Genomic DNA, 57,671 nt, shown 5'->3' with positions numbered 1-57,671 from the left:
AATGATCAGGCGCTGATGCAGCTTCTTTGTGGTGTAGGGCTCGTCTTTATAATAAAGTCCTTTGTCATCTTCGGGTAGTTTTGTGATATCAACAGGGGTTCCGTCTGATACTTTTTTAAATCCCTGTAAATTTAATGCCCATTCCTTTTCTTCTTTCTTCAGCTTTTTGATGGACTGGGTTACGATATAAGCCCGTTCTCCCATGTGATTGTACTCTCGGATTGATTCAGAGCCGAGCCCGGCATCGCTACAATAAATAAATTTCTGACAACCAAAATCTCCAAGGACTTTCTTTTCTAACGGTTTGAGAGAGGTCTGCTCGTTTGCATTTCCCGGAAAAAGAGAAAAAGCCAGGGGGATCCCATCTCCATCCATAAACAATCCCATTTGGATGATTGGGTTTGGCCTGTGTTCTTTACTTTTGCCGTACTTTTTATTTTCATCTTCTTGTTCAATTTCAAAGTAATAATTCGAGCAGTCATAATAAAGGATCTTATCATTTCTTTTTCCAAGGAAGTGGGAGTTTTTATAAACCTCAGACTGAATAAGATCACATTCCGTACCAAGTACATCCAATGCCCGGTAAACATCATGAAGCTCGTAGGATGGTTTTTCTAAGAATTCAGATGCAACTTTGTAAGAAGAACGTTTGCTGCAAGGTTCTAAGATTCTTGCATAAATCAGATCCGAAAGGATCGCATTGATATCATACTTGAATTTATATTTATGTTTCAATTTCCGACAGATTTTATTCATTTGTAGTTGATAATAAATGGATTGGAGAAACAGATAGCCACCACGGAAGAAGGCCTGCTTGCCATAATCTAAGTGTCTATCCGCATGGAATGGTATCAATACTGTCTGTGCTTCTTTTTCCTTTTTATATTTTTCAGTTTCTATTTTCACTTCATTTTTCGCCCATGCAATGACATCATCTCTTGTAGGTCCATGTTCAGGCAAAAGTTGTTCTAAGGTTCCCAGCTTGCGGACAATAGCTGAAGTAGTGCTGCCATTTGCTTTTGTATAAGATTTGCAGATATAAAAGGACTCTGCATTTTTTGATTTTGTTATATGAAGATTCATCTGTCATCCCTCCTCCCTTATTATATCATACAATAACATAAAATAACAGATATAAAATCAAAAAAATTGACATAAAAAAAGCAGGTTTTATGCGACCTGTGAGTACTTTTTCCGATATTCAACTGTCAAACTCCCGTATAAAGAGGAAAAAGTTTTTGTGAAAAATGAAAAGAGTGGTATAATATATTTCAATGATGAAATATATATCCTCAAGATCAAACATATATCAAAAGAGAAGTATGGAGATAGATTGTATTGAGGAAAAAATACTTGCAGGAGGAAAAAATGGATAAGAAGTATGAAGCATTATTTACACCGTTCCATATTGGAACATGTGAAATTAAAAACAGAGTAATCATTCCGGCTATGGAAGGGACAAACATTGTCGATAATATGGCGGGACCTAGATTTAATGAAAAAAGTCATGATTATTATATCGAAAGAGCTAAGAATGATGTTGGCCTTTTTATTCCAGGCATGATTCCGGTTTATTCTATGTTAATGGGTAAATGGTTACATAAAAGTCCGAAAGTATTTGAGCAGGCTCGGCCGATTGTAGAAGAAATCCATGCAAATGGTTCAAAAATATTTTTTCAGCTTGGAGCGGGATTTGCAGGAAGAAATTATACACTGGCATCGCAAATGTTAAAGATTGCTGGAAATAAAGTTTTAAAAACATTAACGAATCCATTCTTGCGTTTGAATGATATGATGGTCGCACCGGATGATGGGGAACAATTGGTATGGGCTCCGCAATACAAAACAAGACAGCTGACAGTGAAAGAAATCCATAAATATATAGAAGGATATGCAAAATCAGCAAAACTTTGTAAGGAAATCGGTGTAGATGGTGTAGAAGTACATGCGGTTCACGAAGGATATTTGATGGATCAGTTTACAACCAAATATACAAATCACAGAACAGATGAGTATGGTGGTTCCTTTGAAAATAGATACCGTTTTGCAGTAGACGTTGTACGTGCAATTAAGAAAGAATGCGGAGAAGATTATCCTGTTATGTTACGGTATTCTGTTACGAGTAAAGTAATCGGATTTAAGACAGGAGCTGTTCCAGGGGAAGAATTTACGGAACTCGGACGGGATATGGAAGAAAGTGAAAAGGCAGTACGGTATTTGCAAGATGCCGGATATGATGCATTAAACACAGATAATGGAACATATGATTCTTGGTATTGGGCGCACCCACCGGTATATATGCCGCTTAACTGTAATCTTTCGGAAGCAGAACACATTAAACAGTTTGTGGACATTCCAGTTATCTGTGCAGGACGGATGCAGGCAGAAACAGCGGCAAAGTCTATTGCAGAGGGCAAGTTAGACGCAGTAGCAATTGGTCGGCAGTTCATTTGTGATGGAGAATATTTAACAAAATTAAAAGAAGGCAGAGAAGAAGATATACGTCCGTGTATTTCGTGCCATAATGCCTGCCTTCCGGTTGCATATTATAAAAATTCAGGAGCAGCAATGGATATGAATGATTCTAAGACGCAGGGACATTGTGCGTTAAATCCTGTTTCATTTGAAGAAAAAAAATATGCATTGAAAGAAGCTGCGGTTAAAAAGAAGATTGCAGTGATCGGCGGTGGAATTGGGGGCATGGAAGTTGCGAGACTCTGTTCCATGATGGGACATACGGTTGATTTATATGAAAAAGCGAGTCGGCTCGGCGGTGTGTTTGTAGCGGCTGCAGCCCCGGATTTTAAAGAGAAAGATAAAGATTTGATTGAATGGTATAGAACACAGATTAAAAAATTACCGGTTACATTACATATGAACACAGAAATTACATCTTTAAATGAAGTGAAAGCGGATGAAATTGTAATTGCAACTGGAGCAACGCCGCGTAAACTTCCAGTTCCTGGATTTGAAAAAGGAATCGAAGCAATTGATTATTTGCTTGGTAAAAAAGAAGTGGGAAATAAAATTGCAGTAATTGGTGGTGGATTGACTGGATGTGAAATTGCATATGATCTTGCAAAGAAGGGAAAAGAACCATTTATTGTAGAAATGGCAGATGACCTGATCAAAGCTCTTGGAATCTGTGCGGCAAATTCGAGTTGTCTGCGAGATTTACTTCGCTATTATAAAGTTCCGGTTTATTTGGAAAGTACCTTAAAGGAAATTTATGACAACAAAGTTGTAATTCAAACATCAGAAGGTGAAAAAACGATAGAATGTGATTCCGTTGTTTTATCAGTTGGATACGTACCAGGAACGTCACTTGCTAAGGAATCTTCGGAACATGTACATATTCTTGGAGATGCAGCTAAGGTTGGAAATTTGAAATCTGTAATCTGGGGAGCGTATGATTTAGCATTTTTATTATAAGTTTGGTGTAAAAATACAGCCTATGGGAAAACCGTAGACTGTATTTTTGTGATATAATAGCATTTTTTTAAAGAGTATGTTTTGGGCTTTTATCGTAAACGCAAAATAGCGAGTACCTTTTCAAAAGGCACCGCTTAAAAACAAGAGAAGAAGTTCCCTGATTTTAGCGGCGGCCAACAGGGGAGCGCGAGGGGAGTGCGGCCTTCGCAACTTTGAGCTCTTCCCTCGCAAATAATTTTGGGTAAAATGATGAAAGATATTTCCGCCTCCGGACGTCTAATAGATGTAACCGGCATACAGAGCATGCTCCTACACCACGAGGTAACCATATGAAAAATTTGATAAAAAAAGCGCAGCAGGGAGATAAGCAAGCGTTTTCTCAGCTCATGCAGCAGCACATGCAGGCCATGTACAAAACCGCCTGGTCCTACCTGGGTAATGACGAAGACGCAGCGGACGTGATACAGGAAACCATTCTCGTCTGCTACGAAAAACTTGGCACCCTTCGCCATCCCCACTATTTCAAAACCTGGCTCACAAGGATCCTTATCAATAAATGCAAGGATTTTCTGAAAAAGCGCAGCCGCCAGACACTGACGGAAACCATTTTGGAACCTTCCTATGAAGAAAACGGTTTTTGTGACTGCGAATGGAAGGAGGTTCTCTCCTGTCTGGATGAAAAATACCGTGCCGTCCTGATGCTGTATTACGGACAGGATATGAGTATCAAAGAAATCGCCGCCTTGCTTGATCTAAATGAAAATACCGTCACGACACGGCTCTCCCGCGCCAGACAAAAACTGCGCCAGGAATATGAAGGAGGAATTATTTATGGACGATAAGTTATATGAAATCTTTTCCGAAAATACAGATATCCCGGCAGTTGTCCGGGAACATGCGCAGGACGCGCTTTCCAAGCTCCAGAAAGCCCCCGGAAAAGCACTGCTTCCCAGGGTACGCACTCGCCGTCGCCGGGTTCTTCGGCCGCTTCTTGTCGCCGCTTTACTCACTGCTCTTCTTTGCACCGGAGTGATCGCAGCGGAGCACTATTTCGGAATTTCGGACTTTTTTAAGAAAAACGGACAGCCCCTCAACGAAGCTGCCGACCAGCAGATCGAGCCGGTCTCTTCCCAGACGGTTTCCCAAAATCCGCTGGTGGAATTTACAGTAAAAGAGGCTCTTTATGACAGTGAATTTTTGTATGTGCTGATTCACGCGCAGGCCAAAGCACCGGACTCCTACCTTCTGGTTCCGGATGATCTCACTCTCCCGGAAGATCCGATTTCCAGCCTTGGGATTGACAGCCCTCTCTCCATTGCCGAATATGCTTCTGCCAATCATAAGGAAATCCTGTATGTGGGCTGCGGACTGGATCATGAAAAACATCCGGATATGCCCACCTGCAATTTTCAGAGTACCATGAACGCGGACGGTTCCCTTACCACCCTTCTGTATGGCGGCGGCTGGAACAGTGAAGCAGAAACCCTGAGCCTTTACGGTCACGTAAGAACCCCGGACGCCAAATCTATGGAAGATATTCTGAGCAGCGAGCTGACCTTCTCCCTTCAAAATACCGGGAATACAGTAAAGCATAGCTATATTCCTGCCGACACCGCCAGCAGCTCTCAGATACAGCTTCATGAGATTACCCTCATGGAAACAGACCTTGGTCTTTATGCGGAAATTCATTATACACAAACCGACCTAGAACGTCCCCTCATCCTTGACCTTGCCGAGGGAGATTCTCCCATGATACCCATAACGGGCGGAAGCAAGGCTTTGGAGGACGGAAGTCTTCTCGCCCGGTTCTCCTACGAAAAAAGAGAGCTTCCGGACGCACTCACCTTGCTGGTGAGCGATTTGCAAACGGACGAAATCGTAGAGCGCATTCCTCTGGCGCCCGCTGAAAACTAAATTCTGAACCAGAGTCGCCCCCACCCGTAAAACGGGTGGCTCGACGGACGGCTATAAGCCTTTTATGCTAGGCCAGCGTCTTAAGGCGCTGGCTTTCGCTTTGCTCCAGCCACTCTGCTTTTGACTCGTCGCCGCCCTTAAAAGGGCATTTGTATTACGTAAGCGCTTAATTTTTAGGTATGATAGAAAAATCCCCGACTACTTTTCAGTAGCCGGAGCACCTTGACAATTCACATATGATTGATTTGATTCGTTTGCACGACGTTCGATCTCAGCTTTGACAGTTTCGTTCCATGGAGCCAGAAGTTCTAATTCATCATCACTCATCCTATCATCAGGCAGTTTTTCCAGCAGATAGGTAAGATAGTGATAGACGTTTACTCCATTGGCTTTTGCCATTTCTACCATAGTGTACACAACAGCACTGGCCTGGGCTCCATTTGGTGTGTCACAGAACAACCAGTTTTTACGGCCTACTGTAAATGGACGGATCGCATTTTCGCTAAGTTATTCATATATGAAGATAAGCATCTGAAAGAGCAATCCGTGGTTTTTGTATTGGAAAAAAGAATTGGGAGATGATCGATACGATCAATGGAGCCAAGTCTTCCGCAATCATTTACAGTATTGTGGAAACTGCAAAGGCTAATAATCTGAAGCCTTATGATTATGTGAAGTATCTCTTGGAAGAGATCCCGAAACACATGGCTGATAGGGATTGTTCTTTTTTGAAGGATCTTCTGCCCTGGTCAGAAAAACTTCCGACAGGGATCCGCAAAGCTTAAATATCGGTGGCTGCAAAGCAGCCGCCTAAAAATGTCAAGGTACTCGCTATTTTGCGCTTACCTTTTATCTATAGCCATTAACGGAAAATTAATGGAAAATATGATTAAAGTTTGTCTCAAATCTAACGAATAAATATGGAAGAAGAAAATAGAAATGAGCGCTTGATATATTCGGTATCTTTTCGTTTTATTGGATAAAAAATCAGATTTCAATTTCTTTCAGATAACGGTGAATTGCATCTGGCCAGTCTGGAAGAGGAGTAAAACCATTCTCTGTAAGTTTCCTTTTATCCAAGCGGCTGTTAAAAGGTCTTGCAGCCTTGGAGATACCATACTCTGCAGTAGTCACTGGAATAAGCTTTGTATTTTGGGGTGCATATTTTTCATATCCAAGAGCAGTTACCTGACGAAAGATTTCTTTTGTAAAATCAAACCAGCTGATATACCCAGTCTTGCAACCTTCTGGAGTATAAGCACCTTCTTTGTCGGAAAGCTCTGAATTAGTAGCATGATAGTAGCCATACTTTTCAGTCTCTGCCATATCCACTAGAAGCCTTGCCAGGTCAAAGGTATAGGTGGGAGTACCAATTTGGTCATTGACAATGCGTAGAGTGTCATGATTTTTGCCAAGATTCAACATGGTTTTGATATAATTTTTACCGTTTTTACCAAAAACCCAAGAAATGCGGATGATAAAGTACTTCTGCAACAAAGAGGATACGGCTAATTCCCCCTCCAGCTTTGTTTGACCATATACATTTAAGGGACTGTAATTTTTGCAGTCGGGATCCCAGGGAATCGTGCCCTGTCCATCAAATATATAGTCGGTGGAGATGTACAACATTTTACAGTTCAGTTTTTTGCACATCTTGGCAATGTATTTTGTACCGGTGGCATTGATATCCTGCACTTTTTTTAGCTTATCTTCAGCTAGATCCACGGCTGTCCAGGCAGAACAGTGAATCACTGCGTCTGGCAAAACTTTCTGAAAGGTTCGTTCCGCAGAAGCAGAATCTGTGATGTCCATAGCGATATAGGGCATTTGGGTTACAGCAGTACCATCAGCAATTCCACTATACAAAGGAGCAGTGGCGCTTCCAATTCCGAGATGGCCACGCTTGGCTAACTCATTCATTACGTCATGGCCCAATTGACCAGATACTCCGGTAACTAAAACTCTCATAAAACTAGTTCCTTTCTAAATGAAGATTTGTAGTTTAAAATACGATATTTATATTATAAGTTCTTTTTAATGGTATTTATATTTTGGAAAATAAGTATATTCTATATGTGATATTATGTAGGAGTTTGATGGAAAAGTAAAGGAGAAAATTGGTATTTTATAGTCGTTTTATGATAAATTGTCGTATTTCAGAAAAGATGTGTACAAGATAAGGTGACATTTGAAATAAGGGAGTCAAAAGTAGTGATTCACGTTATGTACCATGGGAACATGGAAATCAAAAAATAGACACAAGCATTTTGGGGAAAATGTTGAAGGATATGCTGATTTTTATTGTGGCGGATATATGAAATTGTTATAATATGGATATGAAGAAAGCGACAAATTAAAATGTGAGGGAAAAAGATTGAAAATGAGAAGTAGAGGGTATCCATTCCCTTAAGTACACGACAAATAAGCCATCTTTCGGTGGCTGCTTTAAAAATTGAATATTAGAAATGTTAAGGTTATGCAGTTGCTGACTTGATTTTATAACCTTGATTCCTTGCTATGATGATTGCCTGCTCTACTGTAATCTCACGGTCCGCAGGCGGTAGGTCGGATTTTTGGTAAAGTTCTGCATTATAGTTTTCCCCGTTCTTCAACATGTGGTATAATGCGGTAAGAAGCATTCTTGCTATTGCAAGGATTGCTTTCTTGTGACCGCGACGCTTTCTGATACGGAGATAACGGTTACGCATTTCAGGATGCTTAGTGCTTTTTACGACAGCGTTTGCGCACTGTACTAAAAGCGGTTTGATGTAGCATCCGGCCTTGGACACCCGGACAGATTTTTTCTTCCCTGCACTTTCATTGTTGGTTGGTGTAAGCCCAGCCCATGAGCACAAGTGTTTCGCCGAAGGAAAAGCCTCCATATTGGTACCGATTTCGGAAATGATTCCGATGGCAGTGAAAGTACTGCTGATACCAGGAGCGGTTTGAAGAATGGAAAGTTCCTGCTGATAGGGAGCGGCGAGCGCAAGAATGAGTTCTTCAAGCTCTGCTTTCCGGGATTCAAGGTTTTCATAATGAGCTTTGATTACTTTGAGTTTGCCAGCCTGTTCCGGAGTGATATAGCCATCAATGGCATTGCGAAGCTCGGGAAGTTTTTTCTTCAGGCTTCTGAAAACAAGAGGTTCAAGGTCAAAGGAAGTATTTGCGGGATTTTCCAAAAGTTTATCCAGTATCGCCTGAGCAGATTTGCCGAAGGTGTCCGAAACAACGTTTCCCAACTGGATATTGGAAACCGTGAGACAGTTCTGCAAACGATTCTTTTCGCTTGATTTGAAGCAGGTTAGTTTGAAACGGTAACGCATTAGGTCGCGAAGCTGGCGAATGTCAGCAGGTGGCATAAAGCTTCCGGCAACAAGGTCATGCTTAAACAGGTCAGCAATCCATTTGGCATCTTTTTTGTCAGTTTTCTTTCCACGGATAGCCTTAACATATTTAGGATGAGCAAGGACAATCGAACAATCCGATTCCAAGATGTTATAAACAGGGATCCAGTATTTACCGGTAGATTCCATACAGACATCCTTGCAATTGCGATCGAGTAACCACTGTAACAAAGTTTTCAGACCGCTCGTGTAGGTCGAAAACCGGCGGCTCTCGTAAGAAGTGACACCTTTATCGTTAGTAGAAGCGATACAGGCAACTACAAAAGTCTTGTGGACATCAATGCCACAGCAGATTTTGTACACGATTTTTAAAGCCATAGGGACTCCTTTCAGAACCAGAAGGTTCACTAAAGATTATAGGGAGAGACGGCATTGACTGAACGCCTAAGCCATAAACGAGAATGTTTATACAAAGATAAGATTACGTGCTTGAAATCACACTTATTTGTGCTTGAAAAGGCGGACTACACATATAAACATACGGTCATCCGGCAAGCCGGACAGCCCACTCACCTCCCCGTGATTTGTAGTATACCGAGTTCCCTATAAGAAGAATTATAAAGAAAAAATAAGCTCAGGAAAACATTTTCATAACGTTTTGTGCCTGAGCGAAGCGAAAGGAATGGATATAAATATGAGAAATAAAATAACTGTAACATTATACGGTATAGCCTCATTATTATTTTACATAACTGCTCTTATTAAGTTTTTCGATACGGGCTTTTCTTCCGGAGTAGTTTGGTTTTGCCTAGGTTCTACGTTCCTTTGGATTAGAGAGTGTGTTCGGCGTAAAAATGAAAAGTCTGATGATGAAGATACTTTCGATAAGAAATAATCTGTTAAACGGATAAATGAGAATTTGAGGTGTAAATGATGAGTAGAACAGGACGAATTATAGGGATTGTTTTATTGTTAGTATTAGGTGTAGTACTTCATTTCAGCCATCAAAATTTTTTTTGTTTTTGCATGGGTTTGGAGAACGCATAGGGTGTGGTATTATAGGTGCTTTTTTAATATTAGCTGGTGTTTTGAATTTATTTTCACATAAAAAATAAGTCGATGAATTAGTAATTTGGAGGAACTTATGATGAAAAAAATGATAATGGTGTTATGTATATGCATTTGTGCATTTACTTTAGTTTCGTGTTCTGGACAACAAACAAACGAATCATTTACTTTAGGTGTCAATGCAATAATAACGGAAATTGATAAAGAAAATAAAATTATAGCCACAAAAGATAGCGGAGAAGAAGGTGTTTTAGGGGATGGTTGCCTTATTGACTGTTCCCAAATTCCTATGATTTATTGTAATTATGATACACAAGATATTGTAGATATAACTTTTGATGATTTACAGGTTGGAGACGAAATCGTTTTGACTATTCGGAATTCGGAAATAAAAAATCTCCAAAAGAAAGATGACAATAAAGCAAAAATAGCAGTTGAACAATTACAATTAGGTACACAGAGAATTAAATAAATTTGAAGTTTCTTGCAGGGAGGAGAGGTGTGATGAAAAATAAATGGAAACGAGTACTTGTAGCAGCAATTCCACTTGCAATCATAGTTGGCGAAATCAGTTATAGTAATTACGTCAGACTTCATACTTTTAAACTTTTAGGGAACGAAAGAGTAAAAAGTGAGCAAATACGGCCTGCTTTGGGAAAAGTAAAAGTTAATAGCACCGTTGATACAAATGTTATATTTACAGACATTGAAACTGAAGAAACATATGAAATAGGTTACATTACATCAGGGGTATCAGAAGCGATTCAACTAGAATGTGGAAAATGGTATATGGTAGAAGGGGCTGGAGATCTTACAATCAGACCAGTAACTGTTCGTAGCATAGATTTATCTGGATGTGAAAATGAAAAAGGGCAAGCATATTTTAATGCAAAAGTTTTGGAAGTAAACAAAGAATATGTTGATGTTAGGTGTACAGAAACATTTAATAGTGGAATTTCTGTTGATGAGGAATTTTCTGTTGCAAAAGATGTGGTATTAGCAAACGGCGCACCTGAATTGAAGATTGATGATAATATCCGTGTTGTTTTTAATGGTGATGTAATGGAAAGTTATCCATTGCAGATAGGAACAATTTATGCAATCTATCTTTTAGATGAAAATGGAGAAGAGATTCCCAACAACTAAATTTCTAGAGGTGTCTGAATGAAAGAAAATATATTCTTTTGTGGCCTGCTGTGTATTTGGGGTATTATATATATTTGTATAGCTATATACATATGGTTTTCAAAAAAAGCAATCGCTTTCCGAGGAAGTAAGAAATTTATTGAGGTGACGGATATAAGAAAATACAATTATGCGATGTCCAAACTCTATGTTGTAACTGGCATTGTATGGATTCTGTTTGGACTTTTTTTACTTACAGGGCATTCCAAATGGATTTCGGTTGTGGGAGTTGTGATGGTAAATATTGTTTTTAGCGTAGTTGATTCGTTGGCAATCGAGAAAAAATATAAGAAATGATTTGACAATTCAGATTTGTTGATGAGTCGATCCAGAGCAAAAATCTCTTCAGAAACTAAAGGGCGCATTTCAATACTCTCCTGCACAATATGAAAAAGCAATTACAGTATGCAATGAAAACCAAAGGCTTTTTCAACAATATAGACATCATAAAATCTATGGTGGCAACATTGTCATACTTGATGTAATAGCAGCAATTATAAATGAGCAATATAAACAGGCAGAAGAATTGCTGAATACAGCAAAGAGAATGTATGATGATGTTCGATTGCAAAAATCATTTCCAAGAAATTTTTGATATATAAGAAATAAAGCAAAAAACAGGAAATCACTAACATCATAACTTAATACGGAAAATTGAACCATTGATGCAAGCTACACCACTCAAGGGATATCCGCCACAAACCTTTCTGGTAGTGTGTATTCCTAATAAAAAATTAGGTGATAGAAAAGAATTTGGTGCAATAATAACAGATGTTAATCTACGTTGCTTGTAGCAACGGCTGTTTTGATATCTAATAGTTGTATCAAAACAAAGGAGGCATAGGTTATGCTAAACGAAAATATTAGAAATTTACGAAAGGCAAAAGGACTTTCACAAGAAGAATTGGCGATAAAGCTAAATGTAGTAAGGCAAACAGTATCTAAGTGGGAAAAAGGTTTATCTGTACCCGACTCAAGTATGCTCGTTTCGTTAGCAGAAGAACTGGATACATCGGTAAGTGCCTTGCTAGGAGAAACCATACAAGAAGGATTGAATGCAGAAGATTTAAAGAATATTTCTGAAAAATTGGAAGTAATCAATCTTCAATTTGCTAAAAAAAGCGAGAGAAAAATCAAAACTATTCGTTACTCACTTATTTTAATGTGCGTAACTATTATAGTAATATTTATTGCTTTCGCAATTATGAATAGCGAATATTTGACTTGGGATTTTACTAACCCAGAATTAGCAATTGTAGGCACTCTTTTACACGGTTTTGAGTTTTTATTTGTGAGATTAGCACCATTTATTTTTATCGGTTCTGTAGTTGGTATTGTACTCACATATAAAAAACGATAAATTCATACAATTCACATAGAGCAGTTCGTCTTTTATGATTGACTGCTTTTTGAAAAAAGATACCACATAGATGTCAATGATGTCTTTTCAGATGAAGTGGAAAAAGTACAGGAATCTGACATAGCGAGAAAAGAGTCGCTCATCAGTTTCTATGTTGTAGAGCGCATGAAGTTCCCTGCCATGGGAGAGTATCATAACAATTTGACGCTTGTAGGAGAAACATATCCCGGTACGTTGTGAGAACCATGAACAGGCTTACCTAGGGCAAATGAAAAAGGGAGACACACCGGATACAATTCGGAAGCGGTTAGAAGAACATCCGTCGCAGTCTTCCGCTGGTGATTTTCTTAGTGTCAGTGATATTGCTGGTCTTAACAGCGGCGGTGAGATTGAAGCCTATTATGTGGAAAAAGAAGGCTTTATCGTGATTGTCGGATTTTTCCGCCTGGATTTCTCCAGTGCGTTAATCTCTTATAATATAATAGATTTTCATATCGAAAGGAAAGAGGGAAGCTGTTTTGCCTATGACAGTATAATGACAGACGGACGGGAGTTTTTCCTTATGGAACATATAGTTTATGGGCACAGGTGGCTAATATGGTACTGGACGCAGATGGAAAACTGGTTATGGACGATGTGATCTACGGTTTTGGCGAGGCAGTCAAACAGCAGATCCGAAAGTATCTGAAATCTACTCCTGCTGTGTCGGAACCGGAAAATGAAAAAAGCGGAGACGGAAAACTGGCAGAAAGTCTATGAAAACGGAGAATACTTGCGAAACAGCGAAATTACGGAAGAACAGAATTAAAATATGATTGACGGATGTATGAGTAAATTCCCCAGAAAGCAAAGGAAGATTGGAGGGCAACTTCCTTGATCGGCTTCATCTGAAGCAGGCAGAAATCGTCAAAAAGAGTGGAAAGTCTATGCCACAAATGGAAGTGGAAGAAGAAATAGGGCGGAGAAGAAAGTAAAAAAGAGGAAGATGTTTGCTTATGGGGCAGGCATCTTTCGCTTTTCTGACATGAAAATTCAATCCTGCAAATTCAGTTTTCTGTTATTATATGGGGTGTCTGGAATAGATATGTTTATATTTGGCTTCGATAAAAAGCAGTTTGCGCCTATTTTAACAGTTCACTATTATTTGTTTCCAGGCAGTCCCGGATTCCAAGAGTTGTGTCCCGGTGATATGATGGATACCTCTTTCGATTTTTTCTTAATACAGTGGATACTCATGCCAATGTCAATCCTAGTCTGTTTGATTTTTGTTCCATGTGATAAAACTCCTTGCTGGACTGAAATTAGTTCGATTTCTCTTTATTTATTGTCACGAAATAATACAACAGGACTAGAATAAGTCTATTTTTGAGATAATAGCGGAACTTGTAATAAAAATATTAGCAGAAATTTCCAATCGCTCTATTTGCAGACAGAGAGTTCTGGAAGTAGAATTTTTCTTGTTTTTTATATATTTTAAATAGGCTTTGCTGCCAGTCCAACATGATTAATTTGGTAAGGTTGTTTTTTGCTTTACAAAAATATTCATTTTTGGTAAATTTATTTGAAGAAAAGGACTTACATTTGAAAAACAATGAATTGTTTTACTGGGGAAACGTATGTTTTGGCATAGTATGTGGAGCGAATGATGGTTTTAAAAATTAGATTTCTGCTCTGGCAATTGATGACAGTGATAAAGGCTGTACAGCTGAGGACGTTCTGCTTCAACGAAAAAATGGCGGGATGCCTGAGTTCGTAGGGGATTTCCTTATAAACACGGTGGCATGAGATATATCAAAAATATAAATCGTGTAGTAATGAAAAAGAAACGAGGAAATGCAAATGGATATTTTAATTATAGAAGATGATGTATCAATTCGTCAGGAATTAAAACAGTTGTTGGAAAATGCATTGTACGATGTATCTACTTTGACGGAATTTACAAATTATACGGAATGCATAAAAAATATACGTCCTGATTTAATTCTTTTGGATGTGAATTTACCAAATTTGTCCGGCTTTGAGGTGTGCCAGAAAATTCGTGAGCAGTCGAATGTTCCTATTATTTTTGTGACAAGCAGAACGGATTCTATGGATGAATTGAACGGAATGTTAAAAGGTGGAGATGATTATATTACAAAACCTTTTGTTGCACCCATATTATTGGCGCATATTGCAGCTGTTTTAAAACGTACATATAAAAAGGAACAACAGGAAAAAATCACCTATAAGGGAATCGAATTGGATATGATTCGGGGACGTATTCTGTATGATGGAAAGTGTGCGGAGCTGTCAAAAAATGAATTGAAGATTATGCATTATCTGTTCACACATGCCGGTGAAATCGTATCGCGAATTGAGTTAGTAGAGAATTTGTGGGATCAGCAGATTTTTATTGATGATAATGCACTTAGCGTAAACATGACACGACTGCGCAGTAAACTGGAAACAATTGGCGTGCAGAATTTTATTGAGACAAAAAGGGGAATGGGATATAGAATATGAGCTTGAAAGAATACTTAAAAGATAAAATATTATTCCTTCTTTTCCAGTTTGTATGCATGTTTCTGCTTGTTTTGTTTTTGAGCCTGACTGGTTATCCATTAGATTTTTCTGCTGTTATTCTAATTTCTTGGATTCTCTTCTTAGGTATCTGGATGGCAGTACAGTATTATTCTCGCAGACAGTATTTTAAGAAAACAGAAAAAGTTATTGACAATTTGGATCAGCGTTATCTTCTGGGAGAGTTGATGCCGCAGTCTACTCGTTTAGAGGATCGATTATACCAAGCTTTGATTCGGAAATCAAACAAATCAGTCATTGAGCGTATCCATTTTATTGAGCAGGAACAAAAAGACTACAGGGAATATATTGAAAGCTGGGTTCATGAGATTAAAGCACCAATTACGGCAATTGCTCTGAATTGTGAAAATCATTTGGATGATAGAAGCAGATCCGTGCTAATTGAAAATCAAAAAATAGAAAATTATGTGGACATGGCGTTGTACTATGCAAGATCCGATGCTGTTTACAAGGACTATCGGATTAGCAAAACAAATCTTCAACAGGTTGCGGAGAAGGTTTTGATAAAAAATAAGCAGTATTTGATACAAAATCATATCTGCGCAGAGGTGATTTGTCCCAATTCGGCTTATACAGACGAAAAGTGGATGGAATTCATCTTGAATCAACTGATACAAAATAGTGTAAAATATCGAAAAGAGGAAGGTGCATATATCCTCATTACAACACAGGAGAAAAAGAACGGAACGCTTTTAAGTATAAAAGATGATGGGATTGGAATTTTACCGGAAGAAATCCCGTGCATTTTTGAAAAAGGATTTACCGGGACAAACGGACGGCGGATAAACCGTTCTACCGGTATGGGATTATATTTATGCAAAAAGCTTTGTGATAAGCTTGGAATTGGTATCAGAGCAGTTTCACAACCAGGATATGGTACGGAGATTATTCTGGAATTTCCGGAAAGCGTCTATCTGGCAGATTATCGAAAGTAACGTTCTGACTTCCGTATCTTTCAAAACTGTAAGATTGAGGAAAGATAATTTCATACAAAGCAGGAAGTATATCTGCTATGATAGGCATAGTACAGAAAAAGGGAGCACTTCCCAAAACTGTTGCTGTGCCTTTTCATATATCTGATAAGAAAAGAGGAGAAAGCCATGAAGGATGCAATACGGATATGCGACGTTGAAAAATATTATGGAAATGAAAATCATGTGACAAAGGCAGTGGATCGAGTAAGCTTTTCCGTAAAAACTGGGGAGTTTGTCGGTGTCATGGGACCTTCTGGTTCTGGTAAAACCACGCTTTTAAATTTACTTTCCACAATTGATCATGTAACAGCAGGGCATATCTATTATGGAGAAACAGATATTACGGAGTTGGAAGAAGAGCAACTGTCGGAATTTCGCAAAAAAAATCTGGGATTTGTATTTCAGGAATATAATCTTCTGGATACATTAACTTTAGAAGAAAACATTATGCTTGTAATGACGCTTCAGTGTAGAAGCAAAAAAGAAATTCAAACTCGCTGCAGCGAATTGCTTCATTTGCTTGGCATTGAGGAAGTAAAAGACCAGTATCCCTATCAGGTATCAGGAGGGCAAAAACAAAGATGTGCGTGTGCAAGAGCGATTGCAAATCATCCGCTGCTTTTGCTTGCAGATGAACCGACAGGGGCATTGGATTCTCAAGCAGCTCAGACATTGCTGGAAACTTTTGAGAACCTGAATCAGCAAATGCAGACTACGATTTTTATGGTAACACACGATGCATTTTCTGCAAGCTATTGTGACCGGATTTTGTTTCTAAAGGACGGAAAAATTTTTCATGAACTGTCTCGAGGAAATAAAGAACGGAGAGATTTTTTGAATGCGATACTGGATGTTTTAGCGCTTACAGGAGGTGAGTTGTCCCATGATTCGTAAACTCGCATTTCGCAATGTAAAGCGGATGACGAAAGACTATCTGGTATATTTTATAACAATGGCTGTTGTCAGTGCGCTGATGTTTTCTTTTAATACATTGCTATTTTCAAAAGAAATACAAAATCTTTTTGAAATGGCAGGAACCATGGCGATTATGACAGGACTTGCTACTTTTTTTATTGTTTTAATCGTGGCATGGCTCATTAACTATATGGTTCATTTTATACTGGAAAAAAGAAGTCGGGAATTTGGAATCTATTTACTCGCAGGGATGAAAAAAAAGGAAATAGCCGGCCTGTATCTTTTTGAAAATCTATTACTTGGAACCGGCGCTTTTTTTGTAGGTATGCTTCTGGGATTCTTTTTACAACAGATTCTTCTCTCGATTTTTTATAGTATGATTCAGATGAATTATCACTTACATCTGGAATTCAGTTGGAACTGTATTGTCATGACGGCAGCCAGCTATGGAGGCTGCTATTTACTGGCGCTTTTGCGCTGCAGAAAAAAGTTTAAAAAGATGAATATTCGTGATCTGATGGATAGCCAGAAAGAAAATGAAAGTATTTCAGCTAAAAATGAAAATAGAAAAAAGATATTCTTTCCACTGTCTGTTATTTTTATCATTTTGTTTGGCTTTTTTCTATTCTGTTATAAAGAATGGGATATCGGGATTGCTATTCTTTTTCTATTTGGACTTGTAATTACTATTTATTTGTTTTATGTAGGAATTTCTGCATGGATTTCCTGCTATGTAAGAAAAAAAGGAAACGCAGTTTATTGTGGAAATACACTGCTTCTTTTAAGACAGCTTTCCGCTAAAGTAAGAACCTTAAGCTTTACGATGGGGACTCTTACAGCTTTGTTTACTTTGGCACTTTTGGGAAGTTCAGCAGCGTTGATGTTTAATCATTTTCAAAATCAGATATTGATCAATAAATTTCCTTTTGATGTACAAGTGTACAGCAGCCAAACGGATGAAGACTTTTGCAAAGAAATAGAAGTCTTATCAAGAGAAACAAAAATAAATAGCGTATATTGTTATAATATTTATGAAAATGGAACAAATACTGTAAATACGTACCTTTATACACATTTGAAGGAATTTGGCACTAATTATCAGCGAACAGACGGAACACCAAATCAGAAAAAAATAGATCAGAACAATGCGATGGTGTATTACGATTATGATACCTATATGGCGGTTTCTGATTATAATTATCTACGGAAAATGTTAAAGCTACCGCAGATTAATTTGAAAGACAATGAATATATGTTTCATATGAAAGATCGCGTGTTCCGGCAGACAGGTGATTTTTCAGATCAAATTTGTATAGAAAATGAAGGAGAGCGTCTTCGCTGTGCCGGATATTATACAGAGTCTTTTTCGCAGGATGGGCATAATGGAAGCGATTATATCCTTGTGGTTCCTGACAGTATTGCTCAAAAGATGCGGCCATATTACAAGGAAATGGTATCGGACATAAAAGGAAAAACCCCGGTAAATCTGCAAAAAAAGTTGGACGATATTGAAACAGGAGATGAAAATATATGTTCTGGTTCAGATTCCATCGTTCTTTTTGCAGCGAAAAATCTGGTACGTGATAATTTGGTGCCAGAGGTTAAATATATGCTTTCTTCTATTATTTTTCCTTTGTTTTATATCGGACTTGTTTTTTTATGTGTTTCTCTGACAGTACTTTCCGTACAACAGTTATGTGATTCCGTAAAATATAAGTACCGATACCGTATACTTTTCCAGATAGGGTATAGCAGAAAAGAAATTGAAAAAATAATATTGCAGCAGCTTGTTTCCTATTATCTTTGTCCGGTTTTGATGGCATTTGTGATTAGTGGAATGATTTCTATTTACATGGGAGCACGTTTCAATTTTTACACAGGAGTTTATACTTCTCCTTTGCTATATTTTCTGATTTCTGCATCATTGTTTTTAGGAGTTTATGTTATTTATTTTATAATTACTTATATAGGGTTTAAACAGAATATTGAGCAGGGATACATGGCAAGATAATGGTTTGAATGATAGGAGGACTAAAATTTATGAAAAAAATGTTTCACATGTTTTTTTTAACCGGAATAACGACAGGGATGATAGTTGTTGCTGCAGCGAGCAACAGGACAAATATTACATATGCTATGGAAAGTCAAACAAATACTCAAGTGGACGATACAGAAATGAAGCAATATGTTCAAGAGAAAAAACGACTGGATTTTGAAGGGAAAAATGTAAGTGTCCATTTAAAACATATCGATCTACAGGTGACTTTTTCAGACGATGAGTATTTTTATTTGGAATACAAAATTGCGAGCAAAGCGGATACCACTCCATTAACTGTCACAGAGCAGGAAGATTTGCTCGTTTTGAAAGAGACGGAAGCCGAAAGCGCAGGGTATTACAAGCATATTTATATTGATGGAATTGGTGATATAGCAGGAGAAATGCAGGATTACACGGGAATTGTAACACTCTATGTGCCTTCTTATATGAATAGTGGAAAGTTGACTGTAAAGACGGGAGAAGGGGATGTACAGTTAAAATCTATCGTTTTAAGAGAATTGGAATTATATATGGAGGAGGGTGATTTAGAACTATCAGGCGGAACAATTGAAAACTGTAGTATCACAGCGGAAGAGGGCGATTTAGAACTGTCGGACGGAACAATTGAAAACTGCAGTATTATAGCAGAGGAAGGGGATTTAAAACTGTCAAACGAAACGATAGGAAACTGTAGTATTATAGTTGAAGAAGGCGATATCGAAGAAAAAAACGTTATAGTTTCCGGAAATATTTGCGTAGAAGCAGAGGAAGGTGACATTAATATTTACTAATACATAAGCTTTTATTTGCCAAATAAGTTATAGTTTCACTACGGACCATGTATCATGCAAGCTGTTTAACGTTTATTGGTGGGGTGTTGATAACACCCCACTGAATATTAAATTAAAATACCTACTATATCCAGCGCTTTTATTATGAAAGATTTCTTACAAAATGTATTGTAATCATATTTTCCAAGTGATAAAATTAAAAATAATTTTGTAAAAAATTAAAGAAAGGACGGAAAATATTATGAAGCAAGATTCAAAAGAAACAGGGCTATATCTTTTGAAAAAAGGTAAGCAGGGAATTTTTCGGATGATTTTCAGCCGATCTGGTCTGATTCTTGTTTTACTTACAGTACAGGTTTTATTTCTATTTAGCATATTCCATTGGTTTGAAGAATTTCTGCCTCATATTTATGGTGGAGTTGTAATTTTTACTGTTTTTATGGTGTTATATCTGTTAAACAGTTCTATGGATCCTACGGCAAAAATAACTTGGTTGGTAGTAGTTATGCTTCTTCCCGTGTTTGGAGCATTGCTGTTTCTTTATACTCAGAAAAATATCGGCCATCGTGCTCTTCGTGATCATTATGCGCAATTAAATAATGAGACTCAAAAAATACTTATGCAAGATCCAAAGGCAGAAAAAAATCTGCAAAAATCTGATTCAGGAGCTGCAGCGTTAACAAGATATGTGAGGCGTAGTGGATGCTATCCTGTGTATGAGCATATCGCTGTTACATATTTTCCTTTGGGAGAGGATAAGTTTAAAGAAATGCTGATTCAGCTGGAAAAGGCAGAGCATTTTATTTTTTTGGAATATTTTATTGTGAATGAAGGAGAGATGTGGGGGAAAATTCTGGAAATTTTGGTTCGGAAAGTGAAAGAGGGCGTTGATGTTCGCATGCTTTATGATGGTACATGCGAGCTGTCTACGTTACCTCATGACTATCCCCAAAGGCTTCGTAGACTTGGAATTCAATGTAAGATGTTTGCGCCTATTAAACCATTCGTATCTACCCACTATAATTATCGGGATCATCGTAAAATACTGGTAATTGATGGGAATGTAGCTTTTAATGGTGGAATCAATCTGGCAGATGAATATATTAATGCTTATGAAAAATATGGGCACTGGAAAGATACGGCCGTAATGGTTCAGGGAGAAGCTGCCCGCAGTTTTACCAGAATGTTTTTACATATGTGGTTTTTGGATGAGAAAGAAAAAGATTTTGAAAGTTTTTTGAACATACCGATTATACCACAGGTGGAAAATGGTTTTGTGATGCCCTATGGAGATTGCCCCCTTGATAAAGATAAAGTGGGTGAACAAGTTTATATGGATATGCTGAATCGGGCGCAAAATTACGTTCACATTATGACACCGTACCTGATTTTGGATGGAGAACTGGAGAATTCATTAAAATATGCTGCAGAGCGTGGGGTTGATGTTCGAATTATTCTTCCGGGTATTCCAGATAAGTATATTCCATTTGCACTTGCATTGACACATTATAAGTCTTTATTGAATTCTGGCGTGAAGATTTATGAATATACACCTGGTTTTGTTCATGCAAAAGTTTTTGTATGTGATGATCGCGAAGCTGTTGTTGGCACCATTAATTTGGATTATCGGAGTCTGTACCATCATTTTGAATGTGCTACATATATGTGGGGAACATCCTGTATTCCCAAAATCGTAGAGGACTTCAATTTTACTCAGAATAAATGTAGAGAAATCACAGTTGATATGATTTCGTCAGAACCCTTAAAACGTCGTGCTCTTGGTTTCATTGCGAAAGCGGCAGCTCCGCTACTGTAATTTACAAAATGGAATTGTATTACATGAAGAAGTAATATAAAGCACTAAAAAATTTTTTCTTCGTGGGTTAAATTATGTATGCAGTAATTATACCGGGAATAGGCGGTTGACTGGATGATCATAGACAAGCATTTTGTATTTTCAGATATGAAAAGTTAAGGACTTTTTAAATGTTTTGAAAAAATATCTTTTGCAGATTTTTTCATAGCGTATCTGTTTGCTTTCGCATTTATTGTTATATTGGTATTTGGATGATTTGTTATATTGGTATTTGGACAGGACAAACGCATGAGTAAATAAATTGTGAACAAATTCCCTTTTTCTGGTATGATAAAAAGAAAAAGGGGGTTTTGCTATGGATGAGCTGCTGGAATGGATGGATTATATCGAAGATAAACGACAGCAGAGGAAAGTACGGCACAAGCTGAAGGACATAATCGTGATTGTTTTGTTTGCTACACTTGCAAATGTGGATGACTGGGTTGAAATGGAGTATTTTGCCCATTATCATGAAGCATATTTGAAAAAATATATCGAATTGAAAAACGGGATTCCGTCTCATGATACACTTTGCCGTGTGTTTGGAATGCTGTCACCGGAAATCCTGCAGCAGCTTTATGGTAAATGGCAGGAATTACTGAATCAAAATGAAGGAGAAACATTGCGTAAGCTGATCTGCATTGATGGAAAAACAATGCGTTCCAATAAAAGAAAAGAAGGAAAAGCGAACCATATCATAACCGCCTGGAGTAAAGAAGATGGCTTCAGTCTTGGTCAGAAGGTGGTAAATACCAAGAGTAATGAGATTACGGCGATACCGGAATTACTGGAGAAAATCCGGATCAAAGGTCAGGTTGTGACGATTGATGCTATGGGAACGCAGACAGCCATAGCCGAAAAGATCCGTTCGAAACAGGGAGACTATGTATTGGCGTTAAAGGAAAACCAAAGGACGCTGCATGAGGATGTGAGTCTGTACCTGAATGATATGAAGATAAAAGAAGAACTGCGTAAGAAGGGGAATTATAAAAAAACAATTGAAAAAGCCCACAGCCAGTTAGAAATCCGGGAATATTACCAGACAAAAGAAACTGGATGGCTGTCTCAGAAGAAGGACTGGAAAGGGCTTAAAAGTATTGGAATGGAAGAAAAGACGATTCAAAAAGATGGCGAGGAGAAAAAAGAGTTCCGTTATTATATCAGCAGCCTAAATGAAGATATAGAGCTGTTCAGCCGTGCAGTGAGAGGTCACTGGAGTGTAGAAAGTATGCACTGGCAGCTGGATGTAACATTTAAGGAAGATGGCAACACAACGCTGGATAAGCAGGCAGCAGAAAATTTAAACATCGTAAGGAAATGGTGTTTAAGTATACTGAAAATGGTAGAAATTTTCCGCTCTAATCTGTCAATGAAAAAGAAACGGTTTGTAATCAGTATGAACCCAGCGGAGTTTTTGGAGCAGGTATTAAATTTTTAAAAACAAGATATTTTGAGAAAGAGGAAGGAAAACAATTCATGCGTTTGTCCTGGTATTTGGATGATTTTTCTTTACAGTATGAAAAAAATGTGATAAGCTTATAGTAGAATTTTATATGGAAAGTGTTAAGTGCCTGTTAATAGCAGGAGAATAGGGAATCAGGTGAAAAACCTGAGCGGTCCAGCCACTGTAATTGAGGAGTTTCTTTTAAAAACCATTGCATATTTTGTGAGAAGGGAAAAGAAATGTAGAAGCATAAGCCAGGAGACCTGCTTAACATAATTGGGTAAGTGTCTTCTGAGTAAAGTCGTTGCTCTGTTTCCAGATAGATAGGATGGTAGAAATATATCTGGAGATATTTTTTATTGACGAAAAAATCAGCACTTTGCTGATTTTTTTTTGCGAATGTAGAAAATTGTCCATCTTTCCTGAAAATTCGAAAAACATTTTTATGAAAGAGAGGATCAGAAATGAAGAAAAAATTAATGGCTCTTTTGCTGGCAGTATCTATGGTTGCAAGCCTGCCGACAGCAGCTTTAGCGAGCACAGAGAGTACGGAAACGGAAATGGCAGAGAAAACTGCAGAAAAACATGTAGAACTGCTAAAAATCGGTACCACAAGAGCCGCCGATGCCTTTAACATTATGACAGAGGAAGGGTCTTATGGAAAAATGAATTACAACTCTTTTTGTGCTGCACCGTACATTCAGAGAGGTCAAGATGGGGTGTTGGAACCGTTCATTATGACAGATTGGGAGATTGCAGATGATCAGACCAGTCTTGTAGCAACCTTTGCTACAGATCAGGGAATTACCTGGCATGACGGCGAACCTTTTACAATTGATGATGTTATATTTTCTCTGGAATATATGATAAATGTAAAGCAGTCCAGTTATATAACGGGAATGACCACTGTGGAAAAAATAGATGATAAAACTGTCAAGATAAATTTTGATGGTCCCAAAGCATTCGGGGTTCTTAATTCTATGGCAAAATTCACGTACATTTATCCTAAACATATTTGGGAAGGAATCGAAGATTACAAAGCTTATACCGGAGAAGACGCAATGATTGGTTGTGGCCCATATAAGGTTACAGACATTGATCAGGATGCGCAGGTAGTTACCTATGAAAAAGTAGCAGATACATATCTAGGTAGGGAGATTATGGTGGATAAGGTTCAGGTACGATCCTATGATAGCCATGATTCCCTAGTAATGGCACTGAAAAATGGTGAAATTGATGCCATGTATGATTATTCGAACTCTTTGGATTCCAGTATGCAGCCATCAATTACAGGGGTGGAAGGCTTGGATGCCGGTATGAGTACCAATACCGGTAATTTTCAGCTTGTGTTTGGATTTAATGTAGCACCTACAAATGATCTGGAATTCAGGAAAGCAGTTTCGAAAGCATTAGATTATGAACTTCTTGCGGCAACCATTGGAGGTGCGGATGGTGAAATCGCAGGAACTGGTATTGTATCTTCCGCAGTACAGGGATTTAATCCAGATCTTCCCAAAAATGCACAGGATGTGGAAGCTGCAAAAGCGATTTTAGACGAAGCTGGATATGCGGATACAAATGGAGACGGGCTGCGTGAAATGCCGGATGGAAGTGAAATGGATGTTTTGGTAACGCCACAGTATAATTCTACCAGATCTGCACTTTATGCACGAATTGCAGAGATCCTTATCCAGAATTTGGCAGATGTGGGAGTAAAGGCATCTCTCGATGAAGAAAGTGTAAGAAATTCTGATTATTGTACAGAGTTCCGTAAATCTGGTCAGTATGAACTTTACATTGGATATACTTCACCGGGAGTTGCAACGTTTGACTCTGCTTTTATGTATATGACACCTAATCCGGCAAATCCATGGGGAACCTGTAATATTACAGAATTTAATGAGAAATATGATGCGTTGGTTTCTTCAGGAAGCCAGGAAGAATACAATGCTATTCTTCAGGAATTGCAGGTAATGGCAGCGGATAATGTGATTGGTATTGGCCTCTGCTGGGATAAAGCATATTTTCCATATCGCACGGATAAAATCGGAGGATGGATAAATTTCACTGGTTTTGGCGCAATTAATGCAGAAACCTGGTATTCTCTGTATACAAAATAATGTAAGATTTTGCTGCCGCAAAATATGGACTTCTATGACCTTTGTGACTGTTACTACAGGGAGAGAAATAGAAGGTTCCTTTTGCGGCAGTTTTTTTGAAAGGATACAGTCAGTTATGAAAAGAGGAATGATATTTCAGCATTTGCTTACAGGGATTTTTACATTGATCTGTATTATCACGATTAATTTTCTTTTGATTCGTTTTATGCCGGGAGATCCGGTGATGCATATCATCGGAGAAGATGAATATTTGAGATTGGAAACTTTAAACCCAAAAGTTCTGGAAGAAGTGCGTGCGGAATATGGCTTGGATAAACCAATTCTATCTCAGTACATAACATATCTGAAGAAAACTGTACAATTTGATTTCGGAAATTCCTATCGGACAAAAACGCCGGTACTGGAAACGGTATTATTTCGGATGCGTTGGACGCTACTTTTAGCAGTGCCGTCAATTTTACTTTCTGCTCTGATTGGAGGCAGTTTAGGTGCAACAGCAGGGTATTATTCAGGGAAAAAGCTGGATACGGTTCTTTCTCCGGTACTAATGGTGTTGTCATCTATACCAACCAATTGTCTGGCAATTCTTTGTCTTTTGATTTTTGCATTTCGGCTTAAGTGGTTCCCACTGGGCGGAATTACCAGCGGCGGTCTTTCGGGGATTGCGAAAGGACTGGATATTGTCTGGCATATGCTGCTCCCAATGACGGTTATGGTTTTGTTTCGGAGTGCCTCCGATTATATGCTGATGAAAAGTACAGTAGAGGGAATACGCAAAGAGGAATATATTACCGTTGCTCAGGGAAAGGGAATTTCAGACAGAAAAATAGTATTTCATCATGTTATTAAAAATGCACTTTGCCCTTTTATTACTTCGTTATGCATGCAGTTTGGCAATATTTTAGCAGGCTCTATGATGGTGGAAATTGTGTTTTCATGGAAAGGAATGGGAACATTGATTTATGATTCTGTTAACACGAAAGATTTCCCAATGCTTCAGACCTGCTTTTTATTTATCGGTATCTGCATTATCGTGTTTAATTTTCTGGCAGATGTATTAAATATTGTTATTGACCCCAGACTGAGAAAGGAAAAGATAAATGAATAGACAAGTAAAAGCAGGAATGACTATTCTGGCAGTTATTTTATTTGTAGCAGTTTTTGCCCCGGTGCTTTCTCCGCATGATCCGTATGAACTGGGAATTCCTTATCAGATACCATCTTCAGAACATATTCTGGGCACAAATGATGTTGGTCAGGACATTTTAAGTGAATTGTTTTATGGAGCCAGAGTTTCGTTGACCATTGGCATTGTGTCAGCTTTAGTAGTAACTGTTATTGGAACTACTCTTGGAATATTGGCCGGATATTATGGGGGCAAGGTGGATCGAATAATCAGTCAACTGACAAATGTGGCAATGGCGTTACCGTCTCTACCGCTCACTATTGTTTTAGTGGCATTTATGGAAGCGAATCTTCGAAATCTCATTATTGCAATTTGTATTACCTCATGGACATCTACGGTGAGAATTGTTCGAAGCAGAGTAATGCAGATCCGTGAACTTCCTTTTGTGAAGCTGGAAACTACTATGGGGGCATCTTCTGTTTATATTATGATACGCCATATTTTGCCGAATCTCGGAGAGATTGTATTTGTAAGAGCAGTAATGGAAGTGGCAAATGCAATGCTTACGGAAGCAAGTTTAAGTTTTTTGGGACTTGGAGTTTTAGGGCAAAAAAGTTGGGGAAGTATTCTTCACTATGCATTTTATCGGAATGGAATCATCAATGGCTATTACTGGTGGTATTTGCCGCCGATTTTTTGTATTTCTTTTTCTGTACTTGGCTTTATGCTTTTGGGATATTATGGAAAGAAAGATATAAAAAAGAAACATAAGAAGAACAGAAAGGAGAAAATATCGTATGCTTGATATTGAAGATGTAAGTATTTCCTTTGGTGAAGAACAGGCGGCAGTTTCAGAAGTTTCTATGCACATTCAAGAGAAGGAGAAGATGGTTATTATCGGAGAAACAGGAAGCGGAAAAAGTGTGCTTTTGTTAGGAATTTTAAAGCTTCTCCCAGATAGTGCAGATGTGAAAGGACATATCCGCTTTCAGGGGGAATCGCTGCTTGATAAAAAGAAAAAGGAGATGCAGAAGGTCAGGGGAACACAGATTTCATATATTCCGCAGGGAAGTGGAAATGGATTAAATCCTCTTTATCCAGTAGGAAAACAAATAATAGAATCTATTCGAAGGAAAGATAAAACAATTGGAAAACAGGATGCAAAAGCACGAATGCTCCGCCTTTTAAGTGAATTCGGTTTTAATGATGTTAGGAAAATAGCTGAAAGTTATCCGTTTATGTTAAGCGGAGGCATGCGCCAAAGGGCTTTAATTGCAATGGGAATAGCTGCCGATGCTTCGCTTGTTTTGGCAGATGAGCCTACAAAGGGACTTGATACGGAACGTATTGCGATGGTAATTGATGCTTTTTCCAAATTACAGGATAAAACGCTTTTATGTGTGACGCATGATCTTCGCTTTGCCAAAGCAGTAGCGTCAAGAATTACCGTTATGTATGCTTCTGAACAGATGGAAAGTTGTGAAAAAGAAGAATTTTTTGAACATCCGCTTCACCCATATTCACAGGCAATGTTAAAGGCATTGCCGGAGAATGGTCTTTTCGCTAATATGGGATTTGCGCCGCCAAAAAGCGGAGAAATTCTGAGAAAAGGTTGTCACTTTAAGGAACGCTGTCCATATTATCGGGAAAAATGCAGTCAGGAAAAACCGCCCTTTGTGACCATGGGCAACAGAAAGGTAAGGTGCTGGAAATATGCTGATGAGGCTTGAAAATATAGAAAAAACTTACCGGAATCAAAAACATCCTGTAATTCAGAATGTAAATCTTATCGTGGAAAAAGGAAAAACCACCGGAATTTTGGGAAAGAGTGGCAGCGGAAAATCTACCATTGGACAGATTATGGCCGGTATTTTAAAACCGTCAGAAGGAACGGTATTTTTTCAGGATCAGGCTCTTTCGTATCCGTTTCCCAAGGAAGTAAGACAGAAAATTCAGATTTTGTTCCAGCATCCAGAAATTTCTTTTAATCCAAGAATGAGTTTGTTAGAAAGTATGAAAGAGCCGTATCGATTCCGAAAAACCCTTTTTTCCATGGAAATATTATTAGAAGAACTGGAAAAATTTGGAATCTATGAAGAACATTTAAAACGAGATCCTTCTTCCTTAAGCGGAGGGGAACTTCAAAGATTGGCTTTAGCCAGAATCATGCTGATGCAGCCAGAGTTTTTGGTTTTAGATGAGCCGACTAGCATGTTGGATGTCATTTCACAGGCACAGGTAATCTTACTTCTGGAAAAATTACAAAGGGAAAGAAATTTGGGATATTTGTTTATCTCACATGATTATGAGCTTTGCCGCCATTTTTGTCATAGAATTTATTATCTGAAAGACGGCCGCCTGAAAGAAGGAGGAGAGGAATGCAATGATGAATGAAAGGGCTGATCAACTGTCTGTTTTAATGTATCCGTCTATGTTGCTGCATGAATATGGTGTAAATGGTAAAATTTCGGGAAGTATTGGGGCGATTGGAGAGATGGGAGGTGTGCTGCCGGTTCTGCACAGTCCGAAAGGGTGTGGCTTCCATTACAGACAGTCGGCAAGACGGCGGCATCAGCCTTTCTATAATGTGATTTGTTCAGAACTTACCGAGAAAGAGATTATTCTGGGAGGAGAAGAGAAACTTTACCAGACTGCTAAAAAAGCATATGAACAATATCAGCCGGAATTGTTAATGCTGATCCCGTCTCCTGTTAGCGATGTGTTAAATGAGGATCTTTCTGCGGTAGCGAAAAGACTGGAAAAAGAAGGGATACCGGCAGCGGTAATTCGTTCGGAATTATTTTCACATCGGGATAAGGAGTATAGCAGAAAACGATTAAGGGAACTTGCGTCTCAGAAAATTACCGGGAATCAGAAACTGGAAACAGAATTAAAAGGCTGCGGATTTACGGAGGCGCTTTATGCGTTAGTGGAGCAGGTTATGGAACCTACAGAACAACAGACAAAGAGCATTAATATTGAAACGGTCGGCTGGGGAAGCGAAGGCGCTGCTGTACTTCATGAAATCGGAGCTTTTTTGGAAAAAGCAGGGGTGACTGTTAATTGCTGGATCCCAAGCGATTCTCTGGAAAAAATAAAAAAGGCGCCTATGGCACAGTTGAATGTAGTACGGCGAATCCGGTGGGCAAAGAGAATGAAAGAAAAATTTGGAACAGAATATCTTCATCTCGGTACACCTGGGAGGTACGAGGGACTGGAAGGAATCTGTAATTTTTATCAGGATATCGGGGATGCACTTTCGATTGAAAAAAAGATGAAGGTATTGGTAGAAGAAGAAAAAGAATATACGTTGAAGAAAATAGAGAAAGAACGGCGGGTACTGGGAAATGTAAAAACGGTGTTAGTTACCAGAAATCTTCAAAATGCTCCCTATCTTTTGAAGCGGTATGCCATGGATTACGGGATGCAGGTGAAAGCAGTAGTTGTACGTTTAACAGAAACATCCAGACAGGATATGAAACTTACAGAAGAACTGGAAAGAAAACTAAGAATCCGTTTTGAAGAAGCAGCAAGGATTTATGCGCCAGAATGTAGACTGTTTGTAAATCCGTCAAAAGAAATGCAAATGGAAGTTTACAGGGAAGCAGATATTTTAGCAGGAACAGGGGATTTTCGTCTGGAGGGGCAGGGACTTCCTGTGATACCTGCAAAAAAAGAACTGCTGTCTCTTTCTTTTGAATCCTACGAAAGAAGCGTGAGAAGGTTATGCTATCTGGTAGAGAATAGTCGAGAAAAAAGAGAATTATTACTTAATAAAATGCAATTTTCGGATGAATTTTTTCCCATGCTTCAATCGAAACATAGTTTAAACGGACGTATTATGTGGTCCAGAATGTGGTTGGAACGGGAAAAATGGAAGAAAGGAAGGGAAAATGAAAACATGTGAAAGCTGTAAATTGTTTGGGGCATATGAGGCTTTGGCAGGGATAAAAAACAGTGTATTACTGCTGCATTCTGTCACTGGCTGTAATTTTGGAACTCTGACAATGGGCATTAGTAAACATATGGATCAAATTTCTCAATGTTGTACGGTTATCAATGAAAATGATGTCATTCTGGGTGGGGAAACTTCGGTGGAGGCGGCTCTTCAATCTGTATGGGATTTGTATCATCCGGAAGCGGTTTTTGTAGTGTCTGGCTGTATCAGCAGCATGGTGGGAGATGATGTGGGAAGTGCTGTTTTGAGAGTAGCGCTTCCATGCCCTGTAATCTGCATTGACGCCCCTGGCTTTGCAGGGGGAATGAAGGATGGATATGAGGTGGCTTGTAGGGAGCTTATCGCATTAATGGAAAATCCGTTGCCTCTCAAAAAGGAAATCCCAGAAGTAAATATTTTGGGATTAGGAGCAGGAGATGTACGGCTGAGAGAAGATCTGAAAGCAATTCAGAAACTGCTGGATGGAAGCGTTTCTGTTTCTATGTGTATTTCAGCATGTAGTGTTGAAGAAATAAAAAGGGCATCTTACGCGGATTTAAACCTGGTTTTTGGAAGGGGAATTACCCTGGCCAAAAAAATGAAAGAAAACTTTGGAATTCCTTATGTTGAACTTGCGTATCCTTATGGAATAACAGGCGAAAAAAATTTGGAAGATGTTTTAGAAGTGTTGGGCAAATTTCCGGGAAAAGCGGACAGACAGCAGCAGGCAATAGAGCAACTGAAGACTATTTATGCTTATTTACAGGCACTTTATGGAAGCAGTGCTGCTATTATCGGGGAACGTGCCAGGGCAAATGGAATGAAACGTTTTTTAGAAGAAGAACTTGGAATAGACGTAGTTTGTTTTGGAGTGAGAGAAGAACTTACAGATTTAGAGGATTTCTATGAAAGTATTCGGAAGCAGGAAGTGGCTATGCTGTTTGGATCTTCTTTTGAATTGCAGATTGCCAGAGAATTGGAAATCCCTCTGATTCGTTTTGATTATCCTGTTTTTGACAGAGTTTCTATTACATATCGCCCTTATGTATGTGCAGAAGGAGTGCCGTATCTAATCGAAGATATATTAAATGAAATAATGGCAGAAAAAAGAAAAGAAGGAGCACTTTATCAATGAAACGTTTATGCATTTATGGAAAAGGTGGAATTGGGAAATCGACCGTAGCGGCAAATCTGGCAGCTGCATTTGCTGACAGTGGAAAAAGGACAGCAGTAGTAGGATGTGATCCAAAAGCGGATTCTACCAGAAATCTGATGGGGAGAAAGATTCCCACTGTAATTAGTCGGTTAGGAGATGAAAACTCAGAAATTGCGTTTCATGGATATGGCGGAATCACCTGCGTGGAAGCCGGAGGTCCGGAGCCAGGTACTGGTTGTGCCGGACGTGGAATTATTGCTGCGCTGGATAAAATCAGAAAAAAAGATTTGTTTTTACAACATGATGTAGTAATTTATGATGTTTTGGGTGATGTAGTATGCGGAGGATTCAGTATGCCGCTTCGGGAGAATGTGGCAGAAGAAGTTTATTTAGTGACAACCTCAGAATTTATGTCACTTTATGCGGCTAATAACATCTGCCGGGGAATTCGAAAATATGCTTCAATGGGATCGGTAAGACTGGCAGGAATTATTTATAATGAACGAAGCAGTCTTTCCAGACCGGAGATTGTAGAACAATTTGCAAAAAAGCTGGGAAGTCAGGTCATAGGACGGATTCCTTTAAGTACGGAAATTAGTCTGGCGGAGGCAGAGAAAAAGACTGTTGTAGAATGTTATCCGGAAAGTGTAGCTGCGGATAATTTTAGAAAACTTGCAGAGAAAATTTGGGTGCATGAGAGAAAGTGTATCCCGACACCGCTTGCGGAAGAGAAATTGGAGGAATTATGCCGAATGTAGAGAAACATCCATGTTTTGAAAAGCAATCTACGAGACGTTATGCCAGAATACATCTTCCGGTAGCACCGAATTGTAATATCAAATGTCGTTACTGTGACAGGAAATTTGATTGTGCGAATGAATCAAGGCCTGGTGTGACATCGAAAGTTTTGACACCGCAGGAGGCCTTGAAAAGAATCGAATGGGAAAAAGAAAAATGCCCGAGTCTTACCGTGGCGGGGATTGCAGGTCCGGGGGAACCACTTTATAATCAGGAGACATTTGAAACGTTTCTAAGAATTCGCGAAAAGTTTCCGGAAATGATTCTTTGTGTCAGTACGAATGGACTTTTGTTGGAGGAAAAACTGGAAGAACTTTTGATTTGCGGAGTAAGAACGTTAACAGTGACTATGAATACAGTTACAAAGGAAATCCTTCCTTTGATTTACGCAAATATGGGAGGTGTCTGTCCGGAAGAATTTTTGAAAAGGCAGAAGAACGGAATTCAGAAAGCGGTCGAAGCAGGTTTGGCAGTTAAAATTAATATGGTCTTAATTCCCGATATGAATGAGTGTGAGGTGGAAAAAGTGGCAATTTTTGCGAAAGAAGTAGGAGCGGTACGTATGAATCTGATGCCGTTGATTCCACAGGCAGAATTGCAAATGAAACCACGTATAGATCAAAATATATTAAACAGTTATCGTAAAAAAGCATCTGCATATCTTCCACAAATGTATCATTGCTGTCAATGCCGTGCAGATGCATGCGGCTTTTTAAAAATGTAGATTTGCTTTATGAAACTGACAGCAACTCTGGGAGAGGAGTGGGAAGCCAACCAAAAGCGCCTGCTCGGTGCTATGCAGCCATTGAAGAACTGGACGAAGCGGCTTATCAGCAAAATTTAGAGATTACAGCATAATCATTTCGCCTCATCTCTCAATCAGCGAGGGATGAGGCTTTTCTATTTGTAAAATTGCGATAGATATATTTACGATTTGTTTGTATTAAATTTCCGGTTGTACAGTAGAAAAATGCTGACGAAGAACCCTACAAATGCTATAATGTTCGCATATAGATATGACAATTTGCAACAACGAACACTTTGCGTTGTAAATACTTTTGAGAGAAAAAGAGAAAGATTGGGAGATTTATATGAGCACCTTATATATGTACACATTTATGCCTATTGTTTTTTTGATTGTTGTGACTGCTATGTGGTTACTTCATAAAGTGAAAAAAACAAAGTTTATTAAAAATAAACCAACATCAGAACATGAAAAACAGAAATATAAAAAATGGGAAAAAAGAATTGAAATAACAGCAACAATAGGGCTAATTGTAGTATGGATATTTTTGGGAATACCGCATATTTTAGATATTCCGTATCTTGTGACAGGAAATTTAAAGAAAACTATGGGTACTGTAACTGCCGGTGATACTGTAACAGAAAAAAAAGAAATTGACCGCCTAATTTGCATAGCTGATGAGTTATCAGGGAAAAAAATTTATGTTAGTTGTCATGCAGAAGGAATACATAAGGGAGAATTTGTTGTTGTTAAATATCTTCCTCATACAGAAAGGGGTTATATCGTAGCAAAGGGAAACGATTAAAATATTAAAGGTGATTTTGAGTGTTATAGTTATATATCCATTGATAAATTTAATTATTGCGAGATTGAACAAGGAAAAAGAAAACTTTTAAGAAGAAAATATAAAAATATGTATCAAGAAAACGAATTGAGCTTGAGGAAGGCGATTAGATCAAGGTTTGTGGTTATGCTTCACAGTATCTGAAATTTCAGGAAGATTTGAAAATTGTTGTGGTTCAGTCCGGTATCAATGAACACAACGGTGAACTGGCGATCCAAAGCAGATGAATGCTTTTGAACGCTAGATGCATATATCAAAAGATTGCGTCCGGTTTTCGCTATCCTGAAGCAGAATAACAAAGGCAGAGGTTAAGGATGGCTTGCTACCCGGAAGATGACATAATGCTACATTTAGAAAAATGAAAATTTCTTTGATTCATCATGTGATTGGCTTAGATATTCAAGGGCGGGAAGAAAATGTTGAGATGTTCTGCCAAATTGTTTCCAGATTCGAATAATAGAGAGGATTCTTAAAAAATATATAAAATTCATCTAAATAATATATATAATGATTCACAAAGCCAAGGACGCAGACAGCGCAAGATTTAGGAAAATGGGGCAGGAGGAGATCGAAATGGAGATGAAAAAAGTATGGACGTCTCAGGAGACAGGGGAAAAAAGTCGATATGGATATCGGGCGGTAGGCGGAACCCTGGGGATTGTACTGTTGATGACGGTGTTGCTGCTTGGCGGAACCTTTCTGTCTCTGTCTATGGGATTGCCGCAGGAATGGTCTTCCATGCTTTTGGTAGTCCTTGTCAGTGGACTGGGAATTGCACTGGCAGTACGGCTTGGGCGGCGCGGGCTGCAGGATGCTACGATCTTTTTTCTCACAGAAGGCGATCGGCTGTGGGTGATGGATGTCCGCGACCTCTCCAAGTATGGACGGGGTTTTTGGGGCTTTGCTGCAGGAACAATGAAAACGCAGTCATTTTTGCGCGCGCAGGGAAAGAAGCCTTTTCTTACAAACAGAGCAGAGGAAATTCGGAAGGTATTGAACATCAAGGAAAACCGCAGTCACTACGCCATACGATGCCAGTCATGTTATCCAGACAGGCCTGCGGTGCGGCGCACTTATTTTTTAGTCAAGGGCATTCCAGATGAAGAAATGCTGCTGCAGGAGTTGGAGCGAAGAAAAACATGGGAGAACGTTTTGGAGCCTGCAGATAACCGCAAGCCATTGTATATTTTGCTCAGTGGCCTGTCTCTGGCAGCCTGTGTATCTCTGTGTGTCCTGAGTCATCCGGCGGTTGCAAAGCTGCCCGGGGAGATTTATTTTCCCTGCATGGGGGCGTCTCTGATCGCGTTTTATTTTCTGCTTTATTTTATGATTCGTCAACGGCGGGGAGAGTAGGAACGATGGAAAAACCGAAATTTTCAGGAAAAACGATTTTGAAGCTGGCAGGGGCTCTTCTGGCCTTGGCTTACTTAGGATTTTGCCTCTATGCAGGTATTACCGGGCAATTTCCCGGTATGCACAAAAAAGAGCATGTTATGCGGTTTGGAGAACTTAAAAACTGGGTGGCCGGCGGGATATCGGCGATGCTGATATTTGTCCTGTGCATCAATTCCGCCATAAATGACCGGAATCTTCAAAAAGGGCGCAAGAAGTCCTCTTTTCCTTTTTTTCTTATAGTATCGCTGATAAGCTTCCCTCTGCTTTTGGAAGCTTATCTGGATATTGGCTGGACGGGAGTTGCTCTTTATGCCGGTATCGCAGCCGTCCTGTTTGGGATTGCATGGGTTCCACAGATCCTGAACCAATGGATCGCCCGCAGCCTTTTACGCGAGAAAATTATGAGCGGCAGACAGCAGGTGCAGATCATCGAATGGATCCATTTTTATCCGCTGAAAAAGCTTCTGGCCGCAGGTCTGTGGAGCTTTGGGGTTCTGGTGCTCCTGTGTGGTATCTGGGAAACCGCAGCCGGAGAAATAGAAATGGATGGACAAATTTTTCTGACCTTACTTATTGTCGCGGTTCTCGTTGCCGCATTGTTTCAGAAGATGAAACGCTATGTCAGTACACCCTGCCATAGTATACCGGTGCTGAATCAGATTCTCAGCAAAAAGCAGCTGGAGCAGCTGCTGGACGGAGAACGCTTTGAAAAAATACCGTTTGAGGATACCGCCATGAAGCAGTATCTTGAGATATATCGAAGCGAAAATTGGATGTTGATCGGCGGAAAGCTGCTCTCAAAAAAGCTGGCTCTGTGGGCTACAGTGAGTCGAGCCGGGAGCGACACTACACTGAAGGTTCTCTATCTAAACGGCAGGATCGCAAAAGCAAAGGTCAATCTGGAAATCAGAGAAAACAGGTATGAAGAGTTCACTGCTGTGCTGAGAGAACTGACAGGATACGAAGGCTCTCTTGAACTGTATGGAAAAGAGGAAGAGCTGGCGCAGAAATTTGTGGCGGCTCTCCCGGATTATGCTTCCGAGCAGGAGCGTCTTGCCGCGTTTCTTACGCAGGACGCGGCGGAAATCCGCCAGGATTATATGCGGATGTTTTCTCCGCCGGATACCCGGAAGAAAAAACGGGCCAGGCAAGAGCAAAAGCAGTAGTTTCGTGTAAAATTTTGATGGGACAAAAGGAAAATTACGGGTATTATGGGATTCATTTACAGAAGTGCGTTCATTATAGGGATTACTTTGCTTGTACCGGTCATTATCAAATATCTTACCGCAAAAAGTAAAGAAGATGATACGGTTGTTTATACTGTAAAAATGCGCGGCAATATGATGAAGGTTTTGACGATCATGACCATGATCTGCACCCCATTGGGAGTTATGGCGGCAGTCGCTTTTTTCTCATATCTTCCCTTAAAAGACTGGGAGAATATGTGCTATACCGCGGTAGTGATCTTTGTCAGCATTGCAGATTTTTGCATGTGGAAACATTATAAAGAGAATAAGATTGTCGTCTTGAACGACAAAAAAATAAAAGTAATAAAAGGGCGAAAAAGCGATACTCTTTCAAGAAACAGAATTACATACAGAAAAATAAACAGCAGCAAAATACATTTATACTATAAAGATAAAAAAATGTTTACCGTCACCCGGCAGTTCGATAATTTTGAAAATTTGGAACGCTGGCTGAAAAACTCAGAATCGGAAGAAAGCCACATTACACAATAGAGGGAGGTGACTGCAATTATGAAAAAATTTCTGATTTTATTTTTGTCGGCACTGCTGCCATTAAATGGATGTAATCTAAAAAATACTTTATCAGGAGGAGAAACCATGCAAAAAACCTATAAAGAACTTGCGGAAATTTTCGAGAAATATGAGATACAGGGAACGACTGAGCAAATGCTGGACGACCTGGAACAGGACTATAAAGCAATGCCTCCGGAAGTGGAATTAAACAAGGCGGCAACGTTATTAACTGTATTGGGGCAGGGAGATTACGATTATGAAAATATGACATGGACGCCGTATGCAAACGGCGTGTATACCTTTGATGTGGAATTTTTTAATGTAGAGAAAATGTATACCGATTTCTTGACGGGTGTTTCGTCTTTGGATCAGGAAGAGCTTGATTTTAAAAATATACAGGAAGATACCAGTCAGGTGAACTGGGAAGAAGGAACAGGAAAACGAACAGTCAGCTTCGAATGGAACAACAGGCAGTTTACATTGGAGGCAGAAGTGTATGACGACTGGTTTGATGTAAATGTCGCAAATGAATTAAACAGGATCATTAAAGAATACGGAAATGAAAAACAGTTATTCTTCACCAGCGATGGATATCAGGAAGGAATCGTTTTTTATCGTGATAAGGAGTGGGCGGAAGGGTTCCAGCTGGAAACAGGGCTGGAGCTTGTGGAATTTAATTAGGCGGGCTGCTGCTAAAACCTGTGGGAGAAAGGGGATCTCATGAAAAATCACAGAAATCAAATTCAAAATAAAAGAGAACCGTCGTCCCACTATGTGATCCAATCGGAACGCTATTTGGGCTGGCTGTTTGCCTTTTTTAGCGTATGCAGTACAGGTTTACTGATTTACAGCATTATTATAGAGGAAGCTTTGTGGGCAATCCTGATTTTATTATTTATTTCCTTAGCGATGATAATCGCCGCTTTTAATATAGGCTTATGGAAAGTCGAAGTCAACGATAAGGAGATTACGTATCGTTCGACCTTTGGATGTGTAAGAAAGTATCATTTTGAGAATATCACCAAGGGCGTGTACAAAAAGAGCGGTGCTTTTCGGGTTTATATAGGAGAAAAAAGAATCTTTACCTTTGATGATAATATGGACAATTCACTGTTTATTGAACAAATGAACAGACTGCATATTCCTATCTGGAGCTATTCTTTTTATCTGAAAATGAAAGAGAAATCTAATATAAAAGAGAAATCTGATACGAAAAAGAAAACGGTTCTTTTTATAATAATGATTGTCGTGGCAGTTTCCATTACAGTGGTTAGTTCCGTTCTGTTTGTATACAGGGGCAATACGAGTAATGTCAACCGTGTAGTTGGCACTTCCGCATTGTATGATGAAAAAATGGTCAACAAAGCATTTGACGCGGTGGAAAATAAATTTGCATCCGATTTTAAGGGATGTACATTAACGGAGCTGCGCTATGACAACGAAGTAGAAAATAAATTTGCGGATGAAATGCAGCGATACAGGACATTGCATAAGCAAGCTCTTATCATTGTGGAATCCAATTTTGAAACAGACAGGAAAGCCGGAGATTTGGGACTGATCCCCAATGAAACTTACGAAGGGTGGAGCTGGAGTCTGGTGCAAACGGATGATGCCAAAGGCTGGGAGGTTGTTGAGGGCGGCTGGGGATACTGATGGCTGCGGCAATCTGGGAAAGGAAGTGACGAAATGAGCAACAAACTGATCAAGGCGAAAGATCTGGAAGCGAAGATGCTCAGATGGAAAAGAATATGGAAGCTTTGTGCGGTCCTGTTGGCAGTGTTCCTAATCTTATTTGTGTTCCTTTGGACAAGGGTGGCGATCACCTCTGCCAAATTTGAAAAACAGATGGAGCAGATGGTGCTGGGAAAAGATTATTTTATGGAAGATGTTGCAATCCGAAAAAAAGACACCGATAGCTCTCCTAGTGGAAGATATGGTTCATCTACAAATTATTTCTTTTATTATGATACAGACAAGAAAATGCAGGTCCCTGAGAAGATATATGGGGAGTATGAGGTGGGGGACAGCATTCCGGCTTATACTACAGACCATGTCTACTATGGCTATGAAAAATACGGGATTTTGCCCAGAAATGAATTTCGCGATAATGAACTGATGAAAGCCGCCGGAGCCGTATGCGGCATTGCAATCTGTATGCTGGCATTATATTTATTTTTATGCAAACCTAAAGGAGAACGCTGATGAAAAAGAGTTACTGGATTTTAAGCGCTTTTATATTAGCAGGTCTGTGTGGCTGTTCAAGTCGAAATCTGCCGGAATGGTTTCAATCAGAACAAGAAGGAGCAGACCATATAATGCGTAAAATTGCAGATGCATGTAATGCCCAGGATACGGAAAAGATGATGAAGCTATTTTCGGAAAGCAGCAAAAAGAAGCTGCCTGATTTGGAGGAAGAAATCCGTACACTCTTTCAATATTTGGAAGGAAATCAGATTATAGATTTTGAGGGGGACTGTGCATCTTCCGCTGAAAATGCTCATGGGAGAGGGCGCGTCGAATGGGTTGGGATGTATGAACTGTCTGCTTCGGACAAGGAGTACTTTATGAATTTCTATATGTATTCGGAGGATGAAGAAAATCCCCAAAATATAGGGATATATAAACTTGAGATTGCAGCAGCAGAGGAAACAGAGAAGGATGATTTTATGTGGAATTATCCGGAGACGGGCATTTTTATTGCAGGACAGTCGGAGGAAAAAGAGAATGAAGAAGATCAGTGAGCAGACGAAAAATTTTTTATTCTATGGCATAGAAAATACGATCCAGCCGAAAGAAATCTACAAACTGGATGGAGTGATGCTGTTTTTCGTATTTCTGTTTTTCTTTTTGGCGGAGGCCACTTCCTCACCAGCTGTTTCAAAAATATTTCTGGTCACTGTGTATGTTGGCTTTGTCCTTCTTAGTTTTTCAAGAACAGAAGTGACCGGAAAAAAAGTTTTCTGGATATACGGAATACAAAGCCTGACCTTTTCAATCCTGTTCTGCTGGGCGGGGACAATCTTCATGCTGACAACCATGAAAAAAGAAATCCATACCGTGTATTTGGCAGTACTTGCCGTCATTTACATATTTGCGATTGCAGCGTATATGGTTCTTACAATAACCTTGATAAAAAAAGATGTCTACAATCCTTCCGCCACAAAGAAGCTGACAGGCGGATGGTGCCTTACCGGCTTTGTCATGTTGGGAATAGGCGCTGCAAAAGTGCTCAGTGCGCAAGCTGGATATACCACTGTGATAAGGATTGCAGGTCTCGGTTTTTATTTTGTTTCCTTACTTTGCATTCTTGGAGTGGTTCATTTGGTAAAATATTTTGCTGTCAAAAAATTAGAAGTTGAAAAATATGATAAGATATGAGGATTTCAGAGTAATGAAAGTGAAAAAGACAAATTGTGGATTAAAAACCTCGGAGCAACTGACAGAAGAAAGGAGAGATACAAACAACTACGCTATCAAAGAAAACGGATGGCTGAGGATTTTATTTTTGACAGGAACGATATTTCTTTCAGGATTGCTATTGTACGGTTTCATAGATGGACAGGCAACGGTTTCTGTTATATTGGCATATGGAATCTTGATTGTTTTTTTGGGAACATGTACCCTGCATCTGTTCATATGGAGAGTGAAGGTCGATGATGAAGTGATTGAACATCGATCACTTCTGGGAAAAAGGTGTTATAATTTTTCGGAGATAACGGGAGGGTTATATAAAGAAAACGGTACATTAGAAATCTATTCGGGAGATAGAAAAATCCTCAAATTTGACGAAAACATTAATGCAGCATTATTTGAATATAGCCTGTCTCAACATAAGATTCCACAGGAAACATGGATGAGCTTCAGAGAGAAAAAATGCATCATAAGACCGAAAGAAAATCACTATATAATACCGGGGATTTTCTTTTTATATCTGCTTTTTTACAGCGTGATACTGATTGCAGACGCAAAAGATGCCGCTTTTCTTTTTCTTTTGCTCTCGTGTATACCGGGAAGTATATTTCTTTATTTTCTGACGGATAAAACAGTTGTCCGGGATGGATGGTTATATAGAAATGGTTTTTTACAAAAGAGTTGTAAAATAAGATTAGCTGACATCACTAAAATGGAGAGAAAAAAGATGTTATTCGTGGAATTTCTTATCTTATACAGAGATCAGAAGAAAATAGCGAAAATATCTGCCCGGAACAGGAATGTAGATTGGCTGCAGATAAAACTTGCAGATCTAAAGAAGGACAATAAAAAAAGGAAAAGTAAAAAATGAGGAATGCGAATGGATGCAATACTATTTAAAATGATCAGCAGGAGCATGATTATTTTGGCAATGGTGATCACCCTGCTTTTCTTTCTTATCAAAAGAAAAAAATTCCATAGTAAATTGACAGATAAAGAAGATACGATCTTAAAGATAATTTCAGTAATTTGTGTGTGTATCTTCCTGTATAAAATGTTTCTTCCGATCATCCTGGACATTCCCTGTTACAGAAATAGTCAATTTGAAACCATTACCGGTTATGCCAGGGACAATGCCCATGGAAAAGGAAATGACAGAAGTGTTGTGATCATCAGCAGAGAGGATGGTCATGAAGAATATGTGGAATTTCCTTATTCCAAAGGAATAAATAAGGGAGATGTTCTGACTGTGAAATATTTACCCCATTCGAAATATGGAATCCTGATTTCAATAAATAATGACAATGTTGCTCCGAAATAAACTGGACAGAGAGGATCGGCTTATGTATGAAATCAAAGAAATAAAACAGCTATATGACAGGTTAGAAGCGCAATATCCTAAGTACCGGATGCGATTTTACGGAGAAAAATTCGTGCTCACACTTCTTTATGCCAAAGTGGAGGTGAACAGAGCAGGATGCAGGCTTTTTGTAAATGAAAAGCTGTACGATGAACTGCCAAGTGAGGAAGTAGATGACACAGACGATCTTTATGAGTTGATAGAGGCGTTTCTCTTGCAGATGAAACACTATGGAATGGAACATGGAAATGAGACGTATATCACCGCAAACAATCAGGCAGTGCGTTGGGGAACGCGGGCATTGCTGTCCGGAGGCGTCCTTTCCATGGTCTGCATGGGAGCTCTGCTTCTGACAAAGGCTCTACTCTGGCTGATTCCCTTTTTTCTGTGTCCGGCCGCAGGATATCTGTACCTTTGCCTGATGCGCCGGAAAGCTTTTTATCAGTACTGGGTATGTCCAGGATGCGGCCAGGATCTGCCCCTTGATCCCAAAAGTCGTTTTCCGCAGATGGAGTATATATCTCAGTGTCCACATTGCGGAAGGGTTCTGGAAAAAGCGCCGGAACTGGAGCCGGTGCGTCTGGAACCAGATGCGCCCAAAAAGCAACTGGAACCCGACACAAACCCGCCGGTGAAAGGGAAGAGATGGCCCTGCATGTTGGCAGGCTGTATTTCTGTGTTTGTCTCTTTGTTTCTATTTGGGATCCTGTTTTTTTTCGGTGAACCGTTAGCACCTCAAAACGCAGCAGCAGCCCTGATTCTTCTTCTGATCTGGTTTGGCTGCGGGGTGGTACTTTTGGTGCGCAGTCATACAGAACCGGAAGAGATACAAAAGCCGGTTGTTGTAGTGTGGGAACAGAAGAAAGTGACCGGGGTTGGGATATTCCTGTGGCTGCTGGGCAATATTTTCCTGTTTATGGCCGTTGCGGTTATATCGGCGGTCCCTGTAGATGGCAGTACGGTTTTTCTGGCAGCCGTTAGTGTTCTTGCCACATTTTTGGGTGTCTGGATGCTTCTGGCCGGGCGAAATCGCGCCATGTTTATATTCCGGGATACTTCCATTTGGTATATCAGCAGCTGGGGCAGAAAGAAGAAATTTGAACCAGGAGAGGCGGCTTCGGCGAGAATGACAGTAAACCGTTCCATCCATCTGTTGGACAAAAATGGAAAAAAACTGTTTTCAGTGGAGACAAATATGCGCGGGATACCACGGCTTGCCGAGTGGATCGAAAGCACAGACATGGAAGCCACACTGACGCCGGCAATGGAACGTCAGACAGAGCATCAGGTAAAAGAAGAACAGGTAATGCAGTGGAGGGAAGAATACCGTACCCATTGGCATGATCATCTGAATGAAATCCGCAGAGGCTTGTGGGCGGTCATGATCCTGTATCTTGCCGGAGTTTTTTTGCCGATCCCCCAGTATCTCTTTGCGGACATAAAGCTTCGTGCCGTTATGGCGATCGCTGCGTTATCACCGGTTCCATTTCTGATATTTTGTATTGTGTTTGCTCCGGTACTTATTTTCGGAGATCGACCGAAAAATGCCACAGAAGAATGGAATGCCATGCATATCCGGCTCTCGGTGCCCGTTTTGCTTTTACCGGCGATTGCAATGCTCTGGCAGGTTTATTATATATGGAGCCGAAGTGCCATGCAGCCGAAGGGAGGCGGTGGAATATGGATTTTTCAGGGGTTGCTCATCGCTGTCCCCGTGATCCTTTTGTGCATTTGCCGCACACCAAAGGGAAAACGCCTGGAAGCCGGGGTTTTTATGATACTGGTGAGTTTTTCATTAGGTATGAGCATTTCCTATTGTGCCAATGCAGCTCTTTGCAGACCAGCCCGCCATTATCCCGCGGTCATTGTTGACAGTCATAAGGAAAATCCCAATATCAAGGATGATGACAATACTTTAACGGTACTTTTAGAGGATGGAAGTGAGGATGAGATCCGTGTATCGGATACCGTTTATGAGATGGCAATGAATGGAGAAGCGCTGGATGTGTGCCACAGTAAAAGCCCTTTGGGGATGGAAATGCTGAAGATTCATCTGCCGGATGCCAAAAAATAGCTGCAAAAGTGTCCGCATTGCGGAAAAACGATAAGGGAGGAAACGATTTATGTTTGGATTCAAAAAGAAAGAAAAGAAACCATTATGGATTATGGGAAAAGATGTGATGGAGATCATACGATCGGACTATGAAGCAGATATGTCCTTTGCTCTGGTAGAATTTCATTATCAGGGAGGCGTATATCTTCTGGGGTCCTGTGTGGTTCCGCCGGATGCAGAAGAACGAAAAGAAAATATTTCTTTTGTGTTCCAGGATCAGACCTATCAAAATTTTGAGGAATTTGAGGCAAAGGCCTGTATTAACGGTATCAAAATTTCCGAGCTAAAAGATCCAGTTGAGATTGTACGGGCGGGAATTATCGGAAATGACACTCTGCTGAAGACTCCCTGGGGAGATACCAGGCTTTCCGAAAAAGCTTTGAAATAGCGGCGTGCAGAGGAGGAAAAAATGAAGAGCGCTAAAAGAAGAGAAAAAACAATCTATGACGATTCTTTGACCAGGATATTTTTCTGGTCAGGCTTTTCGGTGTTTGTTATCATGCTGCTTGCCTGTCTGTTCATAGGTGTTCTCGTGTTTTTTTACAGGGGTTCCGATCCGGAAGGCATAAAGATCATACTGTTTTGTCTGGCACTGGTGGTGCCGTGTTCTTATGGGATACCGTTGATCAGCCTGTTTAAGGCGTGGAAGCAGCAGTGCAGGCTTGGGATTTTCTGGAGGGACAGAACAGATCAGCACCGTCCACAATGGCAAAGAGACTGGTATCTGACCTGTGACCGGGGCGGTTTTATTCTCTGTCACAGAGCCTATATCCGATGTATCATGGATTCTTTGGTGGAAGCAGAAATCGGGGACCATGTCAGAGGCAAGGTTTATTATGTGGTGTATGAAGATATGGACGGAAAAAAACGGAAATTGAAATTCTCCTCTGACGTCTTGGCAGCGGAATTTCAGAACTGGTTTGAAAAACAGCCCTATGAGAACTCGGAGGAGAAGGAGAGATAAAATAGGCTTGATGTTTAGTGGAGAGCTTTCTCATCCTTCTCCCGCTGCCGTTTCCACAGCCACCAGTCATCGGAAGCTTCTCTGTAAACGGTAACACCCTGACGTTCTAATTTCTGCAAAATTTTTTCCTCCTCCTGTGAAGCTGGTTCGTACATGACCAGCTTCAGGGAGGGGATTCTAGTCAGAATTTCCAGATTTTCTACGGGCACCCAACACAGATTCACTGCCTCCAAATGCTGCAGATTCTGTAAGGGGGAAATATCTGTAAAAGGATTCAGGTTTAAATCAAGAATACGTAGATTTTCCATGTTTATATCCATTCCTTTCGCTTCGCTCAGGCACAAAACGTTATGAAAATGTTTTCCTGAGCTTATTTTTTCTTTATAATTCTTCTTATAGGGAACTCGGTATACTACAAATCACGGGGAGGTGAGTGGGCTGTCCGGCTTGCCGGATGACCGTATGTTTATATGTGTAGTCCGCCTTTTCAAGCACAAATAAGTGTGATTTCAAGCACGTAATCTTATCTTTGTATAAACATTCTCGTTTATGGCTTAGGCGTTCAGTCAATGCCGTCTCTCCCTATAATCTTTAGTGAACCTTCTGGTTCTGAAAGGAGTCCCTATGGCTTTAAAAATCGTGTACAAAATCTGCTGTGGCATTGATGTCCACAAGACTTTTGTAGTTGCCTGTATCGCTTCTACTAACGATAAAGGTGTCACTTCTTACGAGAGCCGCCGGTTTTCGACCTACACGAGCGGTCTGAAAACTTTGTTACAGTGGTTACTCGATCGCAATTGCAAGGATGTCTGTATGGAATCTACCGGTAAATACTGGATCCCTGTTTATAACATCTTGGAATCGGATTGTTCGATTGTCCTTGCTCATCCTAAATATGTTAAGGCTATCCGTGGAAAGAAAACTGACAAAAAAGATGCCAAATGGATTGCTGACCTGTTTAAGCATGACCTTGTTGCCGGAAGCTTTATGCCACCTGCTGACATTCGCCAGCTTCGCGACCTAATGCGTTACCGTTTCAAACTAACCTGCTTCAAATCAAGCGAAAAGAATCGTTTGCAGAACTGTCTCACGGTTTCCAATATCCAGTTGGGAAACGTTGTTTCGGACACCTTCGGCAAATCTGCTCAGGCGATACTGGATAAACTTTTGGAAAATCCCGCAAATACTTCCTTTGACCTTGAACCTCTTGTTTTCAGAAGCCTGAAGAAAAAACTTCCCGAGCTTCGCAATGCCATTGATGGCTATATCACTCCGGAACAGGCTGGCAAACTCAAAGTAATCAAAGCTCATTATGAAAACCTTGAATCCCGGAAAGCAGAGCTTGAAGAACTCATTCTTGCGCTCGCCGCTCCCTATCAGCAGGAACTTTCCATTCTTCAAACCGCTCCTGGTATCAGCAGTACTTTCACTGCCATCGGAATCATTTCCGAAATCGGTACCAATATGGAGGCTTTTCCTTCGGCGAAACACTTGTGCTCATGGGCTGGGCTTACACCAACCAACAATGAAAGTGCAGGGAAGAAAAAATCTGTCCGGGTGTCCAAGGCCGGATGCTACATCAAACCGCTTTTAGTACAGTGCGCAAACGCTGTCGTAAAAAGCACTAAGCATCCTGAAATGCGTAACCGTTATCTCCGTATCAGAAAGCGTCGCGGTCACAAGAAAGCAATCCTTGCAATAGCAAGAATGCTTCTTACCGCATTATACCACATGTTGAAGAACGGGGAAAACTATAATGCAGAACTTTACCAAAAATCCGACCTACCGCCTGCGGACCGTGAGATTACAGTAGAGCAGGCAATCATCATAGCAAGGAATCAAGGTTATAAAATCAAGTCAGCAACTGCATAACCTTAACATTTCTAATATTCAATTTTTAAAGCAGCCACCGAAAGATGGCTTATTTGTCGTGTACTTAAGGGAATGGATACCCTCTACTTCTCATTTTCAATCTTTGGATTCCGTGAATATCTTCTACCTGGCTGTCCCAAATGGTTAAATCTTCTACCTGTGTACATTCTGAAAGAAAATCCAGGTTCTCAAAGTAATCAAAACCAGTCAGATTCAGTTCTCTCAAATCTTTCAGATCAGGAAGTGTTTCTGCCAGCATGGGCTGGATCATTTTCCTTTGCTTTTTGAATTCTTCTTTTTCCTCATCTGTCATAGAACGTACACCATAATCGAGGGATACACTTTTTAGATTCGGAAATTGTTTCAAATCTTCCAGGGTGGTAAAACGTCCGTCTTCGTTAGTTACATAAAAATGTTCAATCTGATGAAGCTCTTTTTTTAGTACCCGTCCTCTTCCTGTATTCAAAAGATAGAGTGTCTGTATTTCCATATTTTTGTCCTGAAATTTTACACATTTACTATCATACCAGAAGCGTGTACCCAAAAGTCCGACCAGTAAAACCGTTAAAACGGAAATGAAAACAATGGTTTGTTTTTTGATATTCATACGGGCTCCTTTTCGATGGGCTGATTTTGATAAGAAGAGTATATCATGGGAATAAATAGGGTTCAAGTTATGCATTACCACATTTGACAGTAGGATTTTTTGGAATCTTCTGCTATAATTGGAGCGAGTTATTTATTCTGTAAAAAGTATTGCCTGGCAGTCTTTGCCGGAAAGAAAGAACTTCAGACAGGGGAAATAAGAGTATGAAAAATACGTCAAAGGGAACGAAAGGTATCAATATCACAGAAACCGAAAAGAATATCAAAACAGCCGGACAGGTTCTGGTATTTTCCAATTTGGCTGCTGTTTTGATCGGCGGTAAAATAAAGCTTGTGATTTTAATTGCGGTACTTTTGCTTTCTTATGCCATGTATCTCAGATTTTATCCTTATATGTATATCGAAGCCTTCAGCAAAAAGGTACAGGGACTGGCGTTTCAAATGCCGTTTATCGGGGCCGGCATTGCCTTGGTTTTATGTCTGTTCAATCTGAATATATATGAGTGCAGCCTTATAGAGTATCTGAAAATAGCAGCAGGGATTACGGTCGTACTTGTCATTCCTTATATCATAAAATCTTTAAAAACAAAAACCCCGCAGAGATTGGGACGCAAGATTTCTGTTATATTTGCTGTATTTGTTATTTCCTTTGGCATCACATTTCCGGTCAATTACTTATTGACTTTTGAGAAACCGGTACATGAAACAACAAGGATAACAGGCAAGGATTTAAGCACCAGCGGAAAAGCATTGGATTATTATCTGTATGGCAGCTGGAAGGGGAAAGAAAAGAGATTTTCTGTTTCGGGAAGTGTATATGGCGGCACTTCGGTTGGAGATATCAGAAAAATCTGCATAAAACGCAGTATTTTGGGTTTGGAGTATTATACACTGCATAAATGAAATGGAAGTCTTTTTAACGCTTAAAGTCCTCAACTAAAGTATATATAATATAAGAAATTAAGGAAACAAAACTTTAGAATGATAAGCGGGAATCCTCAGCAATTCAATCACTGAAATGAAAACGCAGGATTGTGTATATCCGCGTGCCATTAACCTGCGGTTATTTTTGATGAAGTATAATATAAGCAAAGGATGATAATATGATAAAAAAGTTTAATAGGATTGAAGGCAGATGTGTTGAAAAAATATATGGGCAAAATAGATTTGGATATTCTCGGTCGGATTTTGAGGATTTGCATGATTTGATAAAATGGGCTGAACAAGGAGGGTATCAAGGCTCCGAATTACAATTTTATGATTTTTATACAGGAGATGTATACAAACCTTTTGATAAGAAACGAAATGTTGTCTACAGTGCACCTGTATATGTAGATAATTTTTTTTATTTTTACAGGGAGATTCTGATAAAAAAGTAATAACTTTATATAAATATATTCCAGAAAAGGTATTAGAAGCGGTTGCAGAATTTAACATAGAAAAAGTGAATTTGTACAATTTGAAAATCATTGGTAATCCTTTCTATGTTATTAGTCAGGACAATGAAGATGGGTTCCAGTGCTATTATCCAGAAAAAATTTCCTTTCCGCTTCAAGAACAAGAGACTGTTATATTAATAGAGGATGGAAAGGTTTATTTAGAGAAATGGGTAGAAGAAGGCTGGGATGAGGAAAATGATTGCGCAACGGATACATATCAATACTATAATAAAATTATTATAAAAGATTTTGCAGGTAATACAATTTCGGAAGAGATTGGATGTTTAAATCAATCTGCAAACGGAGATTGGTGGATTTCGTGAATTTCATTTGTCCATGAAAATTAGAAGTTGTCGAGGTGACACAAAGCGAAAAATGTAAATATGGAATTATAGTAATGGGCATAGTTGCTGCTATACTACCATCTGTTATGCCTGAAACAGGTGTTCTTTTAGAATGCTAGAAATCAAGAATTGTGGGAAGAATACTTGGTATATTACTTATAGTAGTTGGAATATAGGTAGGCTTTGTTTAAAAATATTTCTAGATTGTAGGGGAATTGAAATGTTTACTGAAATGATAAATGCAGAGTTTGAAACTTTTACTGATTTCTGATCAACATAAATCTATTGACAGGTTCCTATCGTTATTCTAAAATATAAGTGATAAATTTTTAATTTCCCATTTGGAAATTATCACGTTTTGTTCCGGTAGGTTTACCGGAAGCTAAGTTTTGCGTCACACAGGCGGGAAATTTTGCAATGAAAGCAGTTGTAAAATTAAAGTGATTTGGAGCAATTTAATGTAGCAACGATATGTTCAATGTAAATGTAAATAAGAAGGGCACTGATTATTTTTAGAATGGAAATAATTGGTGCTTTTTTGTTGTTTAATTGTATAAGTGTGTCAACAGCATGTATTATTTCAAAAATAATAGATGCTGTTTTTACATATGGCACAGGAAACACAATGTTACAGAACAACTATAGTAAGAGAGGAGGAAACCAAATGAAACGAAGAAAACAGACCTTATGGAAATATGGCTGGGTGCAGCTGCCTTTGAAAGTGGGATGGCCGGCATGGTACTGTGAAGATGGTTTATGGAAACGTACCGAAAAAGTATTAAGAGTTGTAGAAGAAGAGACAGATCATATCACTTTTGAGACGGAACAGTACTGTTATTGTTTTGAATTCCAAAGAGCCGAAAGTGTAATGTTAGAATTGGCTGCATAGCACTGTCGCAGGCATGGAGAGTATCCAGATAGGATGCTCTCCTAAAAAGGAGCGTAGGGATTTTTGTATGATTCCGGAATGAAAAAACTATTATTACGGAGGAATGGAAGATGATGCAGAGAATATTAGTGAAAATGGATTGCAATAAGGAGGGCTGCGATATCAGGACCATATCCCGTGAAGCAGGAGTCAGTCAGAGATTTTATATCCTGCAAAAAGAGGCTGCTGAGGCAGAAAAAAATGGTTCCTGGATTGTGCAGGATGGTTCTTCTTTTGCGCGGATCTGTATTTTAGAAAATCATGTAAATGAGAAATATGTGGAGATTCATTTCTTTTGGGCATCCTCTGTGGAGAGTGATTGCTATAAGGGTCGGAAAGAGCGAATTTCTCTTCCATACGAGATATTCCAAAAAGCTTTTGCGGGAGAGGAACTTCATATAAAATTTCTGTCCCTGAAAGAAAACCATTTGCCTAAAATCGTATTCAGAAGCAGAAAAAATTTAAAAGAAGTGGTAAAGCATCCACAGCTGAGACGGAAGCTGGGGAAATTTTTGTCTAAACATTTTCAATGGGAAAATGCTATACAGATTGAGATTTATGATGATTTCCTTCCCTATAGTTTTGGATTTTGCGAATGCAGGAAGCATGGTTACGGAATTGTAGGAGGCATCATTTTACATGGACCGGAAGATTTGAAAACTGCAGTGTATAATATGCATACCTAGAAAGGAAGCAGATAATGAAGGAATGTTTATCAATGGTTCCGATGGTGCCGAAACAGAAATTTGCATTTCAATGCAAGCGATGCGGAGCCTGTTGCCGCCATGTCAGGGAGAGTGTACCATTGGAAAGCCTGGATATATACCGGATTGCGAAATATTTAAAGAAAAAAGGGCAGGTATCGGATATAGAGGGCGTTTTACAACAGTTTACCGTTCCAGTATTATTGAATGCATGCGGTTACATAGTATTTACGCTAAAAGTAACCGGGCCAGAGGATAGCTGTATTTTTTTACAAGATGGAAGATGCAGTATTCATGAGGTGAATCCAAGAGCATGCCGTACATATCCTATAGAAATCAATCCAGGAGGATTAGAACCGCTTCTTTGTGTGGACTATCCCCATCATTTTACGGGACCGCAAAGAACGGTCGACAGATGGGTGAAAAAATATTTTACAAAGGAAGATCAGGTGTTCCTGCAATGCGAAGTGGAGGTGGTGCTTCGCATTGCAAAGCTTTTAAAGCAGATTCCAGAAAATGAAAAGGTACATGCCCTCCCACTTTTTTTGTATTATAAATATACGGCATTTGATTTGGACAGACCTTTTATGGAGCAGTATCGGGAAAATAACGGACGACTTCTGACTGTGTTAGAAAAAATGATAGGGAAATAAGATGGTATCAGAATGTGTAAGCAAAGATGCCACAGCTAAGAGTGATTCAATCAAATACAAAATGACAATGGGCTGGTAGCAATATCAGCTCATTTTAGTTTGGAAAGAAAAGGAGAAAAATAAGATGACAAATGAGAAGAAAATAGTGGAAGAAAGAATTGTCAGGTTAAAACCGATAATGAAAGAAAGAGGTTATTCCCTGAAATGTCAAGAAAAGATAGATAATAATGGTATGAAGTATGGCATAGAAGTGATGCCAGCGAGTTCACTCCTCCCATTTGGCATCACCCTTTTCTATGAAACGGATTGGGGTGAGAAATCAGATGAGGAACTGGCAGCTATGCTGGTTGAGGCATCAAACTATCTGCCGAAGTTAAAACAGGATATGTTTGCAGATAAAAGCGTTATTCTTTCAAAAGTAAAGCCTTTAATTTATAGCATTGAGAATCTGAAGAACTTTAAGAAAACAAAAATTTTTTATAGAAAAACAAAAGTTTTTTTGATTTTGTTTTACGTGCGCTTCGAAAAGGGCTGGATTGTCAAAATTTCGTGGCCTTATATGGAAAAGATGAAAATTTTTGAAGACGAATTAATAGAACATGCCTTTGAAAATTTAAAAACAGATCTGCTGATTCTCGGCAACAATCTAAGGCTTTCTGATGAAAATGTGTTTCCAATATATGCTATTACAAATCAAAGAATGAATTTGGGAGCAGCTGGGATTTTACTTCCAGAGGTGTATAGAATTCTGTCAGAAAAGTTGGGAGAAGAGTTCCTTATTTTTCCGTCATCCATTCATGAATGTATTGCAATTCCATTTGTAGAGAAGCAGGATGGCCTTATGAAAATGCTTCAGGAATCGAATGAGAAAAGCGTTCAACAATCAGAACGATTGAGCAATCATATTTATTTATGCACACAAAATGGCATGTCGATTTTACAATGAAATGTTTCCTCAAAAGGAAATCGCGTTGTCCAATCCGTACAATCCGTAATGAGCTTTCTGCACGGATAGGTATAAGACGAATGAAATATTGCAAGGAATACAAAATAAATCAGGCTGGGTAATTCTTATTGCCCAGCAGAAAGGAAGAATCTATGGATTTTGTACACGTTGAATTAAAAAGGGATTCTTGGTTTGCTCCAACTATGGTTATAACTTCCCCTGAAGATGCGGTTCATTTTGTGAAAAATATGATCCGAGATAGAGACAGAGAAACATTGGTTTCCATTCAGGTTGCAACGTCTGGCCGTGTCATCAATGCATCTATTTGTTCAGTTGGAACTGCAAGTTATTCCCTAGTTCCTATTCCGGAAATTTTGAGAACTGCAATTCTATCTGGGGCTAATGGTATTATTTTAATCCATAATCATCCGTCTGGTTCTGTAAAAGCAAGTAAAGAGGATACAGATATTACGAAAAGGCTTGTCTTTGCCTGCCAGATGATGGGAATAGAGCTTTTGGATCATATCATTATTGGTGAAAAGGATACATTTTCCTTTCGGAAATCAGATGTAGATGTCTTTTCAATAGACCATACGCTTTTAAAATAACTGCTTGTTTAAAGTATGTGGTATTAGAGTTGAACAGGTCTTTTATGGAGTTATATAGGGAAAATAATGGACAGCTCTGGATGATATTAGAAAAATTGGCAAGGAAGAAGTAGTGAGATTTTTTAATCTTCTGCTATACTTGAAATAGGTATTTCTGAGAAAGTAGAACAGGTTGGATATTTCAGTGCAGAGTATATGGAAGAGGTGACGAAATGGCGTTTGGAAAAAAGAGATTGCCTGTAGGAAATGAAAAATTTCATTGAAAAAGATTATACAGAAAGCCCGTCGCGTTATACGACGCTTTATAAAAAAATGTAGTCTATCAACTGGAAAATCTATTATCCAATATGATTATCTCATTCCTCATACAATAAAAAAGAGGAATGCTGAAAGGAAAATTATGTTGTTATTTATAGATTTTGTTTGCTACAATTCTTATTGAGATTAAATTGCAATATATTGTTGTACAATATATTGCAAAAAGAAATATTGACTGTATCTATATATTGTGTTAGTATAAAAATGAAATTTGTATTTGTATCCTTTAAAGGAAGGATAAGAAATTTTGTCCCGGAAAGACTGGGAGACAATTTTAAGGAACCAGACGTTCCTGGCGAAAACAGCGCGGCCATTTAGAATGAAAATTTCTAAGTGGCCTTTTTGTTTTTCGAAAAGGATGCAGATGCAAACAATAATTCAAAGAAAGAGGTGGTGGATCAGTAGTATTTTACCAATAGAAGGGAGGGCAGATATCAACAATAGAAAAGAGGCATAAAGTGGCATTTAGGAGGAATCTCTAAGTGCTTTTTTTAATGGATGAAAGCCAAGGAGGGAAAGGCATGAATAAATCAATCATGATGGGACGCTTAGTAAGAGATCCGGAAATTCGCTATGTAGATACACAAAAAGGGGAAATGGCAATCGCAAATTTTCGACTGGCAGTAGATCGTAAATTTGCGAAAGAAGACGGCGAAAAAGCAGATTTTTTCTTTTGCTGTGCGTATGGCTGGCTCGCTGAGTTTACAGAAAAATATCTGGTGCAGGGCTTAAAAATAATTGTCAGCGGCCGGATGGAAAATGACAATTACAGAAATAAGGATGGGGAACAGGTATATGGAGTGCGTCTGATTGCGGAAGAAATCAATTTTGCAGAAAGCAAACGTACTTCAGAAGAGCATAGAGAAGAACGTACCTCCAGAAAGAGTTCCCGTAAGGAAGCTTCCTCTGCTCGTAAAAGCAATGCAAAATCAGGAAGAACATCCCGAAGGGAAGAGGATGATTATGAGGAAGATTATGAAGATGATTACGAAGTAACGTCGGCAAGGCAGAAAAGTGCCACAGGCAAAAGCTCTGGCAGAAGAAGCAGTTCTTCTTCAAGGAGTTCCAGAGAAAGAAGTCGTAGTCTGGATGAGCGGTACATGAATGTGCCAGATGAGGAATTACCTTTTGATTAAGATTGCTATTGAATAAGGGAGTGGGGCGCGAATGCAAAAAATAAAAAACTGGATGAAGCAGCATCTGGCATTTTGTACTGCAACAGGGATTTTTGGTCTTTTGGTTTCACCGTTTTTGTGGCCGGTATTTCTGGCAGTGATTTTTCAATCCCTGTCACTGGCTGTCCCTGTTATCGTAGGAATAGCATTGTGGGAGTTTTTTAAGGACGAAGAGGAGGAAAAGCATGAGAAAGTATCCGAGAGAGTACAAAAAGAAAATACAGAGAAAGTATCTTCTGATGATTCCGCATCCGGTGAGAAATCGAAGACTGGAGAGACGGAAACAGTAAGGAAAAACTGTACAGAAAATCCCCTGCCTGATGATGAAATCTGCCTTGCAATCCTGTGGTATCAACAGGAAGGGAGGCAGTATTTCCGACGTTTTCGGGAAAAACTTGAAAGAACAGGAAAACATGAATTTTCAATCAGTAGAGAGGGAATTTGTACGATACGTTCGGAAAAACAATTTCAGCGAATCGGGATTTTACATGGATATCCAGGAAGGATCTTGATTTTGGCAGAAAAGGAATTAAAAAAAGACGGTTTTTTCATAAAGGAAAGGGGTCGATTTCTTTGGATTTCCTGGAAAAAGGGAGGACGAACATATGCAATGTAGACCAGTAAGAAAGATTTATTACAACGCCGGAAATGGATATACGGTTGCCTCCTATATTACAGAAGAGGAGCTTCCGGAAAAAGTGGTACAGAAGGGAAATGGCGGTTATGGATTATTCCAAGCTGTCGGTATCGAACTGCCAACCAGTGATGGACTGGACTTGGAACTGGAAGGAGAATGGAAAAACGGGAAGTATGGGATGCAGTATGAAGTTTCCTGCTTTAAAGTATATACCCCGACAACAGAGGAAGGAATTAGGGCATATTTATCTTCCAATCTGATCAAAGGAATAGGGCCGGTAACAGCTGAAGAGATTGTAAATAAATTTGGGAAAAAGACCTTTTATGTTCTGGAAAACTGTCCGGAGGAGCTACTTAATGTCCGTGGTATTACAGAATCCAGACTGAATGAGATTATTGCTTGTTACAGGAAAAGCAATGATTTGCGGGAATTGATGGTTTATATGTCTCCGCTTGGACTTACTCCGCGTAAGATTGCAATGATACAGGAATATTTTGGCAATGCAGCGCTTCATATCGTTAAGGAAAATCCTTTCCGCTTATGTGAAATTAGCGGATTTGGATTTCTTACGGTAGATCCCATTGCCATACGGGCAAAAAATTTCAAACCGAATAATCCTTTCAGAATCAAAGCTGCGATTCAGCATATAATGAAGGAAGCGGAGGAAGAAGGACATCTTTTCCTGACCAGTCAGAATATTCTGGATGGCGCAAGTAGATTGTTAAATCATAAAAGGGATACCGGCCTTGTATCGGAACGTGCAATTAAAGATGCAGGAAATGACATGATCCGAAAAGAAGGTAGCCTGATTGTGGATCGAGGGGCATTCTACACCCCCAAATGTTTCCACGCAGAGCTTGGGGCTGCAGCAGCCCTTGTAAAACTTATGATGCAAAAGGGGATGGAAGTAAAAATTGACGGTATTTTAGAACGAATACAAAAAAATGAAAAGATAATCCTTTCAAAAAAACAAAAAGAAGCAATCCGTATGGCATTTTCCCATCCAGTTTCCATTATCACCGGAGGACCAGGACGCGGTAAAACAACAATTATCCGGTTCATCATTGCCATTCAAGAAGTATTGAATAAAGAGGCAGCCATTCTTTTGTGCGCTCCTACTGGAAAGGCACGAAGAAGGATGTACGAAAGTACTGGTTATCCGGCACTTACAATCCATAAAGCAGTGGGGCTGACTGGGGAAGAAGGAGAAGACGAGTGGAACGATTACCATACGATGCCGGACGATCTGGTTATTGCAGATGAGTTCAGTATGGTGGACATGTTTCTTGCGGACAAACTGTTCTCAAGCATTAAGTCTGGGGCGCGTTTGGTTATGGTAGGAGATAAAGACCAGATTGAATCTGTTGGCCCGGGAAATGTATTTAAAGAAATGATTGATTCCAATGTCATACCAGTTACCATTTTAGACGAAAATTTCCGGCAGGAATCCAATTCTACGATTTACCAGAACGGGGATAAGATAAATAAAAATCGTTTGGACCTAGTTTTTGATGACACGTTTCAGTTTTATCCGGCTATGAATGCTAAAGAAGCTTCTGAAATTATTCAAAAACTTTATCAGGAAGAATTGGAAATGCAAAAAGGTACCTGGGATGATGTGCAGGTACTTTCCCCTTTACGTAAGGATACCGAGGTAGGGGCGGATGCTTTAAATCTTGTTCTTCATGATATTGTGAATCCTCATAGAAAGGGGTATCCGGAAGTAAAAAATGGAAAACAGATTTTCCGAGAAAACGACAAAGTAATGCAGATAAAGAATATGGATGAAGTTTCCAATGGTGATGTAGGGGAAGTCCTAAATATTTACCATCAGGATGGGAAAAATATGATGCGTGTAGATTTTGGGGATGAACGGATCATGACCTATGAGGACGATGATTTCTGGCCATTGATTCATGCCTATGCGATGTCCGTTCATAAATCACAGGGTAGCGAGTATCCGGTAGTGATTCTTCCCATGTTGTCATGTTTCCGGAGGATGTTGCGGCGGAACCTGTTTTATACAGCAGTGACAAGAGCCCAGAAAAAGGTGATCATTGTAGGAAGCAAACGAGCGATGGCACAGGCAATCCGAACAGACGCAGTGACCAAACGAAATACCCGATTTGGGGAGCAGATTCAAAGGCTTTTGTCGGAATCAAAACGTCAGCAAAGAAAAACAGCATGAAAGGAGGAGACGAATAAAATGCTTTTGGGGATCATAACAAAGAAATTAAGAAAAGAATTGCATGATACCAGAAAGCTTCTGGAGCGGGAAAAGCAGAAAGGAAAAGAAGACGCTCAGGAGCGGCAGGAACTGGAAATCCGGATCTGGAAACTGGAAAGCGAATTGCGAACATACCAGTATCGGGAAAAACACATACGGGATGTCCTGAAATATGAATACTGGGAAAGAATCCGCCCGCTCTATATAATGGGAACAGCGGATTTGAAGCGTTCGATACGGCTTGAGAACCTGTTTTTTGACCGGGATGAAAAGACCTGGGGTGTGGTAGAGAGTTACTGCCTGCAATGTGGAAAGGTATTAAGAGCCAGCTATTTTTCACAGGAACTGGAAGCGCTCCGTTACCTTGCCATGAAGCAGATGCTTGGAATTGCTCCGGCGTTTGACACCTGTATGGAATGCTATCAGGAAAGCCTGAGGGCTTGTGCGTAAAAAAATATCCTTAGAGTATAATTATCATTGGCAAAAAGTAAAAAAATAAAGGAAGAGGCCGAAACCTCTTCCCAATCATACAGATTTGTCTTATTGTTTAATTGTCCAGAAAAAACATAAGGAGTCTGTATGATG

Annotated in this window: 54 protein-coding genes, 3 pseudogenes and 1 riboswitch (1 of these 58 running past the window's edge); of the genes and pseudogenes, 52 read left to right on the top strand and 5 right to left on the bottom strand. The window is 39.4% G+C overall.

All coding sequences use genetic code 11. The features are described 5' to 3' along the window. Window positions 1-1,083: the 5' portion of an IS1634 family transposase gene (locus QOX44_RS16520; RefSeq protein ID WP_283680726.1), read on the bottom strand. It extends 645 nt beyond the left edge of the window; 1,083 of the gene's 1,728 nt are visible here — the first part of the coding sequence; it begins with the start codon at window positions 1,081-1,083; the stop codon falls past the left edge of the window. 285 nt (window positions 1,084-1,368) lie between these two features. Here QOX44_RS16520 and QOX44_RS16515 point away from each other — a divergent pair, with 285 nt between their 5' ends. From QOX44_RS16515 to QOX44_RS16505, 3 genes are all read left to right on the top strand, one after another. Next, window positions 1,369-3,432 carry an oxidoreductase gene (locus tag QOX44_RS16515; RefSeq protein ID WP_283684788.1) on the top strand — a complete coding sequence of 688 codons (2,064 nt, stop codon included), beginning with the start codon at window positions 1,369-1,371 and terminating at the stop codon, window positions 3,430-3,432. Between the two features lie 329 nt (window positions 3,433-3,761). Further along, on the top strand, window positions 3,762-4,274 hold the full coding sequence (locus tag QOX44_RS16510) for an RNA polymerase sigma factor (RefSeq protein ID WP_283684786.1): 513 nt from the start codon (window positions 3,762-3,764) through the stop codon (window positions 4,272-4,274). Beyond that, a complete protein-coding gene (locus QOX44_RS16505; protein WP_283684783.1) occupies window positions 4,264-5,346 on the top strand; it encodes a hypothetical protein in 1,083 nt (360 codons plus the stop codon). The genes QOX44_RS16510 and QOX44_RS16505 overlap by 11 nt, the downstream gene beginning before the upstream one ends. 198 nt (window positions 5,347-5,544) lie before the next feature. On the opposite strand, the pseudogene QOX44_RS16500 reads toward QOX44_RS16505, so the two are convergent. Continuing rightward, window positions 5,545-5,853, bottom strand: a pseudogene (locus QOX44_RS16500) (transposase domain-containing protein); the annotation flags it as partial. A gap of 20 nt (window positions 5,854-5,873) precedes the next feature. Between QOX44_RS16500 and QOX44_RS16495 the strand changes: the two are divergent. Then, a pseudogene (locus QOX44_RS16495) lies at window positions 5,874-6,131 on the top strand (transposase domain-containing protein); the annotation flags it as partial. A gap of 202 nt (window positions 6,132-6,333) precedes the next feature. On the opposite strand, the gene rfbD reads toward QOX44_RS16495, so the two are convergent. Then, window positions 6,334-7,314, bottom strand: a complete 981-nt coding sequence (gene rfbD / locus QOX44_RS16490) for a dTDP-4-dehydrorhamnose reductase (protein WP_283684782.1) — start codon at window positions 7,312-7,314, stop codon at window positions 6,334-6,336. 506 nt (window positions 7,315-7,820) lie between these two features. Then, the gene (locus tag QOX44_RS16485; RefSeq protein WP_283680954.1) at window positions 7,821-9,068 is read right to left on the bottom strand and encodes an IS110 family transposase; all 1,248 of its coding nucleotides are present in this window, start codon (window positions 9,066-9,068) and stop codon (window positions 7,821-7,823) included. A 766-nt stretch (window positions 9,069-9,834) separates the two neighbouring features. Between QOX44_RS16485 and QOX44_RS16480 the strand changes: the two genes are divergently transcribed. The 36 genes and pseudogenes from QOX44_RS16480 (at window position 9,835) to QOX44_RS16300 (ending at window position 46,501) form a co-directional block, all read left to right on the top strand. Beyond that, the gene (locus QOX44_RS16480; protein ID WP_283684781.1) at window positions 9,835-10,230 is read left to right on the top strand and encodes a hypothetical protein; all 396 of its coding nucleotides are present in this window, start codon (window positions 9,835-9,837) and stop codon (window positions 10,228-10,230) included. Window positions 10,231-10,262: 32 nt separating this feature from the next. Then, window positions 10,263-10,904 (top strand): hypothetical protein, encoded by a 642-nt coding sequence (locus QOX44_RS16475; protein WP_283684779.1) that lies wholly within the window; start codon window positions 10,263-10,265, stop codon window positions 10,902-10,904. 18 nt (window positions 10,905-10,922) lie between these two features. Next, the gene (locus QOX44_RS16470) at window positions 10,923-11,240 is read left to right on the top strand and encodes a hypothetical protein (RefSeq protein WP_283684777.1); all 318 of its coding nucleotides are present in this window, start codon (window positions 10,923-10,925) and stop codon (window positions 11,238-11,240) included. Window positions 11,241-11,790: 550 nt separating this feature from the next. Next, complete coding sequence (locus QOX44_RS16465; protein ID WP_283684775.1) at window positions 11,791-12,303, top strand: helix-turn-helix domain-containing protein; 513 nt, start codon at window positions 11,791-11,793, stop codon at window positions 12,301-12,303. A gap of 223 nt (window positions 12,304-12,526) precedes the next feature. Further along, a pseudogene (locus QOX44_RS16460) lies at window positions 12,527-13,062 on the top strand (YodL domain-containing protein). Between the two features lie 1,080 nt (window positions 13,063-14,142). Further along, entirely contained in the window at window positions 14,143-14,805 is a 663-nt protein-coding gene (locus tag QOX44_RS16450) for a response regulator transcription factor (RefSeq protein WP_283684771.1), read from the top strand. Next, window positions 14,802-15,818 (top strand): sensor histidine kinase, encoded by a 1,017-nt coding sequence (locus QOX44_RS16445; protein ID WP_283684769.1) that lies wholly within the window; start codon window positions 14,802-14,804, stop codon window positions 15,816-15,818. The genes QOX44_RS16450 and QOX44_RS16445 overlap by 4 nt, the downstream gene beginning before the upstream one ends. A 165-nt stretch (window positions 15,819-15,983) precedes the next feature. Continuing rightward, window positions 15,984-16,751: an ABC transporter ATP-binding protein gene (locus tag QOX44_RS16440; protein WP_283684767.1), complete on the top strand. Its 768-nt coding sequence runs from the start codon at window positions 15,984-15,986 to the stop codon at window positions 16,749-16,751. Further along, window positions 16,741-18,783: an ABC transporter permease gene (locus QOX44_RS16435; RefSeq protein ID WP_283684765.1), complete on the top strand. Its 2,043-nt coding sequence runs from the start codon at window positions 16,741-16,743 to the stop codon at window positions 18,781-18,783. Before QOX44_RS16440 ends, QOX44_RS16435 begins: the two co-directional genes overlap by 11 nt. A 29-nt stretch (window positions 18,784-18,812) precedes the next feature. Beyond that, window positions 18,813-19,601, top strand: coding sequence for a DUF4097 family beta strand repeat-containing protein (locus QOX44_RS16430; protein WP_283684764.1), 789 nt, complete (start codon window positions 18,813-18,815; stop codon window positions 19,599-19,601). A 241-nt stretch (window positions 19,602-19,842) separates the two neighbouring features. Then, a complete protein-coding gene (gene cls, locus QOX44_RS16425) occupies window positions 19,843-21,417 on the top strand; it encodes a cardiolipin synthase (RefSeq protein WP_283684762.1) in 1,575 nt (524 codons plus the stop codon). Window positions 21,418-21,772: 355 nt separating this feature from the next. Further along, window positions 21,773-22,894 (top strand): ISAs1 family transposase, encoded by a 1,122-nt coding sequence (locus tag QOX44_RS16420; protein ID WP_283681393.1) that lies wholly within the window; start codon window positions 21,773-21,775, stop codon window positions 22,892-22,894. Window positions 22,895-23,004: 110 nt separating this feature from the next. Beyond that, a riboswitch (cobalamin riboswitch) is annotated at window positions 23,005-23,185 on the top strand. Between the two features lie 179 nt (window positions 23,186-23,364). Next, window positions 23,365-25,020: an ABC transporter substrate-binding protein gene (locus QOX44_RS16415; RefSeq protein ID WP_283684760.1), complete on the top strand. Its 1,656-nt coding sequence runs from the start codon at window positions 23,365-23,367 to the stop codon at window positions 25,018-25,020. A gap of 115 nt (window positions 25,021-25,135) precedes the next feature. Beyond that, complete coding sequence (locus QOX44_RS16410) at window positions 25,136-26,128, top strand: ABC transporter permease (protein ID WP_283684758.1); 993 nt, start codon at window positions 25,136-25,138, stop codon at window positions 26,126-26,128. Continuing rightward, the gene (locus tag QOX44_RS16405; protein WP_283684756.1) at window positions 26,121-26,951 is read left to right on the top strand and encodes an ABC transporter permease; all 831 of its coding nucleotides are present in this window, start codon (window positions 26,121-26,123) and stop codon (window positions 26,949-26,951) included. The genes QOX44_RS16410 and QOX44_RS16405 overlap by 8 nt, the downstream gene beginning before the upstream one ends. Further along, the gene (locus QOX44_RS16400) at window positions 26,944-27,876 is read left to right on the top strand and encodes an ABC transporter ATP-binding protein (RefSeq protein WP_283684754.1); all 933 of its coding nucleotides are present in this window, start codon (window positions 26,944-26,946) and stop codon (window positions 27,874-27,876) included. The genes QOX44_RS16405 and QOX44_RS16400 overlap by 8 nt, the downstream gene beginning before the upstream one ends. Continuing rightward, window positions 27,860-28,540, top strand: coding sequence for an ABC transporter ATP-binding protein (locus tag QOX44_RS16395; protein ID WP_331488440.1), 681 nt, complete (start codon window positions 27,860-27,862; stop codon window positions 28,538-28,540). Before QOX44_RS16400 ends, QOX44_RS16395 begins: the two co-directional genes overlap by 17 nt. Next, window positions 28,530-30,053, top strand: coding sequence for a nitrogenase component 1 (locus QOX44_RS16390; RefSeq protein WP_283684750.1), 1,524 nt, complete (start codon window positions 28,530-28,532; stop codon window positions 30,051-30,053). Before QOX44_RS16395 ends, QOX44_RS16390 begins: the two co-directional genes overlap by 11 nt. Further along, window positions 30,040-31,218, top strand: coding sequence for a nitrogenase component 1 (locus QOX44_RS16385; protein ID WP_283684748.1), 1,179 nt, complete (start codon window positions 30,040-30,042; stop codon window positions 31,216-31,218). Before QOX44_RS16390 ends, QOX44_RS16385 begins: the two co-directional genes overlap by 14 nt. Continuing rightward, window positions 31,215-31,997, top strand: coding sequence for a nitrogenase iron protein NifH (locus tag QOX44_RS16380; RefSeq protein ID WP_283684746.1), 783 nt, complete (start codon window positions 31,215-31,217; stop codon window positions 31,995-31,997). Before QOX44_RS16385 ends, QOX44_RS16380 begins: the two co-directional genes overlap by 4 nt. Next, window positions 31,985-32,761, top strand: a complete 777-nt coding sequence (locus QOX44_RS16375; RefSeq protein ID WP_283684745.1) for a radical SAM protein — start codon at window positions 31,985-31,987, stop codon at window positions 32,759-32,761. The genes QOX44_RS16380 and QOX44_RS16375 overlap by 13 nt, the downstream gene beginning before the upstream one ends. 367 nt (window positions 32,762-33,128) lie before the next feature. Beyond that, window positions 33,129-33,587 carry a hypothetical protein gene (locus tag QOX44_RS16370; protein ID WP_283684744.1) on the top strand — a complete coding sequence of 153 codons (459 nt, stop codon included), beginning with the start codon at window positions 33,129-33,131 and terminating at the stop codon, window positions 33,585-33,587. Window positions 33,588-34,199: 612 nt separating this feature from the next. Then, entirely contained in the window at window positions 34,200-34,979 is a 780-nt protein-coding gene (locus tag QOX44_RS16365; RefSeq protein WP_283684743.1) for a hypothetical protein, read from the top strand. Window positions 34,980-34,984: 5 nt separating this feature from the next. Next, entirely contained in the window at window positions 34,985-36,187 is a 1,203-nt protein-coding gene (locus QOX44_RS16360) for a hypothetical protein (RefSeq protein WP_283684741.1), read from the top strand. 45 nt (window positions 36,188-36,232) lie between these two features. Further along, window positions 36,233-36,760, top strand: coding sequence for a hypothetical protein (locus QOX44_RS16355; RefSeq protein ID WP_283684738.1), 528 nt, complete (start codon window positions 36,233-36,235; stop codon window positions 36,758-36,760). Between the two features lie 18 nt (window positions 36,761-36,778). Continuing rightward, a complete protein-coding gene (locus QOX44_RS16350) occupies window positions 36,779-37,462 on the top strand; it encodes a hypothetical protein (RefSeq protein WP_283684737.1) in 684 nt (227 codons plus the stop codon). Between the two features lie 39 nt (window positions 37,463-37,501). Then, window positions 37,502-38,434 (top strand): DUF6560 family protein, encoded by a 933-nt coding sequence (locus QOX44_RS16345; protein WP_283684734.1) that lies wholly within the window; start codon window positions 37,502-37,504, stop codon window positions 38,432-38,434. Window positions 38,435-38,467: 33 nt separating this feature from the next. Continuing rightward, a complete protein-coding gene (locus QOX44_RS16340; RefSeq protein ID WP_283684733.1) occupies window positions 38,468-38,983 on the top strand; it encodes a hypothetical protein in 516 nt (171 codons plus the stop codon). Beyond that, a complete protein-coding gene (locus tag QOX44_RS16335; protein WP_283684732.1) occupies window positions 38,983-39,522 on the top strand; it encodes a DUF5104 domain-containing protein in 540 nt (179 codons plus the stop codon). The genes QOX44_RS16340 and QOX44_RS16335 overlap by 1 nt, the downstream gene beginning before the upstream one ends. Next, window positions 39,506-40,159, top strand: coding sequence for a hypothetical protein (locus tag QOX44_RS16330; protein ID WP_283684731.1), 654 nt, complete (start codon window positions 39,506-39,508; stop codon window positions 40,157-40,159). Before QOX44_RS16335 ends, QOX44_RS16330 begins: the two co-directional genes overlap by 17 nt. Further along, entirely contained in the window at window positions 40,146-41,063 is a 918-nt protein-coding gene (locus tag QOX44_RS16325; protein WP_283684730.1) for a DUF6560 family protein, read from the top strand. Before QOX44_RS16330 ends, QOX44_RS16325 begins: the two co-directional genes overlap by 14 nt. A 9-nt stretch (window positions 41,064-41,072) precedes the next feature. Further along, window positions 41,073-41,513 carry a hypothetical protein gene (locus tag QOX44_RS16320; protein WP_283684729.1) on the top strand — a complete coding sequence of 147 codons (441 nt, stop codon included), beginning with the start codon at window positions 41,073-41,075 and terminating at the stop codon, window positions 41,511-41,513. A gap of 22 nt (window positions 41,514-41,535) precedes the next feature. Further along, a complete protein-coding gene (locus QOX44_RS16315) occupies window positions 41,536-43,626 on the top strand; it encodes a hypothetical protein (RefSeq protein ID WP_283684728.1) in 2,091 nt (696 codons plus the stop codon). Window positions 43,627-43,675: 49 nt separating this feature from the next. Beyond that, a complete protein-coding gene (locus QOX44_RS16310) occupies window positions 43,676-44,053 on the top strand; it encodes a hypothetical protein (protein WP_283684726.1) in 378 nt (125 codons plus the stop codon). 21 nt (window positions 44,054-44,074) lie between these two features. Next, the gene (locus QOX44_RS16305; RefSeq protein WP_283684724.1) at window positions 44,075-44,629 is read left to right on the top strand and encodes a hypothetical protein; all 555 of its coding nucleotides are present in this window, start codon (window positions 44,075-44,077) and stop codon (window positions 44,627-44,629) included. A 624-nt stretch (window positions 44,630-45,253) separates the two neighbouring features. Further along, window positions 45,254-46,501, top strand: a complete 1,248-nt coding sequence (locus QOX44_RS16300; protein WP_283680954.1) for an IS110 family transposase — start codon at window positions 45,254-45,256, stop codon at window positions 46,499-46,501. 64 nt (window positions 46,502-46,565) lie between these two features. Here QOX44_RS16300 and QOX44_RS16295 read toward each other — a convergent pair whose 3' ends face one another. Further along, complete coding sequence (locus QOX44_RS16295) at window positions 46,566-47,108, bottom strand: hypothetical protein (protein WP_283684722.1); 543 nt, start codon at window positions 47,106-47,108, stop codon at window positions 46,566-46,568. A gap of 203 nt (window positions 47,109-47,311) precedes the next feature. Here QOX44_RS16295 and QOX44_RS16290 point away from each other — a divergent pair, with 203 nt between their 5' ends. From QOX44_RS16290 to QOX44_RS16235, 12 genes are all read left to right on the top strand, one after another. Continuing rightward, window positions 47,312-48,010 (top strand): hypothetical protein, encoded by a 699-nt coding sequence (locus tag QOX44_RS16290; protein WP_283684720.1) that lies wholly within the window; start codon window positions 47,312-47,314, stop codon window positions 48,008-48,010. A 200-nt stretch (window positions 48,011-48,210) separates the two neighbouring features. Beyond that, window positions 48,211-48,486: a hypothetical protein gene (locus QOX44_RS16285; RefSeq protein ID WP_283684719.1), complete on the top strand. Its 276-nt coding sequence runs from the start codon at window positions 48,211-48,213 to the stop codon at window positions 48,484-48,486. A gap of 80 nt (window positions 48,487-48,566) precedes the next feature. Next, window positions 48,567-48,869 (top strand): hypothetical protein, encoded by a 303-nt coding sequence (locus tag QOX44_RS16280; RefSeq protein ID WP_283684718.1) that lies wholly within the window; start codon window positions 48,567-48,569, stop codon window positions 48,867-48,869. Window positions 48,870-49,554: 685 nt separating this feature from the next. Beyond that, window positions 49,555-49,779: a hypothetical protein gene (locus tag QOX44_RS16275; RefSeq protein WP_283684716.1), complete on the top strand. Its 225-nt coding sequence runs from the start codon at window positions 49,555-49,557 to the stop codon at window positions 49,777-49,779. 110 nt (window positions 49,780-49,889) lie between these two features. Further along, window positions 49,890-50,504: a DUF4120 family protein gene (locus QOX44_RS16270; protein WP_283684715.1), complete on the top strand. Its 615-nt coding sequence runs from the start codon at window positions 49,890-49,892 to the stop codon at window positions 50,502-50,504. A 14-nt stretch (window positions 50,505-50,518) separates the two neighbouring features. After that, window positions 50,519-51,175: a YkgJ family cysteine cluster protein gene (locus QOX44_RS16265; RefSeq protein ID WP_283684713.1), complete on the top strand. Its 657-nt coding sequence runs from the start codon at window positions 50,519-50,521 to the stop codon at window positions 51,173-51,175. Between the two features lie 124 nt (window positions 51,176-51,299). Continuing rightward, window positions 51,300-52,121 (top strand): DUF5688 family protein, encoded by an 822-nt coding sequence (locus tag QOX44_RS16260; RefSeq protein WP_283684711.1) that lies wholly within the window; start codon window positions 51,300-51,302, stop codon window positions 52,119-52,121. Window positions 52,122-52,273: 152 nt separating this feature from the next. After that, window positions 52,274-52,729, top strand: coding sequence for a JAB domain-containing protein (locus QOX44_RS16255; protein WP_283684709.1), 456 nt, complete (start codon window positions 52,274-52,276; stop codon window positions 52,727-52,729). Between the two features lie 839 nt (window positions 52,730-53,568). Continuing rightward, window positions 53,569-54,183 carry a single-stranded DNA-binding protein gene (locus QOX44_RS16250; RefSeq protein WP_283684707.1) on the top strand — a complete coding sequence of 205 codons (615 nt, stop codon included), beginning with the start codon at window positions 53,569-53,571 and terminating at the stop codon, window positions 54,181-54,183. Window positions 54,184-54,214: 31 nt separating this feature from the next. Next, window positions 54,215-54,838, top strand: coding sequence for a hypothetical protein (locus QOX44_RS16245; RefSeq protein WP_283684706.1), 624 nt, complete (start codon window positions 54,215-54,217; stop codon window positions 54,836-54,838). Then, on the top strand, window positions 54,828-57,047 hold the full coding sequence (recD2, locus tag QOX44_RS16240) for an SF1B family DNA helicase RecD2 (protein ID WP_283684704.1): 2,220 nt from the start codon (window positions 54,828-54,830) through the stop codon (window positions 57,045-57,047). Before QOX44_RS16245 ends, recD2 begins: the two co-directional genes overlap by 11 nt. 18 nt (window positions 57,048-57,065) lie before the next feature. Beyond that, window positions 57,066-57,536, top strand: coding sequence for a hypothetical protein (locus QOX44_RS16235; protein ID WP_283684703.1), 471 nt, complete (start codon window positions 57,066-57,068; stop codon window positions 57,534-57,536). Window positions 57,537-57,671 lie beyond the last annotated feature (135 nt).

Source organism: Parablautia sp. Marseille-Q6255 (assembly GCF_951230155.1).
Taxonomy (GTDB): Bacteria; Bacillota; Clostridia; order Lachnospirales; family Lachnospiraceae; genus Choladousia.
This window is presented reverse-complemented; position numbering and strand designations above follow the sequence as displayed.

Excerpts from the sequence above, each read along its gene's own strand:
- QOX44_RS16395 (WP_331488440.1), top strand. The coding sequence starts at position 27,860 with ATGCTGATGAGGCTTGAAAATATAGAAAAAACTTACCGGAATCAAAAA.
- QOX44_RS16365 (WP_283684743.1), top strand. The coding sequence starts at position 34,200 with ATGGAGATGAAAAAAGTATGGACGTCTCAGGAGACAGGGGAAAAAAGT.
- QOX44_RS16275 (WP_283684716.1), top strand. The coding sequence starts at position 49,555 with ATGAAACGAAGAAAACAGACCTTATGGAAATATGGCTGGGTGCAGCTG.
- QOX44_RS16340 (WP_283684733.1), top strand. The coding sequence starts at position 38,468 with ATGAGCAACAAACTGATCAAGGCGAAAGATCTGGAAGCGAAGATGCTC.
- QOX44_RS16430 (WP_283684764.1), top strand. The coding sequence starts at position 18,813 with ATGAAAAAAATGTTTCACATGTTTTTTTTAACCGGAATAACGACAGGG.
- QOX44_RS16235 (WP_283684703.1), top strand. The coding sequence starts at position 57,066 with ATGCTTTTGGGGATCATAACAAAGAAATTAAGAAAAGAATTGCATGAT.
- QOX44_RS16410 (WP_283684758.1), top strand. The coding sequence starts at position 25,136 with ATGAAAAGAGGAATGATATTTCAGCATTTGCTTACAGGGATTTTTACA.
- cls (WP_283684762.1), top strand. The coding sequence starts at position 19,843 with ATGAAGCAAGATTCAAAAGAAACAGGGCTATATCTTTTGAAAAAAGGT.
- QOX44_RS16295 (WP_283684722.1), bottom strand. The coding sequence starts at position 47,108 with ATGAATATCAAAAAACAAACCATTGTTTTCATTTCCGTTTTAACGGTT.
- QOX44_RS16315 (WP_283684728.1), top strand. The coding sequence starts at position 41,536 with ATGTATGAAATCAAAGAAATAAAACAGCTATATGACAGGTTAGAAGCG.
- QOX44_RS16250 (WP_283684707.1), top strand. The coding sequence starts at position 53,569 with ATGAATAAATCAATCATGATGGGACGCTTAGTAAGAGATCCGGAAATT.
- QOX44_RS16350 (WP_283684737.1), top strand. The coding sequence starts at position 36,779 with ATGAAAAAATTTCTGATTTTATTTTTGTCGGCACTGCTGCCATTAAAT.
- QOX44_RS16415 (WP_283684760.1), top strand. The coding sequence starts at position 23,365 with ATGAAGAAAAAATTAATGGCTCTTTTGCTGGCAGTATCTATGGTTGCA.
- QOX44_RS16305 (WP_283684724.1), top strand. The coding sequence starts at position 44,075 with ATGAAGAGCGCTAAAAGAAGAGAAAAAACAATCTATGACGATTCTTTG.
- recD2 (WP_283684704.1), top strand. The coding sequence starts at position 54,828 with ATGCAATGTAGACCAGTAAGAAAGATTTATTACAACGCCGGAAATGGA.
- QOX44_RS16300 (WP_283680954.1), top strand. The coding sequence starts at position 45,254 with ATGGCTTTAAAAATCGTGTACAAAATCTGCTGTGGCATTGATGTCCAC.
- rfbD (WP_283684782.1), bottom strand. The coding sequence starts at position 7,314 with ATGAGAGTTTTAGTTACCGGAGTATCTGGTCAATTGGGCCATGACGTA.
- QOX44_RS16330 (WP_283684731.1), top strand. The coding sequence starts at position 39,506 with ATGAAGAAGATCAGTGAGCAGACGAAAAATTTTTTATTCTATGGCATA.
- QOX44_RS16470 (WP_283684777.1), top strand. The coding sequence starts at position 10,923 with ATGAAAGAAAATATATTCTTTTGTGGCCTGCTGTGTATTTGGGGTATT.
- QOX44_RS16360 (WP_283684741.1), top strand. The coding sequence starts at position 34,985 with ATGGAAAAACCGAAATTTTCAGGAAAAACGATTTTGAAGCTGGCAGGG.
- QOX44_RS16515 (WP_283684788.1), top strand. The coding sequence starts at position 1,369 with ATGGATAAGAAGTATGAAGCATTATTTACACCGTTCCATATTGGAACA.
- QOX44_RS16480 (WP_283684781.1), top strand. The coding sequence starts at position 9,835 with ATGATGAAAAAAATGATAATGGTGTTATGTATATGCATTTGTGCATTT.
- QOX44_RS16245 (WP_283684706.1), top strand. The coding sequence starts at position 54,215 with ATGCAAAAAATAAAAAACTGGATGAAGCAGCATCTGGCATTTTGTACT.
- QOX44_RS16400 (WP_283684754.1), top strand. The coding sequence starts at position 26,944 with ATGCTTGATATTGAAGATGTAAGTATTTCCTTTGGTGAAGAACAGGCG.
- QOX44_RS16335 (WP_283684732.1), top strand. The coding sequence starts at position 38,983 with ATGAAAAAGAGTTACTGGATTTTAAGCGCTTTTATATTAGCAGGTCTG.
- QOX44_RS16485 (WP_283680954.1), bottom strand. The coding sequence starts at position 9,068 with ATGGCTTTAAAAATCGTGTACAAAATCTGCTGTGGCATTGATGTCCAC.
- QOX44_RS16420 (WP_283681393.1), top strand. The coding sequence starts at position 21,773 with ATGGATGAGCTGCTGGAATGGATGGATTATATCGAAGATAAACGACAG.
- QOX44_RS16390 (WP_283684750.1), top strand. The coding sequence starts at position 28,530 with ATGATGAATGAAAGGGCTGATCAACTGTCTGTTTTAATGTATCCGTCT.
- QOX44_RS16370 (WP_283684744.1), top strand. The coding sequence starts at position 33,129 with ATGAGCACCTTATATATGTACACATTTATGCCTATTGTTTTTTTGATT.
- QOX44_RS16375 (WP_283684745.1), top strand. The coding sequence starts at position 31,985 with ATGCCGAATGTAGAGAAACATCCATGTTTTGAAAAGCAATCTACGAGA.
- QOX44_RS16505 (WP_283684783.1), top strand. The coding sequence starts at position 4,264 with ATGGACGATAAGTTATATGAAATCTTTTCCGAAAATACAGATATCCCG.
- QOX44_RS16285 (WP_283684719.1), top strand. The coding sequence starts at position 48,211 with ATGATAAAAAAGTTTAATAGGATTGAAGGCAGATGTGTTGAAAAAATA.
- QOX44_RS16510 (WP_283684786.1), top strand. The coding sequence starts at position 3,762 with ATGAAAAATTTGATAAAAAAAGCGCAGCAGGGAGATAAGCAAGCGTTT.
- QOX44_RS16310 (WP_283684726.1), top strand. The coding sequence starts at position 43,676 with ATGTTTGGATTCAAAAAGAAAGAAAAGAAACCATTATGGATTATGGGA.
- QOX44_RS16270 (WP_283684715.1), top strand. The coding sequence starts at position 49,890 with ATGATGCAGAGAATATTAGTGAAAATGGATTGCAATAAGGAGGGCTGC.
- QOX44_RS16450 (WP_283684771.1), top strand. The coding sequence starts at position 14,143 with ATGGATATTTTAATTATAGAAGATGATGTATCAATTCGTCAGGAATTA.
- QOX44_RS16440 (WP_283684767.1), top strand. The coding sequence starts at position 15,984 with ATGAAGGATGCAATACGGATATGCGACGTTGAAAAATATTATGGAAAT.
- QOX44_RS16405 (WP_283684756.1), top strand. The coding sequence starts at position 26,121 with ATGAATAGACAAGTAAAAGCAGGAATGACTATTCTGGCAGTTATTTTA.
- QOX44_RS16345 (WP_283684734.1), top strand. The coding sequence starts at position 37,502 with ATGAAAAATCACAGAAATCAAATTCAAAATAAAAGAGAACCGTCGTCC.
- QOX44_RS16325 (WP_283684730.1), top strand. The coding sequence starts at position 40,146 with ATGATAAGATATGAGGATTTCAGAGTAATGAAAGTGAAAAAGACAAAT.
- QOX44_RS16355 (WP_283684738.1), top strand. The coding sequence starts at position 36,233 with ATGGGATTCATTTACAGAAGTGCGTTCATTATAGGGATTACTTTGCTT.
- QOX44_RS16475 (WP_283684779.1), top strand. The coding sequence starts at position 10,263 with ATGAAAAATAAATGGAAACGAGTACTTGTAGCAGCAATTCCACTTGCA.
- QOX44_RS16385 (WP_283684748.1), top strand. The coding sequence starts at position 30,040 with ATGAAAACATGTGAAAGCTGTAAATTGTTTGGGGCATATGAGGCTTTG.
- QOX44_RS16255 (WP_283684709.1), top strand. The coding sequence starts at position 52,274 with ATGGATTTTGTACACGTTGAATTAAAAAGGGATTCTTGGTTTGCTCCA.
- QOX44_RS16265 (WP_283684713.1), top strand. The coding sequence starts at position 50,519 with ATGAAGGAATGTTTATCAATGGTTCCGATGGTGCCGAAACAGAAATTT.
- QOX44_RS16260 (WP_283684711.1), top strand. The coding sequence starts at position 51,300 with ATGACAAATGAGAAGAAAATAGTGGAAGAAAGAATTGTCAGGTTAAAA.
- QOX44_RS16445 (WP_283684769.1), top strand. The coding sequence starts at position 14,802 with ATGAGCTTGAAAGAATACTTAAAAGATAAAATATTATTCCTTCTTTTC.
- QOX44_RS16435 (WP_283684765.1), top strand. The coding sequence starts at position 16,741 with ATGATTCGTAAACTCGCATTTCGCAATGTAAAGCGGATGACGAAAGAC.
- QOX44_RS16380 (WP_283684746.1), top strand. The coding sequence starts at position 31,215 with ATGAAACGTTTATGCATTTATGGAAAAGGTGGAATTGGGAAATCGACC.
- QOX44_RS16290 (WP_283684720.1), top strand. The coding sequence starts at position 47,312 with ATGAAAAATACGTCAAAGGGAACGAAAGGTATCAATATCACAGAAACC.
- QOX44_RS16465 (WP_283684775.1), top strand. The coding sequence starts at position 11,791 with ATGCTAAACGAAAATATTAGAAATTTACGAAAGGCAAAAGGACTTTCA.
- QOX44_RS16320 (WP_283684729.1), top strand. The coding sequence starts at position 41,073 with ATGGATGCAATACTATTTAAAATGATCAGCAGGAGCATGATTATTTTG.